The organism is uncultured Aquimarina sp. (genome assembly GCF_947500065.1).
Classification (GTDB): Bacteria; Bacteroidota; Bacteroidia; order Flavobacteriales; family Flavobacteriaceae; genus Aquimarina.
Window position 1 is genome coordinate 115,343 of the sequence record NZ_CANMQT010000002.1, and the last position, 57,671, is coordinate 173,013.

At 33.6% G+C, this 57,671-nt stretch carries 47 protein-coding genes (2 of these 47 running past the window's edge); 16 read left to right on the plus strand and 31 right to left on the minus strand.

Annotated elements, in window-relative coordinates; translation table 11 throughout:
* From Q0975_RS06110 to Q0975_RS06120, 3 genes are all read right to left on the minus strand, one after another.
* Positions 1-345 carry the 5' portion of a T9SS type A sorting domain-containing protein gene (locus tag Q0975_RS06110; RefSeq protein ID WP_299434421.1) on the minus strand. Its footprint begins 516 nt before the window's first position, so 345 of the gene's 861 nt are visible here — the first part of the coding sequence; it begins with the start codon at positions 343-345; its stop codon lies beyond the left edge, outside the window.
* A gap of 40 nt (positions 346-385) precedes the next feature.
* A complete protein-coding gene (locus Q0975_RS06115; RefSeq protein WP_299434423.1) occupies positions 386-1,453 on the minus strand; it encodes a hemagglutinin protein in 1,068 nt (355 codons plus the stop codon).
* Between the two features lie 412 nt (positions 1,454-1,865).
* On the minus strand, positions 1,866-3,989 hold the full coding sequence (locus Q0975_RS06120) for a tail fiber domain-containing protein (protein ID WP_299434425.1): 2,124 nt from the start codon (positions 3,987-3,989) through the stop codon (positions 1,866-1,868).
* Between the two features lie 102 nt (positions 3,990-4,091).
* On the opposite strand from Q0975_RS06120, the gene Q0975_RS06125 reads away from it, so the two are divergent.
* Positions 4,092-5,309, plus strand: a complete 1,218-nt coding sequence (locus tag Q0975_RS06125; RefSeq protein WP_299434427.1) for an AraC family transcriptional regulator — start codon at positions 4,092-4,094, stop codon at positions 5,307-5,309.
* Positions 5,310-5,416: 107 nt separating this feature from the next.
* Here the strand turns inward: Q0975_RS06125 and Q0975_RS06130 are convergent, their stop codons facing one another.
* From Q0975_RS06130 to Q0975_RS06140, 3 genes are read right to left on the minus strand one after another with little or no spacing between them, the layout of a single operon-like run.
* On the minus strand, positions 5,417-6,154 hold the full coding sequence (locus tag Q0975_RS06130) for a LytTR family DNA-binding domain-containing protein (RefSeq protein WP_299434429.1): 738 nt from the start codon (positions 6,152-6,154) through the stop codon (positions 5,417-5,419).
* Positions 6,155-6,177: 23 nt separating this feature from the next.
* A complete protein-coding gene (locus Q0975_RS06135) occupies positions 6,178-7,914 on the minus strand; it encodes a tetratricopeptide repeat-containing sensor histidine kinase (RefSeq protein WP_299434431.1) in 1,737 nt (578 codons plus the stop codon).
* A 47-nt stretch (positions 7,915-7,961) separates the two neighbouring features.
* Entirely contained in the window at positions 7,962-8,447 is a 486-nt protein-coding gene (locus tag Q0975_RS06140; RefSeq protein ID WP_299434433.1) for a hypothetical protein, read from the minus strand.
* A 275-nt stretch (positions 8,448-8,722) separates the two neighbouring features.
* Here Q0975_RS06140 and Q0975_RS06145 point away from each other — a divergent pair, with 275 nt between their 5' ends.
* Together Q0975_RS06145 and Q0975_RS06150 are read left to right on the plus strand one after the other, a co-directional pair.
* Positions 8,723-9,106 carry a hypothetical protein gene (locus tag Q0975_RS06145; RefSeq protein ID WP_299434435.1) on the plus strand — a complete coding sequence of 128 codons (384 nt, stop codon included), beginning with the start codon at positions 8,723-8,725 and terminating at the stop codon, positions 9,104-9,106.
* 121 nt (positions 9,107-9,227) lie between these two features.
* A complete protein-coding gene (locus tag Q0975_RS06150) occupies positions 9,228-9,710 on the plus strand; it encodes a hypothetical protein (RefSeq protein ID WP_299434438.1) in 483 nt (160 codons plus the stop codon).
* Between the two features lie 392 nt (positions 9,711-10,102).
* On the opposite strand, the gene Q0975_RS06155 is transcribed toward Q0975_RS06150, so the two are convergent.
* Both Q0975_RS06155 and Q0975_RS06160 read right to left on the minus strand, forming a co-directional pair.
* The gene (locus Q0975_RS06155) at positions 10,103-11,308 is read right to left on the minus strand and encodes a YHYH protein (protein ID WP_299434440.1); all 1,206 of its coding nucleotides are present in this window, start codon (positions 11,306-11,308) and stop codon (positions 10,103-10,105) included.
* 18 nt (positions 11,309-11,326) lie between these two features.
* On the minus strand, positions 11,327-11,797 hold the full coding sequence (locus Q0975_RS06160; RefSeq protein WP_299434442.1) for a hypothetical protein: 471 nt from the start codon (positions 11,795-11,797) through the stop codon (positions 11,327-11,329).
* Positions 11,798-12,287: 490 nt separating this feature from the next.
* Here Q0975_RS06160 and Q0975_RS06165 point away from each other — a divergent pair, with 490 nt between their 5' ends.
* The 3 genes from Q0975_RS06165 to Q0975_RS06175 all read left to right on the plus strand — a co-directional run bounded on the left by Q0975_RS06165 (position 12,288) and on the right by Q0975_RS06175 (position 20,059).
* The gene (locus Q0975_RS06165) at positions 12,288-12,617 is read left to right on the plus strand and encodes a hypothetical protein (RefSeq protein ID WP_299434444.1); all 330 of its coding nucleotides are present in this window, start codon (positions 12,288-12,290) and stop codon (positions 12,615-12,617) included.
* Between the two features lie 428 nt (positions 12,618-13,045).
* Entirely contained in the window at positions 13,046-15,985 is a 2,940-nt protein-coding gene (locus tag Q0975_RS06170; protein WP_299434446.1) for a triple tyrosine motif-containing protein, read from the plus strand.
* A gap of 186 nt (positions 15,986-16,171) precedes the next feature.
* On the plus strand, positions 16,172-20,059 hold the full coding sequence (locus tag Q0975_RS06175) for a glycosyl hydrolase (RefSeq protein ID WP_299434448.1): 3,888 nt from the start codon (positions 16,172-16,174) through the stop codon (positions 20,057-20,059).
* A 126-nt stretch (positions 20,060-20,185) separates the two neighbouring features.
* Here Q0975_RS06175 and Q0975_RS06180 read toward each other — a convergent pair whose 3' ends face one another.
* Positions 20,186-21,616, minus strand: coding sequence for a hypothetical protein (locus tag Q0975_RS06180; RefSeq protein WP_299434450.1), 1,431 nt, complete (start codon positions 21,614-21,616; stop codon positions 20,186-20,188).
* A 36-nt stretch (positions 21,617-21,652) separates the two neighbouring features.
* On the minus strand, positions 21,653-21,787 hold the full coding sequence (locus Q0975_RS06185; protein ID WP_299434452.1) for a hypothetical protein: 135 nt from the start codon (positions 21,785-21,787) through the stop codon (positions 21,653-21,655).
* A gap of 58 nt (positions 21,788-21,845) precedes the next feature.
* On the opposite strand from Q0975_RS06185, the gene Q0975_RS06190 reads away from it, so the two are divergent.
* A complete protein-coding gene (locus Q0975_RS06190; RefSeq protein ID WP_299434454.1) occupies positions 21,846-22,880 on the plus strand; it encodes a hypothetical protein in 1,035 nt (344 codons plus the stop codon).
* Positions 22,881-23,033: 153 nt separating this feature from the next.
* The gene (locus Q0975_RS06195; RefSeq protein WP_299434456.1) at positions 23,034-24,068 is read left to right on the plus strand and encodes a LacI family DNA-binding transcriptional regulator; all 1,035 of its coding nucleotides are present in this window, start codon (positions 23,034-23,036) and stop codon (positions 24,066-24,068) included.
* Here the strand turns inward: Q0975_RS06195 and Q0975_RS06200 are convergent.
* The 15 genes from Q0975_RS06200 to Q0975_RS06270 form a co-directional block, all read right to left on the minus strand.
* Complete coding sequence (locus Q0975_RS06200) at positions 24,065-25,105, minus strand: aldose epimerase family protein (RefSeq protein ID WP_299434458.1); 1,041 nt, start codon at positions 25,103-25,105, stop codon at positions 24,065-24,067. The genes Q0975_RS06195 and Q0975_RS06200 overlap by 4 nt on opposite strands.
* A 12-nt stretch (positions 25,106-25,117) precedes the next feature.
* Positions 25,118-26,263, minus strand: a complete 1,146-nt coding sequence (locus tag Q0975_RS06205; RefSeq protein ID WP_299434460.1) for a glycosyl hydrolase — start codon at positions 26,261-26,263, stop codon at positions 25,118-25,120.
* A 2-nt stretch (positions 26,264-26,265) separates the two neighbouring features.
* On the minus strand, positions 26,266-27,873 hold the full coding sequence (locus tag Q0975_RS06210) for a glycoside hydrolase family 43 protein (RefSeq protein ID WP_299434462.1): 1,608 nt from the start codon (positions 27,871-27,873) through the stop codon (positions 26,266-26,268).
* On the minus strand, positions 27,873-29,408 hold the full coding sequence (locus Q0975_RS06215) for a sugar porter family MFS transporter (RefSeq protein WP_299434464.1): 1,536 nt from the start codon (positions 29,406-29,408) through the stop codon (positions 27,873-27,875). Before Q0975_RS06215 ends, Q0975_RS06210 begins: the two co-directional genes overlap by 1 nt.
* A 15-nt stretch (positions 29,409-29,423) precedes the next feature.
* The gene (locus Q0975_RS06220) at positions 29,424-30,407 is read right to left on the minus strand and encodes a Gfo/Idh/MocA family oxidoreductase (protein WP_299434466.1); all 984 of its coding nucleotides are present in this window, start codon (positions 30,405-30,407) and stop codon (positions 29,424-29,426) included.
* Entirely contained in the window at positions 30,407-31,753 is a 1,347-nt protein-coding gene (locus Q0975_RS06225; RefSeq protein ID WP_299434468.1) for a glycoside hydrolase family 2 TIM barrel-domain containing protein, read from the minus strand. Before Q0975_RS06225 ends, Q0975_RS06220 begins: the two co-directional genes overlap by 1 nt.
* Complete coding sequence (locus Q0975_RS06230; RefSeq protein ID WP_299434470.1) at positions 31,754-32,455, minus strand: phytanoyl-CoA dioxygenase family protein; 702 nt, start codon at positions 32,453-32,455, stop codon at positions 31,754-31,756.
* Positions 32,456-32,484: 29 nt separating this feature from the next.
* On the minus strand, positions 32,485-33,141 hold the full coding sequence (gene fsa, locus Q0975_RS06235; protein ID WP_299434472.1) for a fructose-6-phosphate aldolase: 657 nt from the start codon (positions 33,139-33,141) through the stop codon (positions 32,485-32,487).
* An 11-nt stretch (positions 33,142-33,152) separates the two neighbouring features.
* Complete coding sequence (locus Q0975_RS06240; RefSeq protein WP_299434474.1) at positions 33,153-34,769, minus strand: sodium:solute symporter; 1,617 nt, start codon at positions 34,767-34,769, stop codon at positions 33,153-33,155.
* Positions 34,770-34,780: 11 nt separating this feature from the next.
* Positions 34,781-36,106, minus strand: a complete 1,326-nt coding sequence (gene xylA / locus Q0975_RS06245) for a xylose isomerase (RefSeq protein WP_299434476.1) — start codon at positions 36,104-36,106, stop codon at positions 34,781-34,783.
* 7 nt (positions 36,107-36,113) lie between these two features.
* The gene (locus tag Q0975_RS06250) at positions 36,114-37,601 is read right to left on the minus strand and encodes an FGGY family carbohydrate kinase (RefSeq protein WP_299434477.1); all 1,488 of its coding nucleotides are present in this window, start codon (positions 37,599-37,601) and stop codon (positions 36,114-36,116) included.
* A 230-nt stretch (positions 37,602-37,831) separates the two neighbouring features.
* Complete coding sequence (locus Q0975_RS06255) at positions 37,832-38,809, minus strand: glycoside hydrolase family 16 protein (protein WP_299434479.1); 978 nt, start codon at positions 38,807-38,809, stop codon at positions 37,832-37,834.
* Between the two features lie 47 nt (positions 38,810-38,856).
* Complete coding sequence (locus Q0975_RS06260) at positions 38,857-40,284, minus strand: hypothetical protein (protein ID WP_299434481.1); 1,428 nt, start codon at positions 40,282-40,284, stop codon at positions 38,857-38,859.
* A 21-nt stretch (positions 40,285-40,305) separates the two neighbouring features.
* Positions 40,306-41,880 carry a RagB/SusD family nutrient uptake outer membrane protein gene (locus tag Q0975_RS06265; protein ID WP_299434483.1) on the minus strand — a complete coding sequence of 525 codons (1,575 nt, stop codon included), beginning with the start codon at positions 41,878-41,880 and terminating at the stop codon, positions 40,306-40,308.
* Positions 41,881-41,884: 4 nt separating this feature from the next.
* Positions 41,885-44,947 carry a TonB-dependent receptor gene (locus Q0975_RS06270; RefSeq protein WP_299434485.1) on the minus strand — a complete coding sequence of 1,021 codons (3,063 nt, stop codon included), beginning with the start codon at positions 44,945-44,947 and terminating at the stop codon, positions 41,885-41,887.
* A gap of 619 nt (positions 44,948-45,566) precedes the next feature.
* On the opposite strand from Q0975_RS06270, the gene Q0975_RS06275 reads away from it, so the two are divergent.
* The 6 genes from Q0975_RS06275 (at position 45,567) to Q0975_RS06300 (ending at position 50,648) form a co-directional block, all read left to right on the plus strand.
* Positions 45,567-46,721, plus strand: coding sequence for an AraC family transcriptional regulator (locus Q0975_RS06275; RefSeq protein WP_299434487.1), 1,155 nt, complete (start codon positions 45,567-45,569; stop codon positions 46,719-46,721).
* Between the two features lie 72 nt (positions 46,722-46,793).
* A complete protein-coding gene (locus Q0975_RS06280; RefSeq protein ID WP_299434488.1) occupies positions 46,794-48,452 on the plus strand; it encodes a serine hydrolase domain-containing protein in 1,659 nt (552 codons plus the stop codon).
* Positions 48,453-48,618: 166 nt separating this feature from the next.
* On the plus strand, positions 48,619-49,368 hold the full coding sequence (locus Q0975_RS06285; RefSeq protein WP_299434490.1) for a DUF3471 domain-containing protein: 750 nt from the start codon (positions 48,619-48,621) through the stop codon (positions 49,366-49,368).
* A gap of 39 nt (positions 49,369-49,407) precedes the next feature.
* Positions 49,408-49,773, plus strand: a complete 366-nt coding sequence (locus tag Q0975_RS06290) for a hypothetical protein (protein ID WP_299434492.1) — start codon at positions 49,408-49,410, stop codon at positions 49,771-49,773.
* A gap of 1 nt (position 49,774) precedes the next feature.
* A complete protein-coding gene (locus Q0975_RS06295; RefSeq protein WP_299434494.1) occupies positions 49,775-50,302 on the plus strand; it encodes a sigma-70 family RNA polymerase sigma factor in 528 nt (175 codons plus the stop codon).
* Positions 50,303-50,309: 7 nt separating this feature from the next.
* Entirely contained in the window at positions 50,310-50,648 is a 339-nt protein-coding gene (locus Q0975_RS06300) for a hypothetical protein (protein WP_299434496.1), read from the plus strand.
* 359 nt (positions 50,649-51,007) lie between these two features.
* On the opposite strand, the gene Q0975_RS06305 is transcribed toward Q0975_RS06300, so the two are convergent.
* The 3 genes from Q0975_RS06305 to Q0975_RS06315 form a co-directional block, all read right to left on the minus strand.
* Positions 51,008-51,145 carry a hypothetical protein gene (locus Q0975_RS06305; RefSeq protein ID WP_299434498.1) on the minus strand — a complete coding sequence of 46 codons (138 nt, stop codon included), beginning with the start codon at positions 51,143-51,145 and terminating at the stop codon, positions 51,008-51,010.
* Between the two features lie 229 nt (positions 51,146-51,374).
* The gene (locus Q0975_RS06310) at positions 51,375-51,788 is read right to left on the minus strand and encodes a nuclear transport factor 2 family protein (protein WP_299434500.1); all 414 of its coding nucleotides are present in this window, start codon (positions 51,786-51,788) and stop codon (positions 51,375-51,377) included.
* Between the two features lie 118 nt (positions 51,789-51,906).
* Positions 51,907-52,968: an AraC family transcriptional regulator gene (locus Q0975_RS06315; RefSeq protein WP_299434502.1), complete on the minus strand. Its 1,062-nt coding sequence runs from the start codon at positions 52,966-52,968 to the stop codon at positions 51,907-51,909.
* 924 nt (positions 52,969-53,892) lie between these two features.
* Here Q0975_RS06315 and Q0975_RS06320 point away from each other — a divergent pair.
* Complete coding sequence (locus Q0975_RS06320; protein WP_299434504.1) at positions 53,893-55,503, plus strand: isocitrate lyase; 1,611 nt, start codon at positions 53,893-53,895, stop codon at positions 55,501-55,503.
* Between the two features lie 252 nt (positions 55,504-55,755).
* On the opposite strand, the gene Q0975_RS06325 is transcribed toward Q0975_RS06320, so the two are convergent.
* From Q0975_RS06325 to Q0975_RS06335, 3 genes are read right to left on the minus strand one after another with little or no spacing between them, the layout of a single operon-like run.
* Positions 55,756-56,172, minus strand: a complete 417-nt coding sequence (locus Q0975_RS06325; protein ID WP_299434506.1) for a response regulator — start codon at positions 56,170-56,172, stop codon at positions 55,756-55,758.
* A 41-nt stretch (positions 56,173-56,213) separates the two neighbouring features.
* Positions 56,214-56,636 carry a response regulator gene (locus tag Q0975_RS06330; protein WP_299434508.1) on the minus strand — a complete coding sequence of 141 codons (423 nt, stop codon included), beginning with the start codon at positions 56,634-56,636 and terminating at the stop codon, positions 56,214-56,216.
* A 55-nt stretch (positions 56,637-56,691) separates the two neighbouring features.
* Positions 56,692-57,153 carry a hypothetical protein gene (locus tag Q0975_RS06335; protein WP_299434510.1) on the minus strand — a complete coding sequence of 154 codons (462 nt, stop codon included), beginning with the start codon at positions 57,151-57,153 and terminating at the stop codon, positions 56,692-56,694.
* Between the two features lie 515 nt (positions 57,154-57,668).
* Here Q0975_RS06335 and Q0975_RS06340 point away from each other — a divergent pair.
* Positions 57,669-57,671, plus strand: partial view of a sensor histidine kinase gene (locus tag Q0975_RS06340; protein ID WP_299434512.1) — the 5' end (the start) only. 3,546 nt of this gene lie beyond the right edge of the window; the window shows 3 of its 3,549 coding nt (coding positions 1-3); it begins with the start codon at positions 57,669-57,671; its stop codon lies beyond the right edge, outside the window.

Genomic DNA, 57,671 nt, shown 5'->3' on the forward strand with positions numbered 1-57,671 from the left:
TAATGCAACTGATGCTTCTCTACTAAAAGTCCATAAATCTCTAGTTCCATCACCAGCTGTAAAACCATTTAAAACCATAGCTGTAAAATTAGTATTACTCGCCCAGTTAGTTCCATTAATCTGTGTAAAGTTACTAAGGGTGTTCCCAGTAGAAATAGAAATTGTTATATTAACAGACCCTACTGATACAGCACCGTTAGCAAAATCAGGAACTACTACAAAAGTATATTCATAAATTTCTCCGGTATTATTAAAATCCTGAACCAAACCATATTGGTAGCTCTGCGCGGATATGGTGATAGTTGTCAATAAAAGTATTGCTAAACTTAGTAGTTGTTTTTTCATTTTTCTTTAATATTTATTAGGGGTTAAGTTAATATAGGGCTTATTTATTACTTTTTGCTTCTAAAGCTTTCACTTTTTCTAATAAAGCGATATCACTTTGGATTCGCTTTCTGTTTACTTCTGCTGGTAATTGCTCGGTAATATTAAATCCATAAAACTGTATGAATGTGTTAAATGGATGATTGAGAATATTATCTCTAACCAAACTAGCATCATTATTAATTCCAATAATTTGAGTACCTCCTGTAAGATTAGTATCAGCATCATTATATCCAGTTACATTAAAACCATAAAACTGAATTGCTAAATTGATTGGATCGTTAAGGATCACATCACGAATTGTATTACTATCATTAGAACTACCTATCAGGTTTACTTTTCCATCTCCATTAGCATCTCCTGCCCACATTGCAGATACACCTGATGGCATACCAAAAGTAGTTTGTGCATTGGTACCGTAGATATTAACACTACCATCAGTAAAATCTAATGTAGTCACAATATCAGACAAAGCTACCGTAGCATCCGTCATTATTCCTAAATGGTTTCTATGCTTTAATGCTACATAATAATCTCCTGCAGTTAGATCAAACTCTAAATCAGAAACACCATCTACTCCTACAATATCTCCGTCGCGTTGTAGTAATGCGGATTGACTTGCTACAATTGTAGTATTGGTTACTGCATCTCTTAACTCCACAAATATCCAATCCACAATTGCATTAGCACCTGTGGTTGTCAATACAGAATTCTGAACTGTTAATGCATCGGCATATGGTGAAGTAGTAGGTATATGATCTGCTACACGTAGATCATCACGCATTAAGCTTTCTTCTCCGTTATTAGGGTTTAACGCAGCTCCTTGTATAAAAGCAACAGGATTTATTTTAATTGCTAATAACAAAGATCCTTGATGAAATCCTTGGGATATTTTAGTACTCCCATCTGTTATCACAGTCACTGCAAGATCCCCAATAGTAAAGTCCATGGTTACTGAACCATTATTCACTGTAGTCCCAGCTGACCCTATTACCTGTCTCTCTATCGATTGTGCTTGAGTGCTTATAACACCAATCACCACCATCATTAGGGTAAAAATTCTGTTCATATAAATCTCAGATTTAAGGGGTTACTTAAATTTTTGCTAAAATAGTTAATTAATTTATAAAATTCTTAAAATAAGAATTCTAATTGAATTATAAAAATATATAAATTACGTTATTTTTTTCCGCACTAACAATCTTAGTGCAACTAAAAAGATTGCTATACCAAAAATCAAAATCAAAAATTCCCCATACTTTCAAGTCTTTAATTTTGATTTTTCAGCTAAAGGCAATATACTCACTAATTCCTTATACAACAACATTTACAAAGGAGTGAATAGGGAAAAAACTGTTAAACTATTAAAAAAACGAATGGTTATACTCTTACTAATATAATTTGATTGTATTCTCCTTATTACCTAAACAAACTACATGTTTTTACTCAATAACGCTTCAGAAAAACATACAACCAGAAGTTTACTTTCTATCTGCATTATTTACTATTTCCTTATTAATTCCCAGATACATTTCGATAGTATCTAATCTTTTTTGTGTTTGTTGGTTTTCAGCCTTTATCATACTATTTTCGGATCTTAAAATCTCGATCTTCGTTTCCTGTTCCTTGTTCACCTGAATTAATAATGCAGTTAATAATTGATAATTCACATATTTAAACCCTTTATCATCGGTATGAACAGCCTCTGGTAATACAGCTTCTATTTCTTGGGCAAGCACTCCCACTTGTCTTTTTGGATCTTTTTTATCTATCCAATCATAATAATACCCACTAATTTGATTAAGTTTAGTTAATGCATTGTCTATCGATGTGATATTTTCTTTCCATCTACGATCTGACGCTCCCGCTCCTGGAGTGATCCATGTTAATTCACCTACACCATTTACCCCAATTGTCTGTCCTGGTATGGGGCTTGTATCAGGAAAAGTATAGCCTAAGTCATCATTATTTGGATCAACAGTAAGTACTCCATTAATTTCAGTATTTCCATTCTTCAGTACCACTACTGCATCACTTCTATTAGCATCTGTGTCACCATTACCAATTATAAATAAGCGATCCGTAGCTACCCAAGAATCTACAGTTTGTCCTGTTGCTGATGTATTGTAAGCTCCCATTACTGTTTCGGCATAGGAAGATGTATTTCCGTAAAAGCTAAACGATTTCGCCTGTACAGCATTCGCATTTGCTCCGGTGCCCATTGCAATTGATTCTTCTGCACTGGATTGAGTTCCTTTTCCTATTGCTATAGAATCATCTCCTCCAGCAATTGCCTGATTTCCGAAAGCAAAAGATAGATTCCCTATAGCTTCTGCACTTGTTCCTGCAGCAAACGAAAATATTCCTGAAGCTACATTTTCTGAACCCAATGCTACCGAAGCGTTACCTGAAGCTTCATTAATATCTCCCATGGCAAATGCGTATCTACCAGAAGCAACCGTGTTATATCCCATTGCAATAGAATTTACACCTATATTCACCTCATCCCATTCCGTTTCTGTAGCACGACCAACTCTAAAAGCTCCTTTGGATTTATCAAAAAACATTCTGTAATCATGATTGATATTACCATCATCATCTAATTGTGAAGATCCAAATACAAAATCATCTGTCTCTTCTGTTCCAGAAACGTTAGAAGTTACCCCAGAAGTGGCAGAAAATGCTCCTGATCCGCCTAAACCTAATGTATTAGGGTCTACCCAGGTACCAATACCATCAGAGTCAGATACTAATACCTTACCATTACCTATATCTGTAGTACCAATTCTAATTTTACCATTCACATCTAATTTCACACTTGCATCCTGATACGGTTGACTGGTAGCAATCCCTACTCGTCCATCCGCATCAATATGAATATCGTGTTGCGTTCGTTCTGCAGCTCCTTCTTCAATATAAATATTCTTATTTTCAGTTTCGTCATCTTCAATTACAAATTGATCATCCTCTACATTTATATTCCAAGTAGCGGTAGGCACTCTTATTTCTACATTAGCAATACTTGATGTATTTGTATTTTCTACCCTTAAGCTCGTTATATTATCGGTATCTGTTATTAGTACATCTCCTCCTGCATTAAATGATATCCCTCTATCGCCAGAGTCTGAGCTGATATAATTTGTAGTTCCAAGAATTATATTTTGGGTAGCAGTATGATCCCCAAAATTATCTCCCTCCTCAACCGTATCGGCATGCATTGCATAAGGCACTGAAGTTAAAACACTAGATCCTAATAAACTATAATTAGATCCTCCGGTTTCATCTATGGAAATATTTAATTTATAGGGCCCATCAGACCAGTCGATTCCTGATAATACTCCGGTTCCTTTTTTGAGTTGAAAACTATTTCCTATTCTGAGGCTTACTAAACCATTAGCATCCGAGGTTATGGTTTGCGTTTCGGTAAAAACTGCAGTTCCCGTACTATTCTTAATAATTTCGAACTGAAAACTTACACTTTGATTGGCAAGAACATCACCATTACTGTTTTTTATTACCGCTTGATAATTAAATAATTCTGGAGATTGAGAGAAAGCGAAAACTGTACATAACAAACTTATTATTAGTAGGTATTTTTTATTCATTACAATAGAGGTTTTGGGGTTAAAAATCTTTAGAAAACGTTATTTATTAAGATGAGGCTAAAGTATAGGAAACACTCTCCAAATCAATAAAACAAAGGGCTAATGATGTTTAAACTTCGTAAGTTCGAACGTTTTCATCCTCTGGATCGAAAAATTAGATACCTTTGGGTTATGGAAATCTCAGTTGAATTTTTTCTTCCTTTTATTATACTTTCTGGGGCCGTTATTCTCTGTATGTTCTGCCTATTCTTTGCTCTTTTTGGGCAAATCAAAACCAGTAAATGGATTCTTTTGGTCTTTGCTGGTATTGGGATGTATGCTTTTGGAGTTATTATGTACACTTCAAAGGGAATTAGCACGGATATTCTTATTCCTTCAGGCACCAATCCGGTAGCCTTCTTTTTGATACCTGTGGGACTATACTTCTTTTTGTTGGATATTTTCGGTAAAAAACTAAAACCCATAATTCGGTTGTTACATTTTACACCTTTTGTGATTTTCTATATAATCTTTACGTTTATACAAGCTCCCGAACCACCTCATATTGCGAGAAAAACTGGTAATGTTTTGATGTTATTTTATATCATTACCTTATTACTGACGATACTAACTTATTTGTTTTTCATCTTAAAGCTACTTCGCTCACATCAAAAAGATTATGTAAACCAATTTGCATCCGATAGTATTTTTATTACACTTAACTGGTTTAAAGCTTTGATCTTTTTTGTGATAGGTATGGCTGTTTTTTTTGTTGTCAGTTCACTTTTTGATTTCAATGAAAACACAACTTCTATTCTATTGGGAGTGAAAGCATTTGCATTTTTATTTATGTTAATGGCATTTGCTTTTTTTGGATTGCAACAACCTATATTATATACAATTGATGAGAAAAACGATACGCAAAACCCAATTTCAGATACTTCAAACTCCATGTCGGTATCAGATCCGTCTGAAGCTAAAAAACAAATCCCTAAAGAACGATTGCAACAATATATTGACGTATTAGAAAATGAGATTCATACAAATCGCTCTTTTTTAAACAAACAAATTCGCCTAAGTCATTTGGCGAATACACTCGATATCCCCAATCATATATTATCTCTAAGTATCAATCAGCATTATGGAGTAAATTTTTTTCAATTTATCAATTCATACCGTATTCGATTTGCTTGTGATTTACTTACCAATCCTAATTATGATCATTTTACTTTAGAAGCGATTGCTGAAAAAGCAGGTTTTAACTCTAAGTCAACGTTTAACACCAGATTTAAGGAAGTAATGAAAATGACTCCTAATGAGTTTAAAAAGAAGAAGAGTTAGTTTTGAGAAATGTAATATCTTAGAACGAGCCGTTCTAGGAGTTTTTAAATTTATTCAGTAAATGGCAGAAATTCCACACCACTACATCATCACTATCCACTACTTATTCAATTCATAATATTCAGCTTTTTCATAATGCTGTATTTATAGCGCTCACTTAAAGATATTTTCTCATCATCTATCAATACTATTAGATTGTCATTCGGATAAATATCTTTGATTTTATGAAGGTTAACAATACTATTTCTATGTGTTTGAACAAAGTATGAAGGAAGGATTTCAATGACTCTTTTCAATGCCATTTTTATTAAATAACTCTTTTGATTATACATAACCTTACAGTAACGATCTTCTACTTCTATAGAAGAAATCTGACGTATCTCTACTTTACTAATTCTATCTGCATTTTTTACAAATAGGTACTCATTTCCTAATACTGTTGGGGCTTCTTCCAATGAAAAAGCATGATGTTGATTAAAGAATTTTTCAATTGCTAATTCCAAGGTAAACATCAATTCTAATTCATTAAAAGGCTTTAATAAATAGCTAAATGGATTGGTAAGTTTTGCTTTTTCAAAAACTGTACGATCCTTAGAACTGGTTAGAAAAAGAAAAGGAATATCTAAGCCAGATATTTTTTCCGCCAATTGAATACCTCCCATTATTTTACCTAGAAAAATATCCAAAATACAGAAATCAATCTGTTCTTCTTCAAGAATTTGCTGTGCTTCGTCTACGGTAGAACAAATGGCGGTAATCTGATAATCATTATCTATCAAGGTATTTTTAATACTAAGAGCTTCCTTTGGATCATCCTCTAATACTAATATATTTATTTTTTCCATTTTTAAACACGCTTCGTTTTTCTCTAATCCTTCTTTACAGGCAAAATAACAGTTATATTAGTTCCTTTACCTTCTTCACTAAAAATCACTAAATCGCCACCATTATTTAACAGTAATGATTTACATAACCTTAACCCGAATCCACTTACAGAGCTTTGACTATCTACTTTTGTATTATTGTCTGATGTTATTATTTGTAATTTTTCTTCTGTAATACCAACACCAGTATCAATTACCTCCAAATTGCACCATCCTTTTTCTTTTACTGAGACTTCAAATTTTATTGAACTATTTTCTTTAGAATATTTGATCGCATTATCTAACAGGTTTCGTAGCACTACTTTTATAGATTCAATATCTGCAAGGACTATAATATTAGATGGAGTATTATTGTAGATTTGTATGTTTTTTGATGTAATAATACTCTGATAATTATAAATGATTTGTGCAATTATGGGCTTAAGAGGAAACGGTTCTATATTGGTGAATAATTGACCAGATTCTAGCAATGACCAATTAAGTACTTTATCTAATAACAAATGTACTCCATCCGTTACCTGAATACTTTCTTCAATCTTACTTGATAATTGTACATTATCATTACTCTCTAAAGCTTTTTTAAGCAATTTATTATTATTTCTAATACTATTAACTGGGGTTCTAAGATCATGAGAAACGATAGAAAAAAGTTTATTCTTCATTTCGTTGAGATTAGACAACTCATCTTTCTGCGCCGTGATTATTTTATTTTTTTTAATTCTATGACGTAAGAAAAATGCAATAATCCCTATAACTACCAATAAAGAAATAATCCCTACAAAAAGAAGGTTTTGTCGTGCATTTTGAATGTCAATTTGTTTCTCTTGTAACTCAATTTCTTTTTCTTTTTCTGCTACTGTAAACTTTTTTTCTATTTTGGCCAGTTCCCATATTTTATCACGATTCCAAATAGAATCTTTCCATTTTTCATATTCTTTGCGATACTGTATACTTTTCTTAAAATTCTTTTGATTTTCCTCTACCACCGCCATGTTTAGCGCAGCACTCTCTTTTATTTTTATATCCGATGTTTTCTTGGATAAGATATACGCCTCTTCAAATAACGGTATGGCTTTACTATCCAGATATTGCTCATAATATAAATTAGCTATATCCATCGTAGCATAGATAATACTCAATGTATCTTGATCTCTTTTTGCGAGATCTCGCTCTTTAAAAAGATAGTTTGCTGCTTCACTATGATTCTTTAGGTGGAGATAACAAAGACCTATATTATGATAAATCTCTTTGGTATTTATATCCTCATTTTCTACTAATTGTTTAGACTCCCACTTTTTGTAATAAGTTAATGCTTCTTCATATTCTTTTTGATTTAAGTGAATATTAGCTAGCTGTAAGCTCTTTAATTGATTAAATTGAAAAGTATCAGAAATGTTATTAAAACTTTCTTTCCCTTGAACCAACAATTTTTTCTTTACTGCACACCTTCCTTGCAAATAATATGCATAATCCAAAAGATTCTTATCATCATTAGTTAATAAGAATTTACTAATGTATATATACGTCGAATCAATTTCATCCTTTAAAAAGAAAGAAACAGATTTGTGAAAAAGTTGCGTATGCCCTGATGTCTCGCAAGTATTTTGAATACTTAATTCAAAATTAAAACTACTTACTTGCCTCTCTTCCTGAGGATAAATCGCGGGCACACTAAAAAAATAGATCAGGAATACCCATATATTAATTTTTATTTTTGACATGAATCAAAATAGTTCTTACACACCGAAGAAGCAATAGTATGTTTTTTTTATTTAGATTGTTTTTCTTTGATATCCCTTACTGTAGTAACCGTTCCTCTAGTTGTTTCTGGATCGTCATATGCATAATTTACCCAAATCGCTTCTGTATTTCCTCCAAAAGATATATAACGAAGCTGCATTACATACAAATCAAATTCAATAAAATTCTGTTTTAATATATTTGGGCTAATTCCATCAAACTCGATAGTAATTTGACGGCAATCAACTTTAGGGCTTTCAGGCTTATCCTTTTTATGAGTCATACGGATTTTCTCGACCGGAGAAATATAATGGCTATCATCTTCCCATTGTTTAAGCCTTAGGTTTTTTATTCCTTGCGGAAGATATACTGCTATATCTATTTGATATTTAAAACTATCTTCATTAAGGGGGAAACGTGAAGCAGAAACCATAGGTTTAGTTGGAGCATCTTTGAGTAAAAATATTTTTTTCGAAACTATCTCAATGGATGTACAATGAAAATCAATGATCATATTCTTAAAAGGTATTTATAGGTTACATTAGTTGAGGGTTCAATATACAAACTTAATGGGTAAAATTCCCTTTTACACTATCAACTATTTCGTGTTACATACTGTTATTTCACGTTCACGTGTTTTTTATTGACGTCTACGTCATTTCCCCCTCATTTTCATCTTTTATCATAGAAATTAGCACTGTCTTTACTACTAGAATGCGCATTCACCTAAAAGACAGGCAGTATCCGAAAAGCCTTTATTAAGAGAGTAGGAACTATAAATTAAAAATTATGTCTAATACGATAAAAATTACTCAATGCGATAATCAACTTGTTCTTTTTGCTATTCCGAAAGAAGAAGGTAATAGTTATCAGCTATGTAATATTAAAAGTGGAAATTTCAATTCCGTAGCAGTGGATTTGCAAATTGAAGCAGGATCCTACAGTGGAGGATTTGATGCCAATGGAGTAGGCGGTCCTCTTAACGAATCAGGAACTGTTCAATTACCAGCTGGAGAATACACACTAGTATATGCAGGTTTAAATTGGGGTGGTCCGTATAACTTCGATTTTACATTTAATGATAAACCTTACATATTGGCTAATGATCCTCAAAAACCTTTATACGGTGTTATCTGGAGTAAAGGTGATAATGGTATATCGTTTACTGTATAAAACGATTTCCTAAAACATTTAATTAGTGTCATACTCTCAATTACCCTATATCATTATCATAATGGTCGAATCCGAAAAACCATTTTTTAAAAGAGTAGGAACAAATTAAAACAATATAACGATGTCGAATTCAAAAAAGCATATTTTTCAGTTAACGATGGTTAGTCAAAATGACCCTCAATGTGCAGATGGAGCGGATTTATTTGGAAAAGTAACTTCCTGCACAGGTGGAACTCTTAGTGCTAGTAGCCTTAAGGCTAAAGAAACAGTATCCTTACCTATACCTCCTAATCCCGACAATCCTAAGCCTGCAACATCTCCAACATGGTTCTTAGAATTAGATGGAAGTATCGACAAAGCATCTTTCTCGGTAATAATATCAGGACCTAAAGGATATACTTCAACAAAAATTACTATCGATGGTAGTAATATGGAAAGTTGGGTTACTCAAAATGAAAAAGAAAAAACTAATCAGATTTATAAAGAATCTAGTTGCGGGATATTTGGTTTTGCGCAAAAAAATGTATCTGCTTCAGGAACCTATTGGATATATACGATTACCGCAGGAGTTTCTTATCCTGTTGTACACCCACCAAATGCTTAATAGGAAAAAGAAAATTGAATTACAAGATCCAACAAAGTTTAATTTCTTTTATCAAGAGATTCTGTTTTCAAAATAAAAATAAGTATAAAAATAACTTTCTGAAAAATCAGAAGGTTATTTTTGATATTGTAAATAAAACTCCTTTGGACTTATAATCTTTATGGAAACAAGCATATTGTCACGGCATAATTTTTAATGAGCTAAATAACATTTATAGCATTTTACAAAGAACAGTTTTTCTTTACTTAATTGTAAAGAAAAACTATTCTTAGATATGTTATTTGATTTCCGTCCCAAAAGTTTCATATTACTTATATTTTTTTGTCAGGCGGTTGTCTTTTGCGGATTATTTTTACAAAAAGGGATTCATATAATTTCATCTTGAATGAAGATTACAACTTACTAATCTTTTTGGTAATCTCTAAGTCATTAACCTGCAACTGTAAGAAATAGGATCCCGTTGCCAAAAAGCTTATATCAATAGATTGATCAAAGTTTTTTACATCCATTACCTTATTTCCAAGCGATGTAAATATTCTGACAACTATTTTTTCATTTTTCAGATCGATTGGAATATTGATATTCAATTGTTTGGATATTGGATTAGGATATATCGCTATTACTTCTTCCAAATCCTGAATATTGTCTGTAACCGACAAAAGAGGAGCTGATGCGCAATCAGTCACTGCCGTGGAGGCAGGGCAACTTGCACCTGGTCCAATTCTAAAAGAGTTGTCAACAAAAGTACCTGCAAAACATCTAGGTATCCACGGCCAGCTATCGGTAAGTACATAGTAATATGTACCATCAGGAAAATCAGGTGTTATCCCAAATCTTCCGTTACACTCATCCAATTCCGTATTAGCTTGTATAAATTCATAATCTTCTACATAGTATCCGTCATATGTCCCATCAGGAGCCGAAACACCATCTCCCGGTCTTGTTCCGGATTTTAATTGCCATCCTGAATCAAAAGCAGAAATACTACTGCTATTGTCATTAGCATCTGTATAAGCATATTTGTAATAAATTGGATATCCGTCAGCGGCATATCCAATCAATGGAGAAAAAACGGTGCCATCAATCCCTAATGTTACCCCTCCAGTATCCGTAAAATAAGGAGTAGAAATGCTATGGTAATGATATTCTCCAAAAGGGTTTAAATGTGCTCCCTGATTATTTATATTTAAAGCAGCAACAGCTTCTACATGCCAATCATAATTTGATTCTCCCGTTGAGGTATTCTCAAAAAATTCTGCAGAACTAGGGTCATATTTTACTCCGTTAGCCCCAACTCCAAAAGTATAAGTCTCCGTGCAACCAGGTTGGCTTTCATCACCATATAATGGACTCATGGAAGTATTTAATTCAGGATAGGCACACATTGTCCAGGTATCATCTTGTGCTGTCAATGTAAAACTGGAATTTAAACTTCCGGGGCCATGATTAGGCCAATTATTGCTATACACATAACGTACATTATCAACTACTTCAATGCAAACTGCATTATCATCTTCAACGGCAAATATCGCTGAAGAATCGCATTGTGCATAGTATTGCAAAGGAACTAAAAGTAAAAGGGGAAGGATTTTTTTCATAATATAAATTAAGTTTAGTTAGTATTTGGCTATAATTGTTTTGCGATCTCTCTTGATCTTAAATGTGCGTAGGGTATGATTTAAATGAAAATTAACCGCTATCTGAGCATGATCATCCGTTCCTACGATCATATCACTATTTATTTTGACACTTTGAATTGATTTTGGTACATCTTTGATTATGTAATGGAGCTTCATCATTTTTTTTGCCTTCGAAGTTGATTCCAACTCCATTTTATACATCTTTCCATTAATCATTACATTGACCTCTTTATCAATTACTTTGTGAACCTTCAATCCTTTTCCGATTTGAGATTCACAGTCTCCTTTATACATCAATAAATAAGATGCATAACGATCCTCCATTGAGATTTCTAGAGATAAATAATTCTTGTTTTGATGTATATCGATAGTAGCCACAGTCTCTATATGCAAAGACATGGATGTTAAAAAGGGAAGTAAAAAGACTATAAGTAGTTTTCGTTTCATTATTGGGGTTTTATTAGATAGAAAGACTTGATAGCTTCCTTTATTTTTTTTGAATTTCTTATAAAGCTTCTAATCTATCTTTTAGTTCTATTTGTTCGGTTTTCATTTGTTTTTAAAGTTTTGGCTTAATGGTTCATCTGATCTTTTTTATCCTTTTTTTTGAAAACCATTTTAAAATTTTCAACATGCTTTTTTCACAAACGCAAATTAGCAGCTAATGACCTACTAGCAAAAATTTAAAGGGGTACAAATGGGGGTACACCATAGTAAAAACAAGCATACACAGAATATTATCATAGCGCTACTAGCTATACTGAAGTACCTTCGATGATTTATGAAATATAGGTAAAAGTAAGATTACACACCTTGATCTACACAAAAAAACAAAAGGGAAATAACCCTCTAATTATCAGTTATTTAACCCTACGTCTTATATATAACATAACTTACTTTTGTAATCAAATAAAAGTTAACTCTTAAAAAAAACAAAATGGTAGTTTCACACAAAATCAAAGATTATAGTACCTTAATAATAAGTAATTATTCAGGAGGAAAACAAGTAGGATTCTTATATCTGTACGATGCAAATAATAAATATCTAGGATATTTCGGTATCATTAAAGACGAACAAGCGTTGCCACAAAATGTACAGCACGCCAATAAAATTCTTAATATTTATTTCCATGAAGCCGAGATGGAAACTCTTATTGATACCCTTAGAAATGAAGATCCCGTATACGTGAAGTTTCATACTACGCTGAAATGGGGATCTCTTAGTACTGGTAAGGAACCTGTAGGCGAAGGAGAAGACACTCCGTAAACCTAAATCTTAAATCAGTACCTAACATAGAACAAAACTGTAAAATCTTACTAAATGTTATCACATTAAAGAAAAGCTTCGGAACAATTCTGAAGCTTTTTTTTGTAACAGAAATAATATTGATCCACTATATATGAAAGTAAGTAGACACTTCGTTTTTATGTATAAGAACACTCACTTACTTCTCAATCACTATCAAAGAAAATGAAAAGTATAAATCATAAAAAATCACCAAAACAATTCACTCAAACGTTTTCGTACAAGATTCCTCTTTTAGGAACTCCCATAAACCAAAGAAAAACCACTAACAATCAACAATTTAACATCTAAAAATCATATATCATAAAACCACATTTCCTTTCTCTTTGTTGTTTATTTGTTAATTTGACATATTTTTAACCAAAATAAGATTGTTGTAAAACATCTAAATGCATTCGTCATTCACTCAAATAACACCCCGATTTGCAAGAATAGCTTTACTTCTGGTATTTTTTTATTTTTGGAACGGTAGTAGCCAACAAAAATGGAGAAAGGTATCCGAAGTCAAAAACTATTCTAACGATGATATTGGTAAAGCCGCACCAAAAACCTTTGACATTGCGCAAGATTCGCAAGGGATATTATATTTTGCTAATGAGTATGGACTGCTGGAATTTACAGGAGGTACCTGGGAAATTTTATTACAACCCAAAAATCGTTCTTCCATAAGTTCCTTACTTTCTTATGGAGATCGAGTCTATGTTGGAAGTAATAATGAAATTGGATATACTGCAAAAAATGAATTCAATCAAACCTATTATGTTTCTTTAAACAGTTTACTTCCTAAAAATGCTGTTAGTTTTTCGCAAGTTTGGGGGATCTTTGAAATTCAGAATAACATCTACTTCTGCACTAATGAGCAAATAATACAATACCATATCACCGAAAATAAATTACAAAGTATTACGAATACAAAGGGGTTCAAATATGCGACCAAAATTAGCAATCGCCTTTTTATATTAGACAACTCAAATAACATCAACGTTCTTACAGAAAACAAAATCGAAGAGATTTACGCATCAGGTTACTTTCCCAATTATACAATCGAAAGAATACTCCCTCATGAGGATGACTCTTTTTTGATTTTTACTGCTAAAAATGGCGCTTTTTTATTAAAAGACAACATACTTCAACCATGGGGAAATAAAGATCATTTTAATTTCCTGAACGCCAACATATCTTCGGGAATTATAGTGAACAATGAAGTATACTGTATTGGAACGACCAATAGTGGAGTGCTTTTTTTTGACAAGAAAGGCAACCTGTTACAAAAGCTAAATCGCGATAATAAACTTCTTAGTAACACCGTACAGAATTTATATATTGATCAATCCAAAAACTTATGGATTACACTTGAAGGGAGTATAAGTTATATAGAACTACAATCTCCTTTTTACACTATTTCGGAAAACGATGGAATCTATGGAACTACCTATGATGTTAAAAAACACCAGGATACACTTTATGTAGCCACATCCAATGGTTTGTATTATAGTAAATGGCCTCAAAATGATTATTCTGAAACTTTTAAACAGGTTACTGGAGTAGAAGGACAAATCTGGAATTTATCAGTTATCGATAATCGTCTTTTTATTGGAGCGCATAATGGATCCTTTGTCCTGCAAAACAAAAATGCAATTCCTATTAGTGATATAAAGGGAGGTTGGAATTTTATGAAAATCCCTGAAAAAGATGATCTTATCCTTCAAGGAACCTATTCTGGACTGATTGTCTACAAAAAAAGTGGTGATATCTGGAATGTCCGAAATACAATTAAAGGATTTGAGGAAACCGCAAGAGAAGTACATTTTGATGGGAATCATACGGTTTGGGTATCTCATGGGTATAAAGGAATTTTTCGATTACGTTTTAACGCTGATTATAAAGAAGTGATAGAAACTACACTCTATGATCAGCGGAAAGGATTTCCCAGCAATCTATTTATTAGTCTACTCGACGTAAATGATCAACAATTATTCGGAACACAATTAGGAGTATATCGTTACGATACCAAAACAGATTCTATGCTCGTCGATAGCAAATATACCAGTATACTTACCAATCATAATTTGGTAAGACATTTAAATACTATAACCAATGATGAAGTACTTTTTATTCAGGGATATGACAGGAACGATGATGTAGGAATTATTGATTTTGCTCCAAATGGAGATCATACTGTCAAAAAGGTTCCTTTTCAACGATTAAAAACACAACTTATTCCAGCATTCGAGAAGATTATACGCTTCGACAATGATGACTTAGGAATTACATCCAAAAACGGATTAATCATATACCGTAGGGATGTTAGATCAGATTATAATAAAGAATTTTCTACATTATTAAGAAATGTATCAATTAAAGACTCTGTTATTTTTGGTAATGTAACTGATTACGTGTCAGATATTCGAAAAGATTCTATCTCATCTCCTATTCCTTTTAACCTAAACAAACTAAGTTTTTCTTATGTGACTCCTTTTTATGAGAATCCAAAATCCGTGATGTATCAAACCCATTTAGAAGGATTGGAAGATGATTGGTCACTTTGGACTAATGAGACTCAAAAAGAGTATAATTTTCTACCTTCTGGAGAATATATTTTTAAGGTGAGAGCAAAAAATATTTATGATAAAATAGCAAAAGAAGCCACCTTCAAATTTACAATTAAACCTCCTTGGTATAGATCTATTCCTATGTATTTTGTATACGGCATATTATTGACTCTTGGTATATACGTTTTTATTTTCTTAAAAAATGAACAGCGAAAAAAGAGTATGGAAAAACTGAAAATCGCCCACAAAAAAGAAATTGAACTTCAGAAAATAAAGTTCGAAGAAAAAAGACTCAAAGCCAAAAACGAAAAAATTAAAAAAAACAATAAATCTCTTAAAGAAAATCTTGAAACTAGAAATAAAGAATTGGCATCCTCTGCTATGCAAATAGTTCAGATAGATAATCAACTAGTACAACTTAAAAAATCTCTGGATGAAATTTATGATCGTTCAGAAGGTCTTATAAGAAAACAACTTCGAAACACCATTAAATCTTTAGATGATCAAATAAAAGGAGATACTAATTGGAAACATTTCGAAACACATTTCAATCAAATCCATGACAATTCTTTGGAGCGTTTAAAGGAAGAATACCCTGATCTTAATCATCGAGAAATAAGGTTATGCACCTACTTAAAATTAAACCTATCGAGTAAAGAAATAGCCCCACTCATGGGAATTTCGTATCGAGGTGTGGAATCCCTACGCTTTAGAGTTCGAAAAAAAATGGGATTAGACACCTCCACTAATCTCACCGATTTTATCATTCGATTTTAATAAAAATTCAGTACAAAACAATCCCTTTTTTTATCAAAACAAAGTTTGCGTAGTAAAACTGTAGTACACTTGTATTCCTAATGTAGTGAGATTATCAAATCTTCATTAATCGAAACATAACTTTGGTTAGTTATTAAAATTTCTGCCGCTTATTTATCTAATTCGGCTAACTAAAAATCACTACTCATGTTAATTTCTAATAAAACTAGAAGTAGCCTCTTATTTTGCTACTTATTCTTATTGGGATGCTCTGCCTTGTTTTCACAAAGTACAATCCCAGGTAAATTTGCTCCCACTAACGGAAAAACCATGCTCATTATTGGTCAAGATTTGGGCTCAGTTGAAGGTTATGTAAACAGTGGTCAATTTCCTACTCCGGCAGGCGTAACTATGTATACTGATGTGTATACCATGGGAGGGTTAAACAGTATTACCAACTACGGTGCAGGAGATATTGGTTCTCAGGCAGCCTTCGATCGATATCCAAACTCTGCTCTTGCCATTGGTCTTTGGATGGTTGAAGAGGCCGATGGACAAGGAGAAGATCATCCTAATGGATTAACCGAAATCATAAATGGCCAACATAATGATGAATTGGACAAATTCTCAGCTTTTGCTAAAAGAAATGCACCACGGCCTATTTACCTCAGAATAGGATACGAATTCGACGGTCCATGGAACAACTATGATGCAAACAAGTATAAAGCTGCTTATAAATATATTGTAGATTATTTGAATCAAAAACAAGTAACAAATGTTGCCTATGTATGGCAGTCGGCCACTTGGGGAGAAACTCCAGCAAATGGAATTGATAATTATTATCCAGGTGATCAATATGTAGATTATGTAGGGCTTTCCTTTTTCTTTTTTGATGCTAATTTCAATGGAAACAACCTGGACTATATTTTAAGCTTTGCCAGAAATAATAACAAGCCCATTATGATGGCAGAGGTATCTGCACAATACTACGAATTTGACCAAGGGACCTTCCACCCTTTCGACAACCCAGGCTCTCCTACTCAACTAGGTGGACAAAACATTTGGAATCAATATTTTAGAGATCAATTAATTCCTTTTATCGACGACAATAGAGATGTAATACGTTCAGTAGCCTATATCAATGCTGATTGGCAATCACAAGCACAATGGAGGTGGCCTGATGCTGGAAATGGTTTTTGGGGTGATACCAGGATTGAAGCGAATACTACCATTGCAAACAATTGGAGTACCTATATAAATAATGGAAACTTTCTTCATGGAGGTCCTAATCTACTAAGCGATCTTGGAATTACAGGAAGTCCAAACCCTTCCTGTAATGATGGTATTCAAAACGGTGATGAAACTGGTGTAGATTGTGGCGGAAGTTGTGTTCCTTGTAATACTGGAGAAGATGTAATTGTAAAAATTGAAGCTGAATCCGGTAATCTTTCAGGACAAGCACAGTTTTATAATGATGGTGCAGCCAGTAATGGTCAAGGAGTAGCTTATCTGGATAAAATCGGTAATGGATTTACCATTTCAAATGCTCCAAAAGCGGATAAAGTAGAACTCTTTTATGCCTCACAAAACACAGGAAAAATATCTATTTTGATTAATGGACAGGATAAAGGAGACCTTAGTTTCACTTCGAATGGTACATGGGTAGGCTCTTATGCTAAAGCCACCATTGATGTTACGGTATCTGCTGGAGATTCTTTCCAGATTAGAAATGACAGCGGAGATGTAGCTTTAAATGTAGATTACCTCAACTTTATAAGCCAAGATAACGGTGATAATCAACCATGCACTGGATCAGATATCCCTACTGCAGCCGTAAATAAAACTGATGAAACCTCTCAAGGAGCCAATGATGGAACTGTTACCTTTACTTTTCCTGACACTGCCGGAAGAACGAATATCGAATTTAGTATAGATGGTGGTATCACCTACCCTTATAATGTTCTCGACAATAGCCGATCTACTATGGTATCAAACTTATCTCCAGAAACTTATCAATTATATGTGCGATGGGGTAATAATGAATGTCCTGAAAACTTAGGAAATATAACTATCAATGCAGGCGGAAACGGTGGAGGATGTGCCGATTGCATTAATTTTAATCAAACAGGAACATCATCTTTCTCTAATCAAGACAATGCAGCTAACATTGTTATTCAAGATAATGGATCAACAGCATTATTAATGGATAACACTTGGAGAAGAACCAATACCAAATACACCATTACAGCAAATACAGTTATAGAATTTGAATTTAAGAGTACATCTCAAGGCGAAATACATGGTATAGGCTTTGATAGTGATGAATCGTTAACATCCTCACAGGTTTTTCAGTTGTATGGAACACAAAACTGGGGAAATCGAGATTTCAATTATACATCTAATGGCTATACCAATTTTAGTATTCCAGTAGGTAATTTTTATACCGGTAATGATATGTATCTGGTATTAGTGAATGATTTTGATAATGGATCCGGCAACACGAGTAGTTTTCGTAACGTTAGGATTTTTGAAAACAATACGGTTCCAACCTGTAATGATGGTGTCCAAAATGGAAATGAAATCGGCATAGACTGCGGTGGTAACTGCGCCCCTTGTGGTTCAAGCGATCTAAGTGCAAAACTACTGCCTCCCAATGATAAAATATTACTTACCATTGGCCAGGATCTCAAAACAGTAAGAGATTATAATGAAGGAGGCGTGCAAGCAAAAGATTTTCCTGTAATGGGAGGAACTACTACATATATTTCATTTTACAGTATCCTAGACTCACAATTCCCGCAATATGGTGCTTTAGGGGAAACAGCAAGCGGAGGAATTGCAACTAATGGAGGTGGATCAACTATTGATGTAGATTGGGGAGCAGGGCCGCTAAATGCTAGAAGTTCTATTTTGGCATATCCAGACTCCAGTTTATCTATCGGATTAAGTATGACTGAAGGAGAAGCTACTGGAAGTGGGATTAACTATTGGTGTCAAGGGTGTTTGGCTCAAGTTGGGCAAGGTCAATGGGACAATCAAATCAAAAGGCTAGCTACATTCTGCAAAAAATATGGAGATCGCGCTATCTACTTAAGAATTGGATATGAATTTGATGGAAACTGGAATGTTGGATATGAAAATAGAACTAATTATATCAATGCATACAAACGTATAGTAGATGTAATGCGTGCTGAAGGGGTAACTAATGTAGCCTATGTATGGCAATCTAGCTCATCTCCCATCGATGATGTTCTTGATATACAATTTGGAGAAGGTAACTTTGGAAATATCCAAAGCTGGTATCCTGGTGATAATTATGTAGATTGGATGGGGTTATCCTGGTTTGTTACGCCTGATGAAATTACTTCTGTCTTACCAGGTATACCAACGCAAAAACAAAAAGCAGATGAAGTTGTCAATTTTGCTAGAAACAAAAAAAAACCAGTTTATATTGCAGAATCAACCCCACAAGGATACGATCTAGTTAATTTAAACGATTGTAATATTTCTGAAGTGTGGGATGGTAACGCAGCGGAAGGATGTAATAACAAATCTGCTAACGTAATCTGGAATGAGTGGTTCTCTCCATTTTTTCAGTATATCTACGATAATCAGGATGTGATTAGACAAGTACATTATATAAATGCAAATTGGGAAGATGACATGGCTTTATTTGGACAAGGTAATAGAGCAAATGGATATTGGGGTCGCGCAGGAGTACATGTAAACAATGCTATTGCTAATAACTGGAAAACTGAAATAGAAAAACCTATATGGTTACACGGTAGTGACAATCTAAATAGTACATTATTACAATCTCAATTACGTTCAAACTCTAACCAAATAATAATAAATACAAAACTCAACATAGCGTTATTTCCAAACCCTACCGATAGTGTATTTACTGTAAAAGGTGAAAATTTATCTCACATAGTAATTAGCGATCTAAATGGCAGAATTATAAAACAAGTTATTGCGAATCCAAAAGCTCTCGAACTAAGAATAAACATGAAAGATATTCAAAAGGGAATGTATTTGGTATCTATAAGAGATATAAACAACACCAAAATCATAAAAAGGCTTGTCATTGATTGAATCAAACTCAACTAACACTAGGAGCGTAATCTTCTAGTGATACTAATCATTTATGATAAGAAAAGGGCTGATCTTAAAAAATCAGCCTTTTTTACTTGCAATTATTTCAACAACAGAAAATATACATTAACTGCTGCTCCCAATTCCTATCTTCTTTTTCAAATAGGGAGTAAGTCGATCATATAATGGTATAAAAACCTTTTCTTTTATATTTTCCGCATCTTGAGAATAATATACTTTGTTTACTTCATGCCTTGCGCTGCCCAATAATTGGTGCATATGTAGCATTTTGAAGGCTATAACTTCGTTAATATTTTTTCCCAGATCATCACAGCCAAAAATTCCTGGTGTATTTGCCACAGAAAGTAAAATATTCTTTAATTGATGATCTTCATTAGCCAAATCGTAAAGTACCTGAAGAAAAACCTGTTCGTACAAATCTCCAGCTCCCATGCTCCAATCCGTTTTGGGAGTTTCTTCTTTTGCTAACGTACCTAAAGAAAATGCCTCTTCGGGGTTAATACCCAAAACTTTAAATATTTCATTTAAATTGCCTTGTTTTCCGCCATTGTTTTTAATTAACACGCCAATATCTTCTTTTTCAGTATCACTTAAAACACCCTGTACCATATACTCATATCCAAGTAACAATATAGCTTCTCTCATTACCTTATATTTTTCTGGGTGTTCTTTTTTCATCCTAATAAATATCCCTCTTGCCGTGGCAGTGCCTATCGCCATATTAGAAATCAATAACTCAGCACCAAAAGCATTATCGGCTATACGTCTAATTCCACCAGAGGTTAGTTTCTGATCTGACCACTTTAAAAAATCAAACCTATCAGAGTATGTTTTTCCTTCTATAATTTCTTTCATTCGGATTACATGTCGGTATGATAACGCTTCTCCATTTGGGCCAGCAGCTTCATTATCTCCAAAAACGCCAGGCCAATCCATATTAGTACCCCAAACTGGTCTAGGTTTATCTCCATGACATCGAATGCAAGATGCGGGGTTTTTATGGAGTTTTGGTTTTTCTTTTGTAAAATCAAACTGAGAAAATTCCCAAGCACCGCTACTTTCATTCAATTCTGCACAATCCAAAAGATTATACTTCGGATCATCTGGCTTCGTACTTATATTCATTAAAAATGTCCCATCTGATCCAAACAAAACTATTCGGGGAAACCTTAAATTAGATTGCCCTTCTCCTTTAGTATGTTCCACAAGAGAAAAGTTATTCCTAAAATGCTCTGGTAAACGATTTAGTAATCCGGTAATCGTTGTTATCTTATTTGTTTTAATAAACCCCATAACCCCTTCAATAGTCATTTCAGGATCTCCCTTTTTAGCAGGAGGATCTAAATTATCTAATCTAACAATAACATCATTTACAGCAGTTGGACAAAGAAGTTTTCCAGTAAGCCTTCCTCCTGTGCTTACGTAGTCTTTCGCGGTGGACACTATTGACTGATTTTTAACGTTTGTTTTGGTGTCACAACCTAATAGAAATATAAAAATTAATAAGGAACCTAAACTACTCGATACTGACTTCATTAATCGTATGTTTTTAGCAAAAAAACAGAATTTTATCTAAAAAAGAAGAGCAAGAACTGCATTTAGCACAAAATGCGTGGTAAAAGTGTATGGATCAGGAACTGCTGAAGTAATTGTAATTAGTAATTTAATAGCTTTTTTAAAGAAATTAGCTAAAACGATTGAGTTCATATTTTTTTTACTAAAAAATGAACCATAAACTTTAAGTAAACATTAAAATTGTATAGACATGAAACGTGTATTTAATCTAGTTATTTTTGCAACACTATTTTTAGGTTTCCTAGGAGCTTGTGAAAATGAAGAATTTGCTCAAGCTACTTCAGTATCTAAAATCATCTCACCAGACGGCAAAGCAAGTTGCCCTAACTCACATCCTTTCGAAGCCTGTGGTGCTTGTTGGACAGATGCCGCTCAGGCACAATCAGGAGGATGTAACGACACTGGTAATGGAAATAATGGCGGAGATGGAAATAATGGTGATGGAGACCAAAATAATAACTGTCCATCCTCACATCCTTATGCTGCATGTGGGCAGTGCTGGACAGATGCTAACCAAGCACAAGCAGGTGGATGTAATGATACAGGAGGAGGAAACGACGGTGGTGGAAATGACGGCGGTGGAGATAATGGAGGAGGAACACCTTGCGGAGATTATAATTATAATCCCGATAACACTACCTGTGTGGTGGTGGTTGCCAATGGAAGTGGATGTATGAATAGCGACGGTTTATTTGTCAGTTCTAAAGGAATTGTTAGTAATCCGTGTAATACAAAAGAAGCCGTTTTAGATATCGAAAGAAATCTGGGTATTAATATTAGTAATCAATTTATTGAATCTAGTGGTTATCAAGGAAACGTACCTTCTATCAACCCTACAATGACCAAAAGTGACTTCATTATATACATGAAAGCTCTGTTTATAGGTATTAATATTGCTGGTAAAACTGGGGATCAATATGCTACAGAATTTGCAGATTTACTGGACACCAATAATGACGGTATTTTAACAAGAAATGAAGCTAGTCAAGCTAAAGGTTCTGACCCACGTCAAGTATTAAATTTAGAACCTATTTTCACTATTAATGGCGGACTTGCAACAGATGATGTATTAGCATACGTAGGGTTATACCTGGGTGATGGTGCCTTAGATAAATATGCTGGAGACTTGCCTCAAAGTGTTCAGGATAATATGGCAAATTTCACCAGAACATGGCAACCTGGCGTAAATGCTGCATCTAAAAGATATGATTCGAATAACAAGTAATTCCCCATTTAATTATTCGCAACATATTCGTTGTGATTTGCCCTAAAGTGGATTGTAAGGGTTTGGTATTTTTTTACCAAACCCTTATACTCTTTCTAGCTTTCCGATAGAATTTACAAACCTTTCTTATAAATTGAAGGCATATTTTAAACAATGACTAAGAAGAAAAGAATAACGTTAAAAGATATAGCTAACGAATTTAATGTATCGATAGCTACGGTATCCAAGGCCATAAATGATAGTTACGAAATAAGTACTAAAACCAAGGCTAAAATACAGCAATATGCAAAAGAGCATCACTACAAACCTAACAGCATTGCCCTAAACCTACAAAACCGAAAAACGAAAACCATTGGCGTTATTATACCTAATATTCTAAATCATTTCTTTACTAAAGTATTTGTTGGGATCGAAAAAGTTGCTACCGAAAAAGGGTACAACCTTATCACCTGTATTTCGAATGAATCTTATGAAAAAGAAGTAAGTGCGATGGAACTTCTTAAAAATTCTGCTTTGGACGGATTTATTCTTTCTATAGCAGAAGAAACACAGATAAAACAAAAGTTCAGCCATTTTCAAAACGCCATAAACCAAGGTATTCCTATAGTGATGTTTGATCGGGTAATAGATCAAATTGAATGCGATAAAGTCATTGTAAATGACAAAGAGGGAGCCTATAATGCTACGAACTATTTCATTGAAACAGGTTGTAAAAATATTGCGATTGTATCTACTATAGATAACCTTAGTGTAGGAAAGCTACGCTTGGAAGGGTACAAAAAAGCGCTTGAGGAAGCTGGTATTCCAATAGATGAATCCTTAATTTTAAAGATTGATGAATTTCATGATATCGATACCTCACTAAAAATAGTATTAGATTCAAAAAAGGTAGATGCTATGTTATGTCTAGAAGAAGATTCTGCAGTAAGTACACTGAGAATGGTGCTCTCTAAGGGATATAAGATACCAGAAGACATTTCAATCATTGGTTTTACGAATGGAGTTCTACCAAGACATGTGACTCCTGCGATTACCACTGTAAGTCAACATGGGATCTATCTAGGGGAAACTGCAACAAAAATGCTTATAGAGCGACTTGAAAACGAAAATTCTGAAACCTCGCATACTACCAAAGTAATTAAAACTAATCTCATTGAACGTGAAACAACAAAACCTCTTCCCTACTAACCTATAGTGCTAAAAGCAAACTCAATCTCGTTCTTATAATATTTCCCTGCTTTTAAAATGGAAGATGGAAAATTAGTATGATTTGGTGCATCCGGATAGTTTTGTGCTTCGAAACATATTGCCGGAAATTTATCATATTTCGCATCTTTTCTAAAGTTCCAATTTGGAAACCTTTCGGGAGTATATACAACTGCTGCTGGCTGATTGGTGCGCATTTCCATTTTTAAACCACTTTCTTTTGAAATAAAGGTTGCTTTCACTTCGCTTTCAGGCTCAAAAATCAACGTATCATCAAGTATTCCTTCTCTATCCAAGTGTTTTAAATTTGAAGTTTCAAGAAAGTTAAATTTTGTATCTATTACAGGTTTTATTTCACCTGTTGGTAACTGATTTTGATATAGATTTAGATACTTTGAACAATTTAATTGAAGTGAATGATCTATAATTGTACCTGAGCCATTTAGATTATAATAGGCATGATTAGTAAGGTTAACTACTGTATCTTTATCTGAGATTGCTTGATATGTAATTTTTAATTTGTTATCATTAGTCAATTGATAGGTTACTTTTACTTGAAGGTTTCCGGGATATCCTTCTTCCATATCTTCACTTAGGTATGAAAGAGAGACCGACAAATCATCTTCATTGATATAATCTATGTCCCACATTTTTTCATCAAAACCATTTTTCCCGCCATGTAGGTGTACTCCGTTTTCATGATACAAAGGATATTCTTTATTAGTTATTTTTACTTTTTTGTTCGAGATTCTTCCGGCATATCTTCCTATGGAGGCACCAAGAAATTTTGATTCTTTGGTTTTTGATTTTTCCATATAGTCCTCTAGTGAATCAAAACCAACGACAACATTGGTGAAGTTTCCCGATACGTCAGGGACATCCAGGCTCATAAGCGTAGCTGCAAAATTAGTAATACGCAATCGCATTCCATTATCATTTTGTACTGATAAAACTAATAGTTCTTTTTGATTATAAAAACCAAATGATTTTTGCTTGATCTTTCTTTTTAGTGTCTTCAATATTGAATTTCTTTATTTATTCTTGTGCCAGAGTTTATCGTATAGTCCTGGATAAGATTTGATATATTTCGGGTGTGATGTAATTTTTCTCCATCGTTTACTGATGGAGTCGCTAAGATGCAATCGAGCATCAATATTCTTAAATGTTGGATTATCAAACCACATACGATGAGCATCCCAATGGCAGTTTATATAATGAACTGCCTTTACCACATCCTGATTTTCATCAATAGTTTTAAAAAATGGAATAAACCATTTTTGCCAGGCTTCTTCAGCTTGTTCGGGATTACTTAATTGCGTCTCGATGGTATTTCCCGTTGTTTTCGCATCGGGAGCTGAAATTGTTGGTGAAGCTTCCGCAATAAACACTGGTTTTCCTTTTTTTCGCGCAAAGGCAATCATTTTTTGATCTTCCCAACGGTTAAAAAATGAAAAACCTAACCAGTCTACATAATCATCACCAGGATACCAAGATTCTAATTGTCCTGCTTCTGGAGACATAAATCCTGTAGATTGCCATACAAAAGCAGTATTTGTAACTCCTTTTGCTCGAATCATATCTACCATTCTTTTATATGCCGTTATTGTACTTTTTTGATCATAGTGATTCCAAGGATCCCCATCAAACTCATAAGCAATACGCAAGAATACAGGTCTTCTACCTAGTGACAATAAGAAATCAGCTAGTTTATTGATATAATCATCATGAGTTCCATCAGCTACTTTTTCCTCATGATTCACAAATTGAAGTCCTATGGCAAGTGCCATATTTTTGTAATCCTCATCTTCTAATTGCATACTAACGTTATAATCATTATCTCCCCAATCATCTGTTTCCCATATACCATCCAAACCTTTCTGTGTTCTTCCGAAAGAATTTTCTCCTGGATTAATATTGGTATAAGTAGTCCAACCGGCAGGTTTATCAAAATGATCAAGGTAACCATCGTTGTATTCCTCTAAACCACCTACAGCTTCTAATTCCTGGCCAACAAAAAGCAGCACTTCTCCTTCTGCTGGTTCGAACTTAGCTAGCTTTTTTTTGGTTGTCGTTTCTTCCTTATTTGCAACTACTTCCTGGGTTTCTTTGTTTGCTTGTTTCTGATTGCAGCTCAAAAAAACATAAGCACATAACAACAGTACTATCTTTTTATACATAATCATTTATTTTTGTTTATCTCTTTATATTCAAACCAATCAAAATCTGCATGTTTTCTATTGTAAGCCAAGTCCTGACAACACATCCCTACAAACATTCCTGTAAACGCAGGCCTATATCGTTCGTCTCCCTCTCTGACATAATCATCTGATAGTATACTAGCATCTAATACTGCTCCTATAGGGCTAAAATTAGCTTCTTGATCAAGACTATAATAAAACTGAAGCTGATCATAATCTAAAACTCCTTTTAAAACAATACTTTTTTGATCAGTAATATCTATTTCTTGTTCTTGTTCAATCATTTCAAAATGATCTGAGGAGATGATTTTGAGTATTTTTTTGGTTCCCTCATAATTTGAAGTTACATGCAGGTAATGGTAATGTCCCGTGTTATAATAAAATACAAGTCCCGCCATTTCAAGAATGGTTTTCGGGTTAAATTCTAAAGAAGTTGAGGCCTCTATTTGAAAGTGTTGTACTCTTCTCGCTACTAGTACTTGTGTATGAGTAGATGTAAGACTTTCTTTTCCTTTAAGACGAAGGAAACCTTTTCTTTCACAAAGTGAAACCCAACTCTCGTCTTTAGGAATTCGTAAGGATTGAAAATCTATACGAAGTTCCTCTGAATCGAAATTATCTCTAATTGGCGACTTTTCGAACCGATATTCTTCAACATCTGGTCCAGGAACTTCTAATCTGGGTAATTGTGACCCGTTTTTTAGATAAGGCCAACCATCCGATTTCCATGCTATTTCTTCAATGGCAGTTTCTCTTCCTAAAATACATCTACCTTGTTCTGACAAGGGTCTTCCAACCAGAAAAACTACATACCATTTTCCATCTATTGTTTGCACAAAATCACCATGTCCCGCTTTCTGGAGTGCGTGTTTTTTATTTTCCCTACAAGTCACAATCGAGGTATCAGGATGTAGCTCATAAGGACCAAATAAAGACATTGATCTGGCTATAGATACTGTATGACCATATTCAGTACCTCCTTCAGCCAAAATCAAATAATAATATCCATCTTTTTTAAAGAGATGAGGTCCTTCAGTACACCCCAAAGATGATCCTGGATGTATATAATGCGCCTCACCTACTAGTTGCTTTTGAACAGGATCATATTCTTGTAATTCTATTCCACCAAAAAACTTGTGTTGTCTATGATCAACAAGCATATTGAGGAAATATTTTTTTCCATCACTATCATGAAACATGGATCCATCAAACCCTCTGGAGCTTAGGTAAATCGGATCTGACCATTCACCAGTAATATCTTCTGTGGTCACCAAATAATTGGGAGTATCTTTCCAAACTCCGTCAAAGGACTTGACGTTAGAATATACTAAATAAAACACACCCTTATCATACGATAGACAAGGTGCCCATATCCCACAGGAATCTGGGTTACCTTTCATATCTAATTGAGATATTCTATGAAGTGGTTGTGCAATTACTTTCCAGTTTTTAAGATCTTTGGAATGGTGTATTTGCACTCCGGGAAACCATTCGAAAGTTGATGTGGCAATATAATAATCCGCTCCTACTCGTATAATCGAAGGATCGGGATTAAAACCTCTTAATATTGGATTTTGAATAGTATTCATTAGTTTCTGATCAGTTCTTTTTCTAGTTGTTCTAATGATTTTCCTTTAGTTTCTGGTAAAATTTTGAATAACATGAAGAATCCAACAAGTGCTATTGCTCCGAAAATGAAGAAACTCATTGCATTACCCAAATTTGATAACTCCCAGGGAAATATCTGCTGAACTACCCAACTTGCAAATCCATTTACAAAGCCAATAATACCAATTGCCAGTCCCTTATATTTACTTGGATATAATTCTGATAGCATCACCCACATTACAGGTCCCAATGAAAATGCAAAACATGCAATGAAGCCTAGAATACCTATCAATACCAAAGTGGCATTCATCGTGGTGGCTGCTTCTAAAATAGCTCCTTCATTTTTGCCATACAACTGAGAACCCAAAGCAGATTTCATATCATTTTTGAATTCCAAATCATTATCGTAAACCTTTCCTGCAAAGTTTTCTAGTTTTGTTTTATCAATAAATTCAAACTGTTCAATTTCTTCTGATGACAATTGATAAGTTGCTTGATTGAAGCCATAGGCGCAAAGTAGCAAGCTAACGGCTATTCCTGCTATACCTATTAGCATTAAAGGTCGTCTTCCTAATTTATCAATTAAGAAGATAGCAACTATTGTAAAGATCACTGTTGTTAAGCTTAATAATATCCCAGAGGCAAAGGATGCATCGGTTCCTATTCCCGTTTGTTTAAATATAGATGTAGCATAAAAATATATTGCATTTATTCCTGTTACTTGTTGCAAAATTCCTATGATCAAACCCACAATAACTATAAATCGTAAGGCTGGTTTTAAGAACTCTTTCAAGGTAACCTTAGGTTTATTTTTCTGTTCATTAATAAAATTTTTGATTGAATTAATTTCAATTTCTGCTTTCGCTTTACCGTGTAAATCCATAAGGACTTTTTCTGCTTCAGAAGTTTTTCCTTTCAAATACAACCATCTGGGTCCTTTAGGCACAAAAAACATCAATAAGAAATAAAGAATGGCAGGAATTAACTCTACGCCTAGCATCCATCTCCATACATTTTCATCTGTTAAGAAGGTACTTTCCCCAGAATTGGCGCTATTGAAATAGTAATTACTCAAAAATGCTGCAAAAAAACCTAGTACTATATTTAATTGCTGTATGGACACCAGTTTTCCTCTATTATCAGAAGTTGAGATTTCTGCGATATATATGGGTGCTAAAATAAGTGCTGCTCCAAAAGCTAATCCTCCTATCATACGAGCGATGTATAACATTTCATAGGATACAGCGTAGGCAGATAAAATTGCCGATAGCGCATATAAAAAAGCTACTACAATGAGTATTCTTTTTCTACCAATATAATCACTTAAAGGGCCAGCAAATAGCATCGCAAACATTGCCATGAACGAAGGTGAACTTACTGCCCATCCCACTTGCATATCGTCTAAATTGAATTCCGGTCCTGCATAAGACATGACACCAGAGATAATTCCGGCATCAAAGCCAAACAAAAAACCTCCTAAGGATACTACAAATGCTACAAATACTGATTTTTTCATATACTATTTATGTTTCTATTTTTCCTTTGGAAATTTTAATTTTGTTTGTTCTCTAACATCATCTACTATTTTAATCAGATCCAAGCTATTTTGATGCGACCAGATCTCACTCTCTATTTTTTGATTTCTGATACATAAATGACATTCTTCTATTTCATAGGTGAATCCCTTTCCTTTGGTAGGAAAGTGATAATCAACCACCTGATCGTTTTTAACAACCGAATATGATTGCGTCTCATGCCAGATAGAATTCAGGCAAATTCTTCCTTTGGCTCCACTAATGGTAGCTACCATATTTGAAGGAGAAACAAAACTACTATGCAAAACTGCCTGAGCATTTTGATACTGTAAAATCATGGATGTTTGTTTGTCTGCTCCTGATTCATAAAAATTAGCAGAAGCTAACACTTTATGTGGAGATCCTAAAATTACATAGGCCAAAAACAATGGATATACGCCCATATCTAACAGAGAACCTCCACCATTTTGAACATTGATCATTCTTTCTGATGGTGTCCCTACATTAAAAGCAAAATCAGCATTAATATATTTTATTTCACCGACTTCTCCGCTCTTTATTTTCAGTAATACTTCTTGCAACGAAGGGTTAAAACGTGTCCAAAAGGCTTCCATAAAAAACTTGTTATTTGCCCTGGATGTTTCTACCATTTGCAAGGCCTCGTTGAAATTGAGTGCTACAGGTTTCTCACAAAGCACATGTTTCCCTTGTTCTAAACATTTTATTGTTAAGCTTGCGTGAGAATCATGAGGTGTTGCAATATAAATAATATCAATATCAGGATCTTTCATTACTTCTGTATACGACCCATAACTCTTTTTGACAGCGTATTGTTTAGCAAATTTTTGAGCTTTGTCTATTGTTCTAGAAGCCACCGCAACTATTTCTGCATCAGATACAAGTGTTAGATCTTGGGCAAATTGATGTGCTATATTACCCAAACCTATTATCCCCCATTTTACCTTTTTAAACGCTGTCATTAATCGATTTCTTTTTTTACCATAAATGGAATATTACCGCCTCCTGCTTTGCCTTTATTATCATACACATAGGCAAAAATTCTATATTCTCCTTCTTTGGGTGCAACAAAACTGAACTTGCCTTCTTGATCCGAAATAACTTCAATATTTATATAAGGTGGTTCTAATTCTATCTCGCCTCCCTGGCTTCTAGTAACTACTTCTTTTCTAATTATCCATTTGTAAACCAAAGTATCATTATCCGGTTCTGAAGCAAATACTTGAGCGGTATATGTTTCATTTGCCTTTAGATACACATTGTCAGTTGCTTTTTTACCATCAAGCCACAATGAATCTACTCTTGGCGCTCGGTTTTCTGGATATTTCCCAGTCCATAATTTAGTTAAGTTGTCTATGGTTTCTGTTTGACTTCCGTCTTTATGAAACATTCCGTACCAGGTTGGCGTACGCTCTTGTTTTTGCCCCCATTCGAAAGCAAATCCTCCTAAACATTTACCAGAAGTATTGTTAATCAATCCTTTTTGTATCCTGTGTAAAATACCATCAGCTTTCGGACCACTAACTTCTTCAATTTCTCTATTCCAGGCTGTTTTTGGCATTTCCCAGAATCCCATAGGGCCAAATTCTGTGATCATATATGGTTTTTGAATACCAGTATTCTTCATGCGTTCTTCTACATTTTCCAAATCGCCATATACCTGTACCGAAACAATATCAATCTGAGGGCAACGTTCTAGGGCTACTTTTAAATGCTCCTTGACAACCCCAGCAAACGTCATAGTAACAGGGTGATTGGGATCTTCTTTGTGTATGAAATCCACTATGTCTGTCATTGCATCGTACACTTTGGGATTTACAGGCCGTAGTGTACCATTTTCATTAAAAAGTAAATTCAATTCGTTCCCCACTACCCAGCACAATACATTAGGATGATTCTTATATCTTTTTATAATGGCTTTTACTTTTTTTAATTGCTTAGCAACTGCTCTTCTATCGTTATAATCAAAGCCGTAAAGTTCTTTCCCTATACTAATTCCCATAGCTACCATGAATCCGTACTTTTCGGCAGCAGCCAATTCTGTTCCCGCATTTTTTACTGTCCAGGTTCTAAAAGCATTTCCTCCAGCTTTATGTAAAGCTTCAAAATCATGACCATCAACATAATTGATGCCTACTCCTTTTATTTCAAATTTCTCATTATTGACGTAGAAATTATATTGTCCGTCAACTTCTTTAACTTCTACCATAGAAGGTTTAGCATAATTCTTGTCTTTTTTCTGAGCTGTTGTTTTGACAGAAAGAAAAAGAATACTCATAAAAGTTAAAAACAAACTGTACTTTCTCATTTAATTACGTTCTTCTATTACTTCACTTGTTGAAAATCTATAGCGCATATTTCGGTATATACATATATCTGTTATATCTTCTGGAGTTCCTACAGGAACTGCTCTAAAATTAGATGAAACCCTATCTTTTTTCACAGGCATTACCCTATGCCAGCAATGTCCATGAAGAAAAATAACGGTTCCTTTTTTTGGTCTAAATACCAATTGTCCCTCCATATCTTCATTAGGAATACCTGCTGGGAGCATTCCTGCTTTATGGGTTTTAGGAAAAATCACAATTTCTCCTCCTGTTTCTTCGGTAATATCATGAGTATATACCAATCTATTAAGATTATATAACCTTTCATCATCTGGTGAACAATCCTGATGCCATGCCTGACCAACACTTCCTGCTTTAGAAAACATCATCATACAATACAAATTGTTCCAACCGTCTTTTAAAATAATATCGGTAATCGAATTAAAATGCTTATCATTATTGATTCTTTCAAAATCTCGTTTTCCTTCTCTATATGGAAACCAAGGGATTACTTCTACGGCAGATTTTGTAATAAACTCGTTGGTATGTTCCCAATCTGGATTCACTCCATAATGATCGAGTATCTTAGTATTATACGCATCCATTAATGCTGAACTGAAAAAGTTTTCAAAAACTATGAAACCATTTTCCCAAAATTCATCTACTATTAAATCCTCATCCATATTATTTCTTAGTTTTATCGTCCTCAAAACTATGCTTCCATCAATTGTGCATCTTCCAAAAATTTCTTCAGACCACTATCGGTTAATGGGTGCTTTAGCAACCCTTCTATTGCAGAAAGCGGACCTGTCATAACATCTGCTCCTATTTTGGCGCAATTCACAACATGCATGGTATGTCTTACCGATGCTGCAAGAATCTGTGTTTCAAAACCATAGTTATCATATACGCTTCGTATCTCCTTAATAAGTAATAAACCATCTGTTGAAATATCATCCAATCTTCCTATAAATGGAGATACGTATGTTGCTCCGGCTTTAGCAGCGAGCAACGCTTGTCCACAGGAAAAAACCAACGTACAATTTGTTTTGATTCCTTTATCTGTAAAATATTTTATGGCTTTTATTCCATCTTTTATCATTGGTATTTTTACCACAATTTGAGAATGCAAAGCAGCCAGTTCTTCACCTTCTCTAATCATTTCATCTAAGGTAGTTCCAATAACCTCTGCAGAAACATCTCCTTCGACAACTTCACAAATATTGCGATAGTGATTTAGTATATTTTCTTTCCCATTAACACCTTCTTTTGCCATTAATGATGGATTCGTAGTTACCCCATCTAATACACCTAATGACTGCGCTTCTTTTATCTGATCTAAATTTGCTGTATCAATAAAAAATTTCATATGCTCTAATTTTATCCTACGAAATAGGACAGTATGGTTATTATAATAAGTACCAATAAGACAGATAAAATAATATCTGATAATTCAATACTTTCTTTATTCTCTTGTTTATGTTCTTTGGTTAACGTTCCGAAGGATAATCCAGCTATTGCTGCATAGCTAGGAGGGTTAGTCAGCAGGCTCACAGTAATACATAAGATTACCGAAAAAACAAACATAAAAATTGCCATATGTGCAAAATTTATGGTTGCAAACTGAAATGCCACGCCAGACAAATCATCTTTAAATATCTCTGCTATAATTCTACATGCTGCCACAATCAAGCCCGAAAACAAGGTAATTATAGCTGCTTTAGCATTTACTCTTTTCCATAATATTCCTAACAAAAATACAGCAGTGATTGGTGGTGCGATATACGATTGCACACTCTGTAAATATTGGTATAAAACACCTCCTCCAATTTTCTGCATGATAGGTATCCAAATGATTCCCATTACTACCATAACTACTGTAGCTAGTTTTCCAACATTAAGTAACTTCTTTTCTGAGGTGTAAGGTTTAATTTTTTTATAAATATCAATTGTAAAAATTGTAGAACAAGAATTGAATACTGATGCCAATGAGCTCATTAGTGCAGCCATTAATCCTCCCGCTACGAGTCCTTTTAATCCAACGGGTAATAATGTTTTTACTAATATAGGAAAAACCTCATCTGCCTTTTCATACGTTAATACACCTTGCTTTGCAAGGGCAAATGCAATGATTCCTGGGATGAGAAAAATGAAAATCGGTAAAATCTTAAGATAGGCGCCAAATATTGCTCCTCTTCTACCTATTTTTATGTTGTTTGCTGCTAGCGTGCGTTGTACAATATATTGATCGGTACACCAATACCAAATCCCAACAATAGTACCTCCAAACAGCAATCCTGTCCATGGAAAATCAGGATCATTCATTGGTCTCCACATATTAAAATGATTTGATCCTACAGTTTCTCTTAATGTACTCCAACCACCAACTTCTTGTAGCCCTAAAAACGTAATAATAACGGATCCTGCAATAAGAATTACTGTTTGTAATGTTTCTGTATAGATGACAGCTTTCATACCACCTACTACAGTATAAATCCCTGTGAATATTACAATCCCTATAGCTCCGTACCAAAATGGGATTCCAATTAATTCGGAAACCACTACTCCTCCGGCATATATAGTTACCGAGACTTTGGTTATTACATAACCCACTAATGAAAAAACAGATAAAAACCATCTAGATCGACTATCAAACCGTTTCTCCAGAAACTCTGGCATTGTAAAAACTTTGCTCCGCATATAGAATGGAAGAAATAACCAACCAAGTACCAATACAATCCAAGCATGAAGTTCATAATGCGCCATTGGCATACCCGATTCTGCACCGGTTCCTGCCAATCCCACAACATGTTCTGAACCAATATTAGAGGCAAAGATCGATGCTCCTATAACAAACCAACCTACATTTCTACCCGCGAGAAAATAATCTTCAGTGTTTTTGTTCTTTTGAAGAATCACCCACACAGCAACCCCAACTAAAGCTAAAAAATAGAGGGCTAAAACAATCCAATCTCCAAATTCTAATACTGATTGCATATTTTTAGGACCTATATATATTGATTAATAATATTTTCGAATAATTCTTGCTTACCACTCTGTAATTCTAATTCTCCATTTTCTTTAGCAATATCATAAAGCTTGTTTAAGTCTAGTTTTCCTTCTTCAAAAGCTTTACCATTTCCAGTATCGAAAGAACTATACCTTTTCTCTCTTAAACTTTCATAGGAAGATGAAGAAATAATTCTATCTGCTATGGTTAGTGCTCGCGCAAATACATCTGCACCACCAATATGAGCAAGAAATACATCCTCCATATCCGTAGAGTTTCTTCTCACTTTAGCGTCAAAATTAACTCCACCACCTTGCAACCCTCCTGATTTAAGAAATACTAACATGGCCTCAGTAACCTCCGCAATATTATTGGGAAACTGATCTGTATCCCATCCATTCTGGTAATCACCTCTATTGGCATCTATACTACCCAGCATTCCTGCATCTGCCGCAACTTGTATTTCATGCTGAAAGGTATGTTGTGCTAATGTTGCGTGATTCACTTCGATATTGATTTTGAAATCTTTATCTAAACCATATTCTTTTAAGAATGCGATTGATGTAGCCGTATCAAAATCATACTGATGTTTCATTGGTTCCATAGGTTTAGGTTCAATAAAGAAAGTTCCTTTAAAGCCTTGCCTTCTTGCATAATCTCTAGCAGTAGTTAAGAATTTAGCCATGTGATCCAATTCACGTTTCATATTGGTATTAAGAAGTGACATATATCCTTCTCTACCACCCCAAAACACATAGTTTCCACCATTCAACGCTATTGTAGCATCCAAAGCCAGTTTCACCTGTCCTCCTGCTCTGGCTAAGACATTAAAATCTGGGTTCGTGGCTGCTCCATTCATATATCGAGGATTCGAAAAGCAATTGGCTGTCCCCCACAGAAGTTTTACACCAGATGCTTGTTGTTTCTCTTTGATATAATCAACAATAGTTGATAATCTTTTTTCCGATTCAGAAAATGTAGCTCCTTCTCTTACTAGATCATAATCATGGAAGCAGAAGTAATCGAAACCCATTTTAGTAATAAATTCAAAAGCAGCATCAGCTTTTTCTTTTGCAGCGATAATTGCATCTGCAGATTTATCCCAAGTATAATTTAATGTCCCAGGACCAAAGGGATCGGCACCAGTACCACAGAAGGTATGCCAGTATGCAATGGCAAACTTAAAATGCTCTTTCATAGTTTTGCCAGCAACTACTTTATCTGCATCATAATACTTAAATGCCATAGGGTTATCTGAAGCAGCTCCTTCAAACTTTATATCGTTAATTCCTTTAAAATATTCTTTATTTCCTATTAAAGTCATCTGTACTTTATTTTTTTATAATTCTATTTAATTCTCTTTTCCAATTTTTATATGCTTCTAAATAATCTTCTTGATTTTGAAGCGGGTGATATGTCATTACATGATCGTTTTTGGTAATCATTGTACCAAAATCTTTAAATGCACCATCGCTTAATCCTGCCGCTCGTGCTGCTCCAATAGCACCAGTAGTATTGTAAATTTCTATTTCCTGATTAATCAATGTAGCAACTGTATTCGAAAAAATTTCTGAACGAAACAGATTATCATTACCTGCGCGTATTACTTTAATTTTGACACCATCTCGTTTCAAGATTTCCATTCCATACACAAATGAGAATGCAATTCCTTCTAAAGCTGCCCTAAAAATGTGGGATTTGGTATGTTTATTTAGATTTAGATTGCATATATGTGCTCCAATTATCTGGTTATCAAACATTCGTTCTGCTCCATTTCCAAAAGGGATGAGTTGTAAGTCATTAGACCCAACTGGAACTTTTGAAGCATGGGAATTCATGGTTTGGTAGGAATTGGTTTCGAGGTTAAGATTATTTTTTAACCATCGGTATTGAATTCCAGCACCGTTAATGCAAAGTAGCTTTCCTATGCTTGTCGTTGTTTGTGAATGGTTTACGTGAGCAAAGTTATTCAACTTCAATCCTTCTTTGGCAGAAAGATTATCTGTAACCGCGTAAATAACACCTGATGTTCCTCCTGTAGCTGCCACTTCTCCGGCATTAAACACATTGAGTGACAATGCATTATTAGGCTGATCTCCCGCGCGATATAAAATAGGAATCCCTTCTTTTAAGCCGCTTTCATATGCTCCTTCAAAAGACAATTCACTTTGATGTGAAAAAGTAGGAACTATTTCTGGTATCAGTTCTGAACTGATATCATAATACTTCAATAACCATTTTGCAGGTCTTTCTTCTTTAAAATCCCACAACGTAGCTTCAGATAGGCCTGATTTTGTAGTATTTGCAACTCCCGTAAATTTATATGCAATATAGTCTCCTGGTAATAAAAATTTATGAATTCTTTTATAATTTTCGGGCTCATGATCTCTTACCCATTTTAGCTTTGACGCTGTAAAATTAGCAGGAGAATTAAGCAAATTTGTCATACATTTTTCTTCTCCTATTTCACGAAACGCTTTATTACCAATGGCTACCGCTCTACTATCACACCAAATTATAGAGTTCCTGATGAGTTCACTGTTTTGATCTAACAGTACTAAACCATGCATTTGATACGAAATCCCTATACCCTTGATCTGATCTGGACTGATCGTATTTTCTTTTAATATTCGTTTTGAAGCTTTACAGACATATTTCCACCAAAATTCTGGATTCTGTTCTGCCCATTCCTTATCCACTGAAATAATATCCATCTCTTCTTCTGGTTCATTAACAGAAGCAATAGATTTACCTGTTTCTGCGTGAATCAACGCAGCCTTTATAGAGGAACTTCCTATGTCAAATCCTATGTAGTACATTAATATAAATTTTTGCTTGGGATAAAAGTTCTAATTATAAAGCAGATATAAAATTTCTATCCATAAAATCATCGAAAACCTCTAAACTGAGTTTTCGTAATTAGTTGTAATAATTTAGTTTTGAGATTGCCGGATAAGATTAAAAAAGAAGTTATTTCTAAAAACCTAGAGAAAAAACCTTCAAAATCAATTAAAAACTAACTTATATTAAAAAATATTGGGGGATACTTTTAATTTTTCTGATACACTCGGATATAATCAATTATTAAAAAATCAGTAAAATCAGAAGCGATTGGACTCACAGGTAAATTACCTCCAACAGAAAGATTCATTATCAAGTAAAACTCATCATTAAATGGATATGGCTGCCCATTTGTTTGCGCTGGAGTAATAGTATGATATTCGACATCATTCACCAACCAGGTAATCTTATTTTCTTCCCAGATAATAGAAAAAACATAATATGACTTATCATAGTTTTCATTAGGAGCAGGATATTTTTTAGAATTAAATTGACGGTTATTAAAATCGCTTCCATAATGAGCCGTTCCAAAAACTTCTGCCTGATCCTCTCCTAAATATTCCATAATATCTATTTCTCCACCATTAGGCCACCATGCACTAGGATCAGCTATAGTATAATTATGATTTAAAAGCCATAATGCCACCCATGAACCAGTAGCAGAAGGCATACTAGCTCTAATATCTACCCTACCGTACTGAAACTCGAATTTATTATCTGTATGAATTCTGGAAGAGGTATAGTTCAACCCTCCAATGTTTTCATTTATAGCTGCAATAACCAAATTACCTTCCTCAAAGAATAAATTCTTAGGACTGTCTGTATAATACTGAAGTTCACTGTTCCCCCAACCACATAAATTAGGGCAACCATCTCTTAAGTGAAATGACCATGTATCCTGAGACAATACATCGTCATTAAATTCATCGCTAAACACCATATTATATCCATCATAAGAAGTAGGCGCATCAAATCCTGATGTTGGGATTACAACTCCTATGGAACAACTAGAACAACTGCTTCCACCGCAATCTACTCCTGTTTCTTCTCCATTTTGAATTCCATCACTACAAGTTGCTTGAATTGGTGGTTGAACCACATCATCATCACTTGAAGAACAGGCCATCAAAAACGCTCCTAAAATAATAAAAGAATACCTATATATTTTCTTGTTAATCATAATCATAGCATTAAGTTATGGGAGAAGAAATTCTTCCCCCATTTAATATTATTTTATAGAAATGGTATAAAATCTTTCACATAAAACTCACCGGCAACAGTATGACCGCTTCCTCCAAAACGTAATGTAAATACTGTATATGTTGAATTATCCGGTAATAATGTACCAGAACCTGCTGCAGCTGCAGCGGTACCATCGAACTCTAAGGTAACCCAAGTATCAAATTCGGCTACAGTTTGAGAAATTACTGTCCATCGGTTAAAAAATTCATTATCATCATCGTGTAAAATTAATTCTACAGTTGGTGTTAATCCTCCTGAAAAATCCTGTCCTAATGGAATGAACACGTCTACTCTGAATTTAAAATATTCTGAAAAATCAATAGACTCACTTTGAGGTTGAAACTTGAAGTCTTCAAAACCTCCAAATCGGCCATCATCTGGTCTATATACTCTTCCAACACCTTGAGTACTTCCGGCGGGGTCTGAAGCACCATAAGTTACATCAACGCCTTGCCCATAAGGACTACCATCAGCATTTGTGGTTCTAGGTTCTAGATTCATTCCTGAGCTAGTATCTTCTGCTTCGAACGTAAAATATCTCGGTAATCCACTAGATGCCAAAGCATCTGCTCTTGGAGTACCAGGCACTACTAAACTAGTCGTTGGAAGAAAATCTCTAACATAAAAAGTAGCAGTATTTTGGTGGTTTGACCCTCCAATTCTAATTGCTATAGTATTATAAATTGTCGCTGCCGCTAGTGCATCACCGCCATTAAGGCCTATGGTTACCCAAGAATCAAAATCTACTGGGTCAACTTCTTGACTAAGAATCGTCCAGGTTTCCCAAAAAGTTGGGTTAGTAGAATCCAGTAAAATTACCTCAACCAATGGAAGGAGACTAGTATCATAAGCATTACTAGAAGGAATAAAAACATCTAAGGTGAATTTATTATATGCAGAAAAATCTATAACTGTAGGAAAGGTTTCAAATTTAAAATCTGAAAAACCATCCGCTATATTTCCTTCAGGACGCGTATATCTACCGACAATCTCTCCAGAACCTGCAGGATCATCAATACCAAAATCTAACGTAACACTGTTATCACTTGGTATTCCTAAGTTTAAGGAAGACTCCTCTAACTCAAATGTATGAAAATAAGGCAATCCTGTTCCTACCAAAGCATCAAATCTTGGTGTTGCTTCGGGACATTCATTTCCACAAGGACCTCCGCAATCTACTCCTTCTTCTCCTTGATTTTGTATCCCGTCATTACAGCTAGGGCAGGAGACACCACTACTTCCTCCACAATCTATTCCTTCTTCATCAAGATTTTGAATACCATCACCATGTGAAGGCAAAGTAGTACCTAAATTGAAATCTGTGTCCTCCTCACATGATGAGGTTGCTATAAAAAGTCCAAGAGTCATTAGTAACACTCCAGCTTTTATCAATGATTTTATATCAACTGTATTTTTCATTTTTCTATACTTAAGTATTATTTAATAACCTTCGTTCTGTTCCAACATTCCAATCGGATACGTATCTATTTCTTGCTGAGGAATAGGCAATAACAAATCTCTTGGAGCTGAGAAATCAGTCTTCCCAATTGCACTAAGGGCTGATACAATTACTCCTCCTCCATCTGCTTTATCCCAACGTACCAAATCCGTAAAGCGATTCCATCCTTCGGTTGCCAATTCCCTACGTCTTTCATCTCTAACACCTTGTAAAGTATATGTTGGTGCAGCAGAGTTGCCTTGACCATAAGCTCTATCAATTATTTGTTGGAATGATGCTGCTCCATTTCCGCCACCTCCCATAAGAGATGCTTCTGCATGCATCAATAAGAGATCGGCATATCTAATGATTTTTTCATTTAAAGGTGACTGGAAATCTGTTGTTAATTCTTGTACTTCTTCAAAAGTTAAGAAGTATTTTTTGGCACCTGTATTTACTCCAATGGCATATCCAAAATTAGGTGGCACAGGATCCCATCCTAATGCTTCTAAACCGGGAGAATTGGTACTCTGGCCAGGAAGTAAAAAAGTGGCATTCTTTCTTTGATCACTATCATCAAAAAAGTCAACTAATTCCTGTCTTGGTATAAAATTGTTAAATGAATTGTAACTCTGTAGAAAAGGAAAACTCCATTTCCAAGATCCTGAACCTTCCTGCGATTGTGAAGAATCATTAAAATCCACCGTAGATAGACCATCTACATAATTAATTTCAAAAATAGATTCTTTCCCAAATTCATTTGTTTGAATAAAATTATCACTGAAATTTTCTTCTAAACTATATACTCCTTGATTAACTACTTCTTCTGCAGTAGTAACAGCATCACCCCATTTTTCTTGATACAAGTACACCTTGGTTAGTAATGCAAGTGCGGCACCCGATGTAGCAGCGCCTTCAACTCGGCCAACTCTTCCGATTGGTAAAACGGTACCAGCATTCTGTAAATCAGCTTCAATAAATGCGTATACTTCTTGTTCTGAAGATCTAGGTTTAAACTGTTCTTGATCCGCAGAGATTATTGGTTTATCAAAAAGAGGAACTCCTCCAAAAAGGCGAACTAACTCAAAATAATAAAAGCCTCTTAAAAACTTAGCTTCTGCAATAATCTGTTCTTGCAATCCTGGAGTTTCAAATTTATCAAACTCTTCAGCCAATTGAATAGTGAAATTTGCTCTTGCCACACCTTGATACCATTTACTCCATAGTGATGCAACAGATGCTAAAGTTGGTGTAATCGTATTAAATTGATCATACTGCGCGCCTATCTGCCAGAAAGCGGCCGATTGAGAATGTAAATCATCAGCTCTCACCCCTTGTTGCATAAGAGGAAAAGTTTGGTTTCCCCTTACATTTTGCCATTGCAATGCATCGTAGGCTCCATTAAGACTATATACTACATCTTGCTCTGTATTAAAAGCTGTATCCAGAACAATTTCGGTTATTGGTTCCTTATCTAATATGTCCTCAGAACAAGAAGACAATAATATTGCTCCACTAAAAAGTAACGTAAAACTCTGTTTCGCTCTCTTTGTTAAAATATATTTTAATGTTTTCATTGTCTTAAAAATTAAAATTAAACCCTAGTAAAAAATTACGTGATTGTGGAAAAAAACCTTGGTCAATTCCTATGTTCAAAGGACTGTTTGAGTTATTCTGTCCAATTTCAGGGTCTAATCCAGAATACTCTGTTAAGGTCAATAAGTTTTGACCCGAAACATAAATTCGTACGGATGAAGCGCCTATAGATTTAGCTGCTACTTCAGGAATAGTATATCCTAAAGTCACATTTTTTAGCTTTGCATATGTGCCGTCCTTTACATGAAAATCAGATATTAATTGCTCTCCATTAGTTGAAGTGGTCACTGCTATATTTCTTGGAGTAACAGATTCTTCGACATAAGATGACGGCCTATTGGTACCTACGGCATCATATCGAATTGTAGCATCAAAAATATCATTCCCTGCAGTTCCTGACATGAATGCAGAGAAATCAAATCCCTTATAGTCAAATCCTAAACTAAAACCAAAAGTAAAATCAGGATTCGGATCCCCTATGATTGTTCTATCACCCGAATCTGGTGTTAATTTATTATTTCCACTATTATCTAAATCAGCAAAGACAAGATTACCCACGGCATCTCTTCCTTCAACAACAAAACCGAAAAAGCTGGCAATAGGATCTCCTACTCTCGTTCTGGATGCAAACCCTTGAAATTGTGGTTGTATTGCGGCAGCATCTATAAAAGAAGTCTCTCCTAAACTGGTTACTTCATTCTCGTTAAACCCTAAATTAAAATTAACATTCCAAGAAAACCCTTTAGAATATGTATCACTCCAGGAAAGTATAAACTCAAAACCTCGATTCTCAATATCTCCTGTATTTTCTACTGAAGGATTCACTCCAGATGTTAATGGTGTTGTTGCCTGTAATAATATGTCACTAGTTTCTTTTGTATAATAATCTGCTGTAAAGTTCAGTTTGTTATTAAATGCATTAATATCTAAACCTATATTAAGTTGTTCAATTTCTTCCCATTTTAAATCTGGGTTAGATAACCCTGTTAAGACAATCGCTGGTTGTCCGGCATAATTAACTCGATTGTTCACAGAAGACTTATATGCTAATGCTCTGGGAGATCCGTCGTTACCACTGATACCCCAACTTCCTCTAATCTTGAAAAGGTTCAGGTACTCATTATCTTGTAGGAAACGTTCTTCAGAAATAACCCAACCAGCTGATAAAGCCGGAAACCATCCTGAACGCTCATTAGGTCCGAAATTAGATGATTTATCATTTCTAAGAACTGCGCTAAGTAGGTATTTATCATTATAGTTATAATCTATTTTTCCAAAATAAGATTCTAACCCTAAAGGTATAGATGATCCCGCTGTCACTACTGCATCAGCATTATTCGAAACAGATAATCCGAAATTAACACTCTCAAAATCATTTACAAAAAAAGGTCCTGGAGTTCGTACTGTGGGTCCTCCATCAAATCTTGTATCTACGATTTCATAACCACCAAGAATACTTAAATTATGATATTGCTCTGCTAGTTTTGCAAAAGAATACTCTGCGGTTCCACCATATTGCCTTGTAATAGTATTATTCAATACTTCTTGATAAAAAACATTGCTTGTTGTATCGTATTCCTGATTTGGTTGGAATATTACTGGTAGAAAAGATCTATTAAAAATAGATGCACTAAATGCTCCATAATTACCTTTAAGCTTCAAATTATCAATCGGCCTCCACTCTAATGAAACGGATAGGTTAAGAATATTCTGTACTGTTTGTGAATCTAATAAGGCAAGTGAAAAAAGTGGATTTTGTACTGCACCTAAGCTATTCAGAGGTACACCGTTTGCAGTTGGCCTACTGTTTTGTAAGCCAGGATTGAAAAAATTACCCTGATCATCAAACGCTGGATAAATTGGAGGCAATGCATTGATAAAACTACTAATACCTACACCGGCACCACCATTATTCTGGGATACATTAAACCGTTCTTGATTTTGATATTGTGCCACGATATTGAAACTAAGGTGATCGGTTATATCTCCATCAAGGGCTCCTCTAATATTTCTTCTATTAAATTCTGCTTTGTTATCTCCTCCAAGTATACCTTCTTGGCCAAAATACCCTCCAGAAACGGCATATGAAATTCTTTCTCCTCCTCCTACTATCGAAGCATAAATGTCCTGAATGGGTGCATCATCAAATAACACATCGTACCAATCTGTATCCGGTAAAGCCTGACGTTCAGCATCCGTGAATGCCCCTCTAAAACCTGCAGCTAAGTTTCCTCCTGCAGCCGCAACACCTGCATTATAATATTGTACATATTCATCTCGATTCATTAAATCAGGTTGGTTTGCCAGACTTTGGATACCATAATACCCACGAATCGATACTTCTGGTTTTAATCTGTTCTTTTTGCCCCCTAAAGTTTCTATCAAAACTACTCCGTTACCACCTCTAGAACCATAAATAGCACTGGACGCAGCATCTTTGAGAACCGTTTGAGACTTTATATCATTAGGATTAAGAAATGTCAAATTCGGAACTTGAATCCCATCCACTATATACAATGGATTTGAGTTATTAGGAGTACCAACTCCTCTTACCCTCACGGTTTGAGGAGAACCTGGAGATCCTGAATTTTGTTGTACAACAACCCCTGGTACTGTTCCTTGTAAAGCAGCTTCTGCCTGTGATATAGGTAATTGCCTTAAGACCTCAACATCAACTGTAGCTATAGCTGTGGTCAATGTTTTTCTATTCTGAGTCTGACCATATCCTACGATTACGACTTCATCTAATGCTTGAGTATCTGCAATTAAAGAAACATTTATAACTGCTTGTTTTGATACAGAAACTTCTTGAGTTAGAAATCCTAAGTAACTAAAAACTAAAATTGCATCCTCAGGTACGTTGGTAACTGTATAATTACCATCAAAGTCTGTAGATGTCCCGTTAGTGGTTCCCTTAATAATAACATTTACTCCTGGAACCGGAATCCCATCTTCTCCAGTAACTATCCCCGAAACACTTTGTGAATAAGTGTTACTTACCATCAAAACGATTCCTATAAAAAGAACCTTTAGTAAGTTATTTTTCATACTGACTGTTTTAAATTATTAATTTGATTGTTTTGTGAATTTTGATTGTTCTAAATTAATTTTTATCGAACCTCATTCAAAAAAAGTAACGCTTTAGCACATGAAAAAGGCACGTAAAAAACAACATTGAAGTAGTAAATTTCCTCAAGAACAAAAACACAAACAACTAATTACCAAACACTTAGATAGACAAAATGATTTGTGATTTATTTCTCCGTAAACGTTTAAGTAAATTACTTTCATTCTTTAAACCAAAAAATGAATAATCTTCATAAACACGGGTAAGAAATTGCCGATTTGTTTTAGGAATTAAGAAAAATCATAAAAGAAGAAAGTTAAATTACATGATCCAATAAAGTTTAGTTTATGTATCAAAAAATCCAGTTTTCAAAATAAAAAATAAGTGTAAAATTCCCTTGGACTTATAATTTTTATAGAAACAAGTATATTGATACAGCATAATTTTTAATAAGCTAAATAACAATGATAGCATTTCACATAGAACAGTTTTTTTTACAACTAAGACAAGAGAAAATAATAGGTGTGCCTAAGTTATATTGAATTTTAATACCTTTAATCTCAAATTGCAAATCTCTTAGAAGAGAAACTATTCTTAAATATGTTATTCGATTTCGGTCCCAAAAGCTCTGTATTACTTGTATTTTTTTGTCAGGCGGTTGTCTTTTCTGGGTTACTTTTACAAAAAGGTATAAAAAACCAGAACAATGCTAGTAAATGGTTAAGCTTATTTGTTTTTTTAGGATGTCTGTATATTGCACCTTTTATGCTAGGATATGCGAACTGGTATTCACAAAAAATATATAGAGAGATTCTTTTTTTTATTCCGTTTCAACAATTATTTTTAATCGGCCCTGTACTCTACCTCTACGCTCAAAGCTTACTAGATCAGTCTTTTCGATTTTCTAAAAACCAATGGATTCATTTTATACCTGCACTTCTTTATACGGGATACAGTCTGATCGTTTTTATTACGGATAAGCTCATACTATCTGATTATTACTTTTATGCGGATGGAAGAGATAAAGATTTTGATTTATGGTATCAAATTGCAGGATGGCTTTCTATGGTCTTCTATTTAATTCTGAGTTTACAGTATTATACGAAATACAAAAAAATTGCATTCGAAACTGTGAGTTTTGCTAACTCAGTTCTTTTCAAATGGATACAACATTTTTTTATTGCCTTTCTTGCTCTTCTTATCCTCAGAATATTATATTTTATATTGAATCCTGAATGGGGTGAATTTGGCAGTAAATTTTGGTACTACTTATGTTTCTCAATACTCTTTTACTTCATTGCTCTAAGCGGATATTCGAATACGGTAAAATCTTCGGTTCCTATCCGAAAATTATCTCCTGATACACCAAATAAGCCATCAAACAAACAAAACAGTGGTGAATCTATTATACCGAATATCGAAAATGGAAAAGCAGCACTTGAAAAACTAATGCTTTTAAACAAGCTTTATGAGAATCCATTGCTTACTTTATCAGATGTAGCTACTCATATGGAAACTCATCCCAAAGCCATTTCTAACCTGATCAACCAAGGGTTTCAGATGAATTTTAATGATTTTGTAAATCATTATCGTATAGAAGCGGTTATCGAAAAAATGAAATCCGGTGAACAAAACACTAAAACATTATTGGGTATTGCTCTGGAATGTGGGTTTAATTCAAAAGCAACATTTAATAGAGCTTTTAAGAAAAATACTTCGTTGTCGCCTAAAGAATTTCTTGTTAAATTATCCTAAAACAAGGTCTCAAATCTTGATTTGAAGCGTTTCAAGAATATATGTTTGTCATTTTTACCCAAAATTCAACATATGAAATCATTGCACTACTATTTACTTTTAATACTAGTACCATACTTAGCAACTTGTCAGGAAACTAAACAATTAACAACTTTACAAAAATCAAAACTTGATTCTATTGCAACCAAAGATGTTCCCAAAGGAGCACCTGGAGTTGCTGTAGGAATTGTAATGGATGGAAAAATAGTCTATGAAAAATACGCGGGATATGCTAATCTAAAAGACAGTACTTCTATCAATAAAAGGTCGCGATTTAATATTGCTTCTAATGGAAAACAATTTACAGCTTTGGCTATTCTTAGTTTAATTGAAGATAACAAATTAAATCTTGACGACGATATTAGAACTTTTTTTCCAGAACTATACCCCAAAATTAAATTTAAGATTAAGATTGCTCATTTACTAAACCATACTAGTGGAATTAGAGATGTATACGACCTATGGTCTTTACAAAGTATCACTTGGTGGAAACATACATATCGCATGGAAGATGCTTTATCCCTGTTAAGCAAACAAATCGATCTAAATTTTGATCCTGGAGAGAAATATTCCTATAGCAATTCTAATTATATAATTTTAGCTGAAATTATTGAAAAGGTCTCCGGGACTACCTTTATTGAGTATACCAATCAAATGTTTCATGATTTGAATATGCCAAATACTTCGTTCATTTCTAATCATAAAACAATTAAAGAGCCTATTGCTCAACCTTATTTTAACTTCAACACTTGGACAGGATATAATTGGATCTGGAATATTTATGGAGATGGAAACATTTTCTCTACCTTAGAGGATCAACTAAATTGGGAACAAATCCTTCAAACAAAACAAAACAAGCGGTTTTCTAAAGCGTTTTTAGAAAAAAGTCAATCCTTATTACCTAACACTAAGAATACAACCTATGGATATGGATTGGAATTCGGAGAACACCAAAATATCTCATATAAATTTCATGGAGGTTCTACAGGTGCCTGGAAAGCTATTACTGCAAGGTTCCCCGGTCAAAATTTTTCAATCATTACGCTTACTAATAGTGGAAAAACAGATCCGATGATGCAAACATTAAACAGTGCTGATGTTTTAATGGGTATTAAATCTGATTCGGAAAACATTCGATTAACACCAGAAAAAATTGGTCCTTATATATCTTTAAAAGAAATCGTAGGGCTCTACCAATTAAACGATGCCGTATGGCAGTTTGTAGAAAAAGAAGGAGAATTATATTTAGTACGCTCTGGTCGAAATGACACCAAATTAATAAGAGAAGCTGATAATGTTTTTCAACAATGGAATGATGCCCCTTTTAAGCAAGAATTTACAAAAAATGAAAAAGGTGAGATGGAAATAACTGCTTATTACACCAGAACAAAACCGTTTACACTTATCAAGAAAAATACCAATTTTAGTGATTTTGACTTCAAATCAGTAAACGGAACTTTCCTAAATAAAGAAACCGAAGTAGATTTCTCAATAAAATATGTCTCTGGCGTTAATTATAAAGTTAAAAGTGGCAAAACAAAAATGAAAGCGATTCTATTATCACCAACTGAACTGGTCATCAATGACTACAATTATAAAATCACTATAAAAAAAGATGAGAACAGTACTATCTCACATTTACTGCTAACATCTGATAGAATTCAAAATGTGAAATTTTCTAAAATTAAATAAAAGCGGGACCCGTAACACATAATTACCTAATCTAGAAATATTTAAACAAAACAAAAAATCAAATCATAATCTTCTCTAATAACAAATAAAGCTACTATAACATACAATTTGTAACCTTTTATAAAGATCTGTATCCTATGGGTAATAGTAATTTAATTTCAAAAAAATGACATTCAAATTAAAAACAGTATTCTTTATTTTTATTCTTGTATCAATCACTAATGGTTATACCCAGACCAAATCAGATATACTTTTAACCTTAAAAGCAAAAGACAGTCTCTTATTTGAGGTTGGTTTTAATCAATGTAATCTTGTTCAAATAGAAAAATTAATTGCCCATGATATTGAATTCTATCATGATAGAGATGGGATTACTAAATCTAGAGAGAAGTTTATTGCCTCTATAAAAAATAACTTATGTTCCTCTGGAAAAAACATGATAAATCGAGTACTGGATGATAGTAGTTTTGAGGTTTTTCCTTTATATAAAAATGGAGAATTATATGGTGCAATACAAAATGGTAGTCATCGTTTTGGACAAACTCAAGCTACCTATTCTCATTTATGGTTAATTGAGAAACAACAATGGAAACTTTCAAGAGTACTAAGTTACAACCATCACCAGGATCAAAACATTTCTATAACTGAGAGCTTAAAGTTATCTATAGATGAACTAAAGCAATATGTGGGAGAATATAAATTTTCTCCAGAATTCATATTAACAGTATCACTAAAAGATGGTCAATTATATGGCGAATCTCAAGGTCAAGGCGTAAAAATAAATTGTTATGACAAACATAAGTTTATTGATGATGAACGAACTCATGATCTAGAATTTCTATTAAACCAGCATGGAAATGTAACAGGTTTACATATGAAAGGTTCTGGAATGGAAATGACAGCACAAAAAAGATAAACCCATAGACAACGAAATTTATAACACAATATAATTAGCATGATTGAATCAATAGTATTTTGCATTGTAGCCATAGCTGCCATTACTGCCTTATTTTTTGCCTGGTACTTCTATCAAAAGGCAAGAGATAAAGAGCGAATATATCTGATAGAAAAAGGTGTGAAATTTTCAGACATTTTAGAAGCTCAAAAAGAACATAGAATTAAATTTATTTTTCCTTGGTTACAACTAGCAATCGTAACAAGTTCTCTTAGTGCAGCGTTCTTAATCATAGCGTTCATTATTTTATATTTAGATAATGATCCAGAATTGTTCAAAGGGTTTTTAATCACCTTTGTAATTGGTTTTTGCTTAAGTATTTCTCTCTTTATTATAAATTTCATAAGTAAAAAGAGACAAAAGTGATATGGATGACACCTATATTGATAGCGTTCTCTCGGGCAATATTGAAGCTTTTAGCTATTTTATAAAAACATATAAAAACATGGCATATAATATTTCTCTATCCATTGTTAAGGATGAACAATATGCAGAAGAAGTCACTCAAGATGCTTTTATGAAGGCGTTTAATGGACTTAAATCATTCAATAGAACTGCCAAATTTAAATCTTGGTTCTACAGAATTGTAGTTAATGAGTCTTTTTTACGATTACGATCTTTAAAAAAAAGAAAAACGTTTGTATATATTGAAGAGCAAAGTGACGCCATATTAGAAGAACAATTTGAAGAAATATCTAAAGATCATACTGATAAAATACACAAAGTTCTATCGCTTTTAGATTCTAAAGAAAGTCTAGCTTTAGAGCTTTTTTATTTACAAGAATTAAGTATAAATGACATAATAGCTATTACCGGTTGGACCAAAACAAACACTAAGGTAATATTACATAGAGCCAGAAAAAGCGTTCGTCAAATTTGGAAAACCTCTTTATAAAAAAACTATGGAAAAAGAACTGCCAGAATTTAAAGATGATTTTGTAGCATCTGTTGTTAAAAAAGCGGATCGTACACTATTAACTGAGGATTTTGATAATCAATTAATGAATACTATTCGTCAAACTCACGAATACAAGAAAGAAGTATCCTCTAAATTGAAAACTTCTATGCGCTATTTCCTTATCGGAATTTCATTAATCGGGATATATGCTTTGATTATGATTATAGACAAATCAATCTTTAATAGAACAATCAATATAGTATCCATACTCACACTATTCTTTTCGATAGGAACAGGTATAATTATTGTTGCTAATTATAAAAGATTATTTCAATCATTTTAATTTTGAAATGGAGTTATGATAATAAGAAGGATGTATCCATTTTTTTTATAAGAAACCGATAAAAATTGGTGACACATATCATTGGCAAAAAGCCAAGCAAACCAATGAATTCGACTTCTATGAAATTCTAAATCCCGCTAAAACAACTACGCAGGAGATATTTATATCCTAACCAACAGGTGGTGGATTTCAGGGAAACACCAGCGGAATGATATCTGAAGTTTCAATACAGGGTAATATGTCGATTACAATACCATTACAAAAATATACTACCGCTGTAGACTCAAAAAAGAATTGATCTTGAAAATGAAAAAAAATACTGTTTCAGATAAAGCCTTATTCTACCTCATAGATTCTTATCAAACAATGATCAATCCATTTTGAATACCAAACTTAATAAGTTCTGGAGTGTTTTTAGTATCTGTAATTTCAAACAATTCTCTTTTATGAGATTTTAGAGCATTCACGTGTACTAGCATATTGATAAAATATTCCATTAAATGATTACGCTATAATTTTCTCAAAATACATATGCTTAACGCGTTGGCCAGAAACTCTAAACCCTTTGACTGATCCATTTACATTACGTTCAAAGACCAAGGAATTAAAAATCCAAGTCGTCCCTAAAAAGACATCTTCTTTTAAAGGGTTTAAAGTTATCGTTCCAATTCTAGAATTTAAAAAAATGAGTTATCTTCATAATCAAAACAAAAAAAGTAAGTATGTTTATTTGTTCTTTTTAGTAAACATTTTATGAATAATCGTCCATTTTCCATCGGCTTTCAATAACATAAAATAATCTATATACGGTACCTCACTTTTGGGATGAGAAATTTCTACTTTTGCCACAGCGGCGTTATTAGTATAATCTATAGAAAGTATTTTACCAGCCTCACCAGTAGGTTGACCTTCTTTGGTATCCTTGATATAGGCTTCGCCCGACCAAATAGCTACTTGATTGTTCTTTACATAATACAGGTTCAGGTCTGGATGAAATGCTTCTTTTAATAATTGAGGTTGTCCTCCTGTAGAACCGGTGATATATTTATTTAAGGTTTCTCTAATAAGTATATCGTCAGATTGAGCCAAGGTATTTTGAATTCCCATTAAAACAAGCATAATTGTCAGTAAACATTTCATAAGTTCGATTTTTAAGATTGAAAAAAGTTGAATTACGAAACTATATGAATCCAATAAAAAAGTAGCATTAATCGGATAAAAGGGTCTTCGGATTTATAATTCCAAAGAAAAAACAGACTTATTTTAGGCTTTTTTTAAATTGAGCAGGAGTAACTCCTTTTATTTTTTTGAAAGCAGCATAGAAAGAAGAATTAGATTTAAATCCGCATTCATTGCCTATTGCCTCTAAGGTAAGTGTATCATTACACTGCAACATTTTTTCTGCAGAAGCTATGCGATACGCATTGATATAGTTCGAAAAACTCACGCCCACATTATCATTTAGATATTGAGATAATGCATGTGGTGTAATTTGAAGGTGACTGGCAACTTCTGATAATTTTAGGCTAGGATTGAGGTGAACTTCTTTTTGTTTAAACAGCATTTCTAATTGGTAGCTAATGGAGGCTACTTTTGAATTTTCAATTTTCTTGTTCGCATATTTTACAGTAGGTGTAAGAAAAGACAACGCATTTTCTCTACGTTTAAAAAACCAAATAACTAAGGTTATATAAAAAGTAAAAGAAAAAGACAATGCACCAACAATATAAGAAGTATACATAGTAGTATTATATGCTAACCAAATTAAAAAACCTCCTATTACAATATTAAGTATCCAGAAATTTTGTGTATTAACCTTTTCACTTTTAGAAAAAAGCTTTCTAAAAGATTCTTTAGCTTGAAATATAGCAGCAATCACATAAATAGTCCATTGTAAGAATAACAGCGTTCCAAATATTCTTGGAGGTAAACGCCACCATAACTCGGAATATTCTCTATATGGAAATAAAATACCAATGGTTATCATAAAAATGATCACAGGAATGATATGTAAGAGCCAATACCATCCACGAAGACTATCAGGTTTTGTTGCTATTCTAGTATATAAATATAAAAAAGGGCCTATAAGAAAACAGGCCGTTAAACCTACAGTAACAAATGCAGAAGAGGTGTCTGGATAAAAAGTCAAAAAAACAGATTTGGTTACTCGTACACTTATTACAAACAAAAGTGCTGCAAGAAAATAAGTAGTTCGATTTCTGTTTTTAATAAAAAAAGCGAAATATAAGCTGAGGAACAGTCCGTTAAAAGCTCCAAGTGCACTAAAGAAAAACAGTAATTGGTTTTCGAAATTCATCATTCTAAAATAAACAATTTCTTACTATGAATAAAACTCAAAAAATCTGATTGTACCCTACCTTAATTTAAAAGAATAAGTACGTACTGGTTAATTGTATAATATTTTTAGGTCTGTTCTAAAAAAGGAATAGGTCTTGTACCAATGCTATTAGATTATAAGGTTACCCTCTTTTATTCAGAAAAACTAAAAACGAAATTTTCACAGAACTCTAGACCACCAAACCTCTACAATGGGTGCCAAATTTTTATCAATTTCAGGAATAAAAGATAATAATAACACCCATTTAATTTCTAAAAAAGCAACACAAACTTATCAACTTTTAAAATATTCCGCACTTTCTCAGTTAAATTAAAATTGAATTTCAGCAAACCAAAAAACTTAAATCGCTTCAAATAAAAAACACTCTTAAAACACATAAATACCTCATCAACAAATACTTAAATATTTTCTCATATTCTTTTCTGATACTATTTTTTAAAATAAAATAATTATTGCGAACTTAAAATATTTTAGCTTTTTTAAATATTTAGCGAACGTTCGCTTTTTTTATCAAAAACTTTTTTATAATATTGTCCTGTAATTAATTATGAAAAACAACAAATCATTTGTTTAAATCATATCCAACTATAATAAAAAGGTGATGAACATTTTTTTTGAAGTATTAAAAGATGAGATGCCGTTTTTCTTAATTGTATTACAAAAAAGAACCCCACAAACACTGTTTCATAAATATTGAGCGGGATTCAAATTATTAATAAAACAACAAATTTCTAAAGGATGAAATCTCAAGTAAAAACTAAAACATTGGTGACAAATTGGGCTATTAATAATACAATTGACTACAATAATTGTGGTTACAATGCTCAAAAAAAACAATAGTAAAACCATAGACATTAACCTAAAATAAAAATTAAAAATAAGATTATGACTAATTATAATTCAGCTATCGATACTGTACGTAAACTAAAAGCAAAACATGGAAATACTTGGGCAACCATAAATCCAGAAAACGCAGCACGTATTGCGGTACAAAATAGATTTAAAACAGGATTAGATATCGCTAAGTACACAGCAGCGATAATGCGTAAAGATATGGCTGAATATGACGTTAACAGTGTAAACTACACACAATCATTAGGTTGCTGGCACGGTTTTGTTGCTCAACAAAAAATGATCGCGGTAAAAAAGCACAAAGGCACAACTGATAAAACATACCTATACCTTTCTGGTTGGATGGTAGCAGCATTACGTTCAGAGTTAGGACCTTTACCAGATCAGTCAATGCATGAAAAAACTTCAGTTCCTAAGTTAATTGAAGAAATATACACCTTCTTGCGTCAAGCTGATGCCGTAGAATTAAATGATCTTTTTCGCCGTCTAGATGCCGGAGAAGATGTTCAAGCAGAGATCGATAATTTTGAAACACACGTTGTACCTATCATTGCTGATATTGATGCAGGTTTTGGTAACGAAGAAGCAACATATCTTTTAGCTAAAAAAATGATTGAAGCTGGTGCTTGTGCTCTTCAGATCGAAAACCAAGTATCTGACGCTAAGCAATGTGGTCACCAAGATGGTAAGGTAACAGTACCCCATGAAGATTTTATCGCTAAGCTAAATGCACTTCGATATGCCTTCTTAGAATTAGGTGTAGAAGAAGGTATAATTGTTGCTCGAACAGATTCTGAAGGAGCTGGTTTGACACAAAAACTACCGGTATCTATGGAAGAAGGTGACTTGGCATCACAGTATATGGATTTTGTTGAAGCAGAAGAAGTTCTTATTGGTGAGGTTAATGAAAATGATGTATTATTTAAGCGTGATGGTAAATTAGTTCGTCCTGTAAGAATGCCAAATGGTTTGTATAAATTTAAAGAAGGCTCCAATATCGATCGCGTTGTATTAGATTGTATTACAAGTCTAGAGAATGGTGCCGATTTATTATGGATTGAAACTCCAACTCCAAATGTGAAGCAAATAGCACATATGGTAAATCGTGTAAAAGAACAGGTGCCAAATGCTAAATTAGTATACAATAATTCTCCATCTTTCAATTGGACACTAAATTTCCGTCAACAGGCATTTGATGCTATGGCAGAAGCAGGAGAAGATGTATCTGCCTATAATAGAGCTGAACTAATGGAAGCAAATTACGATGGTACTGAATTATCAAACAGAGCAGATGAAATGATTCGTATGTTTCAGGCAGAAGCATCTCGTGATGCTGGTGTGTTCCATCACCTAATTACATTACCAACATATCACACAACTGCATTACATATGAATGATTTGGTAGAAGGTTATTTTGGTGACGAAGGAATGTTGGCTTATGTAGGTTCTGTTCAACGTCAAGAGATCCGAAAAGGTGTATCTTGTGTAAAGCATCAACGTATGGCAGGTTCAGATTTAGGAGACGATCATAAAACCTTCTTTGCTGGAGAAAAAGCTTTAAAAGCTGGTGGTGAGAAAAACACTAGTAATCAATTTGAAATTAAAACAAGTGTAAAAGAGCCTGTGATGGCCTTAGATAAATAAAACTCACGTTTGAGTTATGTAAAAAGGTGATCTTAATAGGTCACCTTTTTTTATACTTAAAAAAATGAAATCATTAGAGAATTCAAGTACCGAAAAACATAATGTTTCTATTTCTGATTCTTGGCGAAGTAAATTGAAAACCTCTTTTTTCAGTTTTATAACAGTAATTTTCCTTTTAGAAGAAGCTTTTTCGATCTGATGATGCCGATCAAAAATTGACCTGGATTTGCAAAGTTCTGATCAAATTAACCATTAATACACTTCACATTTGTCAACTTTAGAATTCTCTTGGTATTTAGTCACTAAATCCATTACAATATTATTGGTAAGCATTTTTCCAATACCTCCTTTTATATTAGGAATTGTATTAATTAGATCTTTCTTTTCTTCAGATAATTCTGTTCCAAGCATTAAAATGACCATAACATCCTTACATCGCCCTTGTAGCTTTTGCAATTCCTCTAAAAACTCCCATCCATCCATTATAGGCATATTAATATCCAATAGGATTAGATCAGGAATATAAAAAGAATTCAAAAACCGTAAAGCTTCTTCTCCATTCTTAGCAATTTGTATTTCTTCTGATATAGAATTTTTTTCTATGATTACTTTATTAAAAAAGTTAGTAGATGGACTATCATCAACAAGTAAAAATTTTAGTTTTTTCATAAGTTTCTAGGGGATATATAGTTTGAAATTTGAGATTAAATTTACCTTGCTATTTTGTATGAAAAGTGTTTTCCTATCACTTGATTAATGACATCATTTGATAAAGGTTTATTAATAAAGTCATAGACCAATTCATTTTTCAGGGCTTTTTTTATATCGTTAGGGTCATTAGAAGTAGAAAGCATTATTATCTTTATATCATCGATAACATCTTTTTCTAAATTCGCAAATTCTTCCAAAAAATCCCAACCATTCATAAAAGGCATATTGATATCTAAAAAAATTAGTTCTGGTTTTTTATGAAGTTGATTATTTATATTTTTTAGATACTCTAGAGCATTTTTTGCTTCTTGAATTACTTTCACATCTTTAAAAGCTTTGTGTTTTAATAGCATACGTTTGTTAAAGAAATTGGTTGCTTTATCATCATCAATTAATAATGAGTAGGTTACAATATCATTCATTTAGTTTAGGGTTTTAAGAAAGAAAAAGGTTGGTATTTTATTATGCTATTACTTCTTAGAAACCAGCATATTGAGCAGAATTAGTAAAAATTTCTGAAAAGCCGTGATAATCATTTAAAACTTCAACACTCAGATATTCTAATATAGGATAATTTACTTTGTGATACATTGAAGTATAATCATCTAATCTAAAATTTAGAAGTTTAGCCTCTACCCAATCTCTTTTTTGCTTTTTGATTTGTGTTTTTGTAATAGATCCATCTTGAATTCTATTATCATTTTCTGACAGTTCATCTGTTAATTCTTTGGCACGTATAATCATGGATTTATACTCTGCTACTCTATACATCAGAGTATATTCTTTGTACACAATAATTTCTTTAGGTGTATACTGTTCTTTCGTTTCAGTTTGTTCCGAAATTCCTATTTCTGAAAAATAAATTTCTTCATCTTGGGAATATAGAACGGTAAAATTCACAAAAAGCAAAATCATCGAAATTTTTTTAATAGTCTTCATATAACATAGTTTATAATTCTACGTCGAAATTAGATTCGAAACCTCAAAAAGGCAATTTCAACAAAATATCCAAACACTTTTCTTCGTCAAAAAACTGCTTTATCGGATAAAATGCACATTGTTCTCAATTAACTAAGTTATTTATTATCAATTGTTTAATCAATGAAAAACATCGATTACGGCTACACCACAGGTCTACCACTAATTAGCCGTAAAAAACTTCAGATAATATTAATTTATGAAACTGATAATTACATTAGGCTCGTCAATCCTTTTTCTTAATTTAATTTTATAAACTCCCGATTTCGCTTCTGGAATGGAGAAAATAACTTATTTTGAACTTTATAATCTAGATTTTATTACCAAACAGGTGTCTTACTATTTTTTATGAATAATTATCGTTAATATATGGTATTCAAAAAAAAAAGAACCATACTATACATAACTAGAGAGACATTTAAAAAAGATATACATATAGAAATCGTATGATATATAACAGCGATATAACATCAACCATG

Coding starts and splice junctions, on each gene's coding strand:
- Q0975_RS06155 (WP_299434440.1), bottom strand. CDS start 11,308: ATGAAAAAAATCCTTCCCCTTTTACTTTTAGTTCCTTTGCAATACTAT.
- fsa (WP_299434472.1), bottom strand. CDS start 33,141: ATGAAATTTTTTATTGATACAGCAAATTTAGATCAGATAAAAGAAGCG.
- Q0975_RS06205 (WP_299434460.1), bottom strand. CDS start 26,263: ATGTATAAAAAGATAGTACTGTTGTTATGTGCTTATGTTTTTTTGAGC.
- Q0975_RS06305 (WP_299434498.1), bottom strand. CDS start 51,145: ATGGAATATTTTATCAATATGCTAGTACACGTGAATGCTCTAAAATCT.
- Q0975_RS06285 (WP_299434490.1), top strand. CDS start 48,619: ATGACATTCAAATTAAAAACAGTATTCTTTATTTTTATTCTTGTATCA.
- Q0975_RS06295 (WP_299434494.1), top strand. CDS start 49,775: ATGGATGACACCTATATTGATAGCGTTCTCTCGGGCAATATTGAAGCT.
- Q0975_RS06125 (WP_299434427.1), top strand. CDS start 4,092: ATGATGTTTAAACTTCGTAAGTTCGAACGTTTTCATCCTCTGGATCGA.
- Q0975_RS06335 (WP_299434510.1), bottom strand. CDS start 57,153: ATGAAGACTATTAAAAAAATTTCGATGATTTTGCTTTTTGTGAATTTT.
- Q0975_RS06135 (WP_299434431.1), bottom strand. CDS start 7,914: ATGTCAAAAATAAAAATTAATATATGGGTATTCCTGATCTATTTTTTT.
- Q0975_RS06240 (WP_299434474.1), bottom strand. CDS start 34,769: ATGCAATCAGTATTAGAATTTGGAGATTGGATTGTTTTAGCCCTCTAT.
- Q0975_RS06265 (WP_299434483.1), bottom strand. CDS start 41,880: ATGAAAACATTAAAATATATTTTAACAAAGAGAGCGAAACAGAGTTTT.
- Q0975_RS06210 (WP_299434462.1), bottom strand. CDS start 27,873: ATGAATACTATTCAAAATCCAATATTAAGAGGTTTTAATCCCGATCCT.
- Q0975_RS06330 (WP_299434508.1), bottom strand. CDS start 56,636: ATGAATGATATTGTAACCTACTCATTATTAATTGATGATGATAAAGCA.
- Q0975_RS06280 (WP_299434488.1), top strand. CDS start 46,794: ATGAAATCATTGCACTACTATTTACTTTTAATACTAGTACCATACTTA.
- Q0975_RS06165 (WP_299434444.1), top strand. CDS start 12,288: ATGGTAGTTTCACACAAAATCAAAGATTATAGTACCTTAATAATAAGT.
- Q0975_RS06120 (WP_299434425.1), bottom strand. CDS start 3,989: ATGAATAAAAAATACCTACTAATAATAAGTTTGTTATGTACAGTTTTC.
- Q0975_RS06140 (WP_299434433.1), bottom strand. CDS start 8,447: ATGATCATTGATTTTCATTGTACATCCATTGAGATAGTTTCGAAAAAA.
- Q0975_RS06315 (WP_299434502.1), bottom strand. CDS start 52,968: ATGATGAATTTCGAAAACCAATTACTGTTTTTCTTTAGTGCACTTGGA.
- Q0975_RS06170 (WP_299434446.1), top strand. CDS start 13,046: ATGCATTCGTCATTCACTCAAATAACACCCCGATTTGCAAGAATAGCT.
- Q0975_RS06250 (WP_299434477.1), bottom strand. CDS start 37,601: ATGTACTACATAGGATTTGACATAGGAAGTTCCTCTATAAAGGCTGCG.
- Q0975_RS06320 (WP_299434504.1), top strand. CDS start 53,893: ATGACTAATTATAATTCAGCTATCGATACTGTACGTAAACTAAAAGCA.
- Q0975_RS06130 (WP_299434429.1), bottom strand. CDS start 6,154: ATGGAAAAAATAAATATATTAGTATTAGAGGATGATCCAAAGGAAGCT.
- Q0975_RS06255 (WP_299434479.1), bottom strand. CDS start 38,809: ATGATTATGATTAACAAGAAAATATATAGGTATTCTTTTATTATTTTA.
- Q0975_RS06275 (WP_299434487.1), top strand. CDS start 45,567: ATGTTATTCGATTTCGGTCCCAAAAGCTCTGTATTACTTGTATTTTTT.
- Q0975_RS06290 (WP_299434492.1), top strand. CDS start 49,408: ATGATTGAATCAATAGTATTTTGCATTGTAGCCATAGCTGCCATTACT.
- Q0975_RS06325 (WP_299434506.1), bottom strand. CDS start 56,172: ATGAAAAAACTAAAATTTTTACTTGTTGATGATAGTCCATCTACTAAC.
- Q0975_RS06260 (WP_299434481.1), bottom strand. CDS start 40,284: ATGAAAAATACAGTTGATATAAAATCATTGATAAAAGCTGGAGTGTTA.
- Q0975_RS06115 (WP_299434423.1), bottom strand. CDS start 1,453: ATGAACAGAATTTTTACCCTAATGATGGTGGTGATTGGTGTTATAAGC.
- Q0975_RS06175 (WP_299434448.1), top strand. CDS start 16,172: ATGTTAATTTCTAATAAAACTAGAAGTAGCCTCTTATTTTGCTACTTA.
- Q0975_RS06300 (WP_299434496.1), top strand. CDS start 50,310: ATGGAAAAAGAACTGCCAGAATTTAAAGATGATTTTGTAGCATCTGTT.
- Q0975_RS06180 (WP_299434450.1), bottom strand. CDS start 21,616: ATGAAGTCAGTATCGAGTAGTTTAGGTTCCTTATTAATTTTTATATTT.
- Q0975_RS06150 (WP_299434438.1), top strand. CDS start 9,228: ATGTCGAATTCAAAAAAGCATATTTTTCAGTTAACGATGGTTAGTCAA.
- Q0975_RS06220 (WP_299434466.1), bottom strand. CDS start 30,407: ATGACAGCGTTTAAAAAGGTAAAATGGGGGATAATAGGTTTGGGTAAT.
- Q0975_RS06270 (WP_299434485.1), bottom strand. CDS start 44,947: ATGAAAAATAACTTACTAAAGGTTCTTTTTATAGGAATCGTTTTGATG.
- Q0975_RS06230 (WP_299434470.1), bottom strand. CDS start 32,455: ATGGATGAGGATTTAATAGTAGATGAATTTTGGGAAAATGGTTTCATA.
- Q0975_RS06190 (WP_299434454.1), top strand. CDS start 21,846: ATGAAACGTGTATTTAATCTAGTTATTTTTGCAACACTATTTTTAGGT.
- Q0975_RS06185 (WP_299434452.1), bottom strand. CDS start 21,787: ATGAACTCAATCGTTTTAGCTAATTTCTTTAAAAAAGCTATTAAATTA.
- Q0975_RS06310 (WP_299434500.1), bottom strand. CDS start 51,788: ATGAAATGTTTACTGACAATTATGCTTGTTTTAATGGGAATTCAAAAT.
- Q0975_RS06215 (WP_299434464.1), bottom strand. CDS start 29,408: ATGAAAAAATCAGTATTTGTAGCATTTGTAGTATCCTTAGGAGGTTTT.
- Q0975_RS06160 (WP_299434442.1), bottom strand. CDS start 11,797: ATGAAACGAAAACTACTTATAGTCTTTTTACTTCCCTTTTTAACATCC.
- Q0975_RS06225 (WP_299434468.1), bottom strand. CDS start 31,753: ATGAGAAAGTACAGTTTGTTTTTAACTTTTATGAGTATTCTTTTTCTT.
- Q0975_RS06145 (WP_299434435.1), top strand. CDS start 8,723: ATGTCTAATACGATAAAAATTACTCAATGCGATAATCAACTTGTTCTT.
- xylA (WP_299434476.1), bottom strand. CDS start 36,106: ATGACTTTAATAGGAAATAAAGAATATTTTAAAGGAATTAACGATATA.
- Q0975_RS06195 (WP_299434456.1), top strand. CDS start 23,034: ATGACTAAGAAGAAAAGAATAACGTTAAAAGATATAGCTAACGAATTT.